Source organism: Peribacillus alkalitolerans, from assembly GCF_010882125.1.
GTDB classification, from domain to species: domain Bacteria; phylum Bacillota; class Bacilli; order Bacillales; family DSM-1321; genus Bacillus_BN; species Bacillus_BN alkalitolerans.
The window spans coordinates 288356-346026 of record NZ_JAAGVZ010000002.1 but is presented as its reverse complement, the minus strand read 5'-3'; the positions used below and the strand labels follow the sequence as shown (position 1 = coordinate 346026).

Genomic DNA, 57671 nt, shown 5'->3' with positions numbered 1-57671 from the left:
GCTGGTTCATCCCGATATTGGGAAAGAGATATCATTGACCCCGAAGTACTCGTAAACAATGGTGTGATAACTGTTCCTACTAAACCAGGAATTGGTTATGAGATCAACAGGAAGGTACTTGAATCCTTACGTATAGAAAAACTAGTCTTCACCCAATCCAATACAGTTTATCAATAAAAGTGGGTCGTATAAAAATGGTCTTAAAATTAGCGACAGGCACCATTCGAGGACAAATTCTCAAATTTTGTCCATGGGTGGTGTCTGACACTAAAGTAAGAAACATATTAGGAACTCACCAGCACCCCATGTAATGCCACATTCACTCTAGACGTTGGGAATCTGTCGCGTAGTTGTAGTGGGTATAATAGAAAAGCAGTTGATATAGAAAAAATCTATACCAGCTGCTTTTTTGTTTATGGCTCTGTTAAACGGTGCTGTTGATTTCCGTTCCAGGCACTCGCTTTCCGCGGGGCGGGCGGTGAGCCTCCTCGGCGCTCTGCGCCTGTGGGGTCTCACCTGTCCCGCTGCTCCCGCAGGAGTCGAGCGCCTTCCACTCCAATCAACTTAGTGGATAAATTTAACAGAGCCTTGTTTATTAAAATACCATTCAGAAACGATATTCGTTAAAATAACATTGCCGATTTTTACACTAGTTTTTCACAAATAATAAATGTCCAAATGTATTTTGTGTTTGATAATAAGTAATTAAGCATGATATAAATGTAAAAGTATTGGATCATATAGTTTTGTATTTTTTGACCGATAGTTTGAAGTTGTATTCATTGTGAGAGGATTTGAATTTGAAATGATAGATAATTTTTGGCGTGATTTACCACGACCATTTTTTGTACTTGCACCAATGGAAGATGTGACAGATGTTGTTTTTCGTCACGTAGTAAGTGAAGCCGGTCGACCGGATGTGTTTTTCACAGAGTTTACAAACTCGGATAGCTATTGTCATCCAGACGGCATGAAAAGTGTGCGTGGCCGTTTGCTTTTTACAGAAGATGAACAGCCGATGGTGGCACATATTTGGGGGGATAATCCCGAATATTTCCGTCAAATGAGTATTGGCATGGCAGAGCTAGGATTTAAAGGCATCGATATTAATATGGGCTGCCCTGTACCGAATGTGTCATCGAGAGGGAAAGGCAGTGGTCTTATTCTGCGTCCAGACGTTGCGGCAGAACTTATTCAAGCAGCAAAAGCGGGCGGACTGCCTGTCAGCGTGAAAACACGACTTGGCTATAGCGAAGTAAATGAGTGGGAGGAGTGGCTATCGCATATTTTAAAACAGGATATTGCGAACCTTTCTATTCATTTACGTACAAGAAAGGAAATGAGCCAAGTAGACGCGCATTGGGAGCTAATTCCGGAAATCAAAAAATTACGTGACTGTATCGCACCAAATACGCTACTAACAATCAATGGAGACATTCCTGACCGTCAAACTGGGCTGCAGCTTGCTGAACAATATGGTATTGATGGCGTTATGATCGGGCGAGGCATTTTTAAAAATCCTTTTGCTTTTGAAAAAGAGCCCAAGGAGCATAGCAGTAAAGAATACCTTGATCTTTTAAGACTGCAGCTTGATCTTCAAGATCAATATGCGGAAATACTGCCACGTTCAATCTCAGGGCTTCATCGCTTTTTCAAAATTTATGTCAAAGGATTCCGTGGAGCTGGTGAATTAAGAAATCAATTGATGAACACGAAATCAAAAGATGAAGTGCGTGCATTGCTTGATAACTTTGGAAAAGAAGACGGGGCGGGGACAGTGAAATGATGTAACTCTCAAAAAGTTAGAGAATAAATGAATCACATTAACTCATGTGTACTTATTTAATTCAGTTTTAAGTTCCTTTGTAGCAAACGTATTCCAGTTTTTTGTGTCCAGTCACTCCACTCCATGTCAAGAGAGTTCACTGGGGAATTGATGATCCTGCTTAGGCTGAAGGTACAGAAGAAGAGAAGTGGGCATTCTTCCAAATAGTTCGGGACGAGATTTGGGAAAGAATTGAACGTTTTGCCAAAACTGGAGAGTAAGAAAGGATAAATCACAGAAGGATTTCTACTCTCAAAACTGTATTTTAAGGTAAATTAATGCATTTCCAAAAAAGCAACAGCACCAGCTCAACGGATGAGAGAGGTGCTGTTTTGTTATTTCCTTCATTAGATGATCTTTTGTTGCATAAACCATTGTTTCTGCTGTTGTAAATAAACTAGTTTTTGTTCCTCTAATTGAACTTTATCTTCAACTTTCAGTGAAAAGTTAGCGATTTTCTTGTTCTTCTAGACATGGTAAGGGAATCATTATGTTAGAAAAATTCTTTTTCAATTTTTGTTTGGTAATGAAAGTGGAATTAAAAAAGACTTGATTAAATCAAGTCTAATTAAGAAATCTAACGTCCGATATGATCTGGATAATGCATTTCTGTAAACGAAACCCAATCAGCTAGACTAACTTACAACAATTATTCTTATGGTCTTAAACAATTAGTGTAAACTCAACAAGCATCCCATGTGTTGCCACTTACACCCGACACATTGCGAAGCGGTTGCTTGGCTGAAGTTAGCATAATATTATCTACGAACGGAGGCCGAATAGAGGAGTTCGTTCTCATTAAATTGAATGTATATAGATAGAATAAATTATTTTTCGCTTTGGAGATGTTGATATGTCAATAGAAATAATAGGACTTATTGCATTAGTTGTTAGTGTAATAAACTATGAAAAGATAATAACCGAAATTCAGTTTAGAGGATGGAAAAAGAAAATTGAGGGAATTCACAATTATGATTCTGATGTTGTTCGTGATACCCTCAATAATATTGCCCATCAGTCTTTTTCGCTTACTGGCGAAAAACTACCTTACGGTCGTGCAAAATGGTTTGTAAATGGTGATTCTACTTTCAGGAAAGCTATTGATGCTAATGACCTTGAATTTTTCGGTTACTCTCCAATCAGAAGCAAAGAAGAACTTGAATTTAAAGAGTATGGTGTCTTACTAGCTCAAGAGGGGATTTTTGCAAGGTATCAAGTATTTGAGACGGATAAGAAAAAAGGGAAAATGGAAAAGGGCATAACAACTTCTGAAATTTTTCCATTTGCAGGTCTTTGGAAAGTTAAGTATATTCCAGAACAAAAGGTAATTAAGTTCTACTATTTCAGAAGGAAAATCCGTAAACTTCACATAGATGGTAATGAGCAATATGCTCAAGCTTTAGTGCTAACTATCACCTCACTTATTAATACTGGATATACAAATGATATTGAAACAGGCTTCATCAAAGAAAAGATGCAAGCTGATTTTGATAAATTTGAAAAAACCTTGATGACACCGGGTGCTGTTGCGGAATCAATAGGTGCTATGGGGGCGGTTTATGCTAATGTTGATTCACACTTTCATGAGGAAGTTTTAAATGGGGTTGTTAACAATCCTCAAGGACATGGATTTGCTGCTGAATATGCAAATGATTTAATAGACAAAGTTAAGCATCCGTTTTTGAAAGTACAAAGAGTTGGGCAAGACAATGCCAAGGATGGTGCTGATCGTGTTGTTGGTTCGACAAGAATTCAAACAAAATATTTATCTAGCGCAAGAAACTCTGTAAACTTTGCGTTTAAGCCAAAAGCTGATGGAGGAGAATACAGATATGGCGGTATGCAACTAGAAGTTCCTAAGGACCAATATAATGAAGCGATTGAACTAATGAAAAGGAAAATAGCTGATGGGAAAGTTCCAGGACATTCAAATCCAAAAGATGCATACAAGATAATTAGAAAAGGACATGTTACTTGGGCCGAGTCTAAATTGATTGCTAAGGGCGGAAATCTTACTTCATTAAAATATGATGCACTTGACGGAGTTGTTCAAACCTTGCCAGTGGCAGGGATAAGTTTTGCTATTGTGTTCGCACAAGCAAAATGGTCTGGTGTTGAAACAAAAGACGCTGCTGTTATGGCAGCAAAAGCTGGAACTAAAACTTTAGTAATGGGAACGGTAGTTTATGCGGGCTCGCAGCAGATTGCAAAAATTATGACTGCTAGGATCGCTTCACAAACGGGTAAGAAAATCATGGCAGAAACAGTAGCAAAACGTTCTGGTATGGTTATTTCATTCGGAATAATCATGGTCCCTAATATCTTCGATTCGCTTGTAGGGAGAATTTCAAATCAACAGTTATTAAAGAATACTCTAGTTGCAGGAGGTGGCTTTCTGGCAGGAGTTGGTGCAAGTGCAGGTGCGGGCGCTTTGTTAGGCTCCGTAGTTCCTGGTGCAGGAAATGTTGTCGGTACTGTAGTGGGTGTAGTGGCCGGAGTTGCTGGTGGAATCGCAGGAACGGTTGGTTCTAAGAAAATCCTCGACCACTTCATTCAAGATGACAGAATCGAAATGTTCGCTCAATTAAAAGAAGAGTATATTGATATAGTGATGTCAATTAGTTTGACGGATGCTGAATTTACAAAAGTTCAAGATATCGTGTTTAATAAGTCGTTGGAATCTAAACTAAAAGTTATGTATAAAGCAAGCAACGATTTAGGCAGTCGTAGATATGCAAGAGAAAATATAGTGGAAGATGCAGTAGAACAAATAATCAAACAACGTTCGAAGATAGACGAGTCTGAATTGATTGAAGGAGTTGAAAACGCTACTAAGGAGTTTTTTGCAGCGACAAACAGGGATTTTTACGAAAAAGCAAATCAACGAATCCCATTATGAGCCGTTAAGCCAAATCTAACATAAAATATCCGTGCTTATTCAGCGGCAGACACTTAATAATCCTTCAAGGAAAATATCTTCAGTAGCTGCAATAGATAACCTTTAAGCAAGATTGATTCCCTGCATACAAAAAGGTATGAAGGGGTTTATATTTTTTGACTCACCAACATCTCTTGTGTTGCCACATACACTCAACACATGTGGAAGCTGTTGCTAAATTAATATTGAAATAGATAGAAAAGGGTACCTCAGTAAAATTTTACTGAGGTACCCCTTAATCTTTATTTAAAACACTTTTGTAGTCCAATCCTCACAATTCCAAATATCGGTTGCAATTTCACGATAGAAATCAGGTTCGTGGGATACCATCAATATACTTCCACGATATGCCTTTAAAGCACGCTTCAATTCTTCTTTTGCGTCGACATCCAAGTGATTGGTAGGTTCGTCTAAAATTAATAAATTCGTCTCGGTGTTTAATATTTTACACAAACGAACTTTGGCTTTTTCGCCACCAGAAAGTACTTCGATTTTACTTTCAATATGTTTCGTTGTTAATCCACATTTTGCAAGAACAGCACGGACTTCAGCCTGATTCATACTTGGGAACTCGCTCCAAATCTCTTCAATACAAGTGTTGTAGTTGGACTGTTTAACTTCCTGTTCGAAGTAACCGATGTATTGATACTCACCACGTTCCACTTTGCCCGAAATCGGATTAATCAAGCCAAGAATACTTTTTAAAAGAGTAGACTTACCAATACCGTTTGCACCCACGAATGCAATTTTTTGTCCGCGTTCCATTTTCAAATTCAGAGGGCGAGAAAGTGGTTCATTGTAACCAATAACAAGATCTTCAGCCTCGAAAATCCAACGACTAGCTGCACGAGCTTCTTTGAAATTAAACTCTGGTTTCGGCTTCTCTTTTCCCAATTCAATAACTTCCATTTTGTCGAGCTTCTTCTGACGAGACATTGCCATATTACGAGTCGCAACACTTGCCTTGTTACGAGCAACGAAATCTTTTAAATCAGCAATTTCTTGTTGTTGACGCTTGTAAGCAGACTCTAGCTGTTGCTTCTTCATTTCATGAATTTTTAAGAAGTTATCATAGTCACCAACATAGCGATTCAACTCTTGGTTTTCCATGTGATAGATCAGGTTAACAACATTGTTCAAGAATGGAATATCATGTGAAATCAAGATAAATGCATTCTCATATTCCTGTAAATAGCGCTTCAACCATTCGATATGCTGTTCATCCAAATAGTTCGTAGGCTCGTCTAGTAATAGGATTTCAGGCTTTTCTAGCAAAAGCTTAGCTAGCAAAACTTTCGTTCGTTGCCCACCGCTAAGATCATCTACATCTCGATCGAGTCCAACATCGTCTAATCCTAGACCACGAGCAACTTCCTCAACTTTTGAATTAATTTGATAGAAATCATTATTATCTAGAGTTTCTTGTAGCTCTCCAACTTCAGCCAGCAGTGCATCGATATCAGCACCTTCATCACCCATTTTTGCATAAAGTGCATTGATCTCTGCTTCAGCATCAAATAGATATTGAAAAGCAGTACTCAAAGCGTCACGCATCGTAGTACCTTTTTGAAGTACAGCATGCTGATCTAAATAACCAACACGAACCTTTCGTGACCACTCCACTTTCCCCTCGTCTGGTTGCAACTTCCCTGTAACAATATTCATGAAAGTAGACTTACCTTCACCATTTGCCCCAACTAGTCCAACGTGCTCTCCTTTTAAAAGTCGAAAAGACACATTATTAAAAATTGCACGATCACCGAAACCATGACTTAAATTTTGTACGTTTAATACACTCATTTATTAACCCCTTATCTAATGTAACATGTGGATATTTTACTAGATTTAGACTAGATTTTCTATCTTGAAGTTATTTTTTGTGCAAAATATAATTCGATTTTTGGGCAAATTAGAAGTCTGCCTTTTCTTTATTGGGCATATCACGTAAGAGTCTATTATACAACCATACCAGGAGATAAGATATGAGGTATTCCCATTTGGGAATAGTTGTACAAAATTGAAAGAATCGGTTGAGTTCTAAACCAAAATTTTAGGGTGTACAGTCCGTTGACAGGATCGAGATGAAACAGTTTTTGGATAAATCTTTAAAACAATTGGAAACTCATCAACACCCCATGTGTTGTCACATACACTCAACACATGTGGAGTGCGTCGTAAAACTCTCTTTAAAGATGTAACCCAAATAAAAATTTACTATTAAAAATAAACTCTTTTCTAAAAAGACCCTGAATTCGTAAATAAAACTATTTACGAATTCGGGGTCTTTTTCTTGCCTGTCTTGAAAAAGATTCAACAAAAGTAAAGCATATCAGATCATTGTACCGCATTTTTTTATCCTTGCTTTGCAGAATAGTGTTTTTTACCTGTAATAATGTGTTAACCAGGCTTATTTGTCCATTTTTTTATATGATTCAAATAATTCTAATTATTCATGAAAGTTATTTATTGTCAATCTATAATAAAGTGAATGGAAATTGATGGGAGGAATGGAATAATGAAGAAAAAGTTTATTTTACCTGTAGTTCTGTCGTCAGCTATGTTGGTAGGTTCTATCCCAGTTAGTAGTGTTTTTGCGCAACCAGTTAATGTACAAGCTTCTAAGGAGTGGAATGAGAAAGCTAGCGTTCCTTTATTTGTAAAAGAGCGCTTCGCAGAGAAATTCTCTTCTAGTACTCCTTCCAATGCATTAAATTATTTGAAGAGGAATGAAGGTAAAACCGGAATTAATAATCCGGATAAAAATCTAAAAGTGAAGAGTGTAGAAAAAGATAATCTAGGGATGACTCACGTCCGCTTTAATCAGACAGTAAATGGAGTGAACGTAGAAGGGTCAGAGCTTGTTGTTCATTTTAATAAAAATAATGAAGTCGTATCCGTCAACGGAAGAATAAATCAGACAATTGCCGATGATGCAGTGGACACGACTGCTGCTTTAAGTAGTGATGCTGCACTAAAGGCCGCACAATCCTCTGTCAATGCACCTGAAGAGTTGACCTATGAGCCAACTACTGAGCTTGTTGTCCTTCCTTTTGAAGGGGAAAATTATACAGCCTATAAAGTGAATATTAACTTCATGGGGGATGAGCCTGGAAACTGGTTTGTCTTTGTGGATGCAAACACAGGGAAAGTCATCGACCAGTATAATGGCCTAATGCATGCTGATGAAATGAAAACACAAAAAGGTGTTGGAAAAGGTGTACACGGAGATCACAGGGAATTACATATTAGCCATGTGAAGGAACCGAATTCTGGAACTAAGTTTGCGTTAGCAGATTACTCTCATGAGAACCTTGGAGGAATCTTTACGTATGATGCCAAAAATGATGGGGATCCAAGGAATGACACTCTCTATGTAGGGAATTCGGCTGCCTTTATAGGAGATTATGATAGAGCAGCTGTTGATGCCCACTATAATTCAGAGAAGGTATATGAGTATTATCTAAATGAACATGGCCGTAATTCCTTGGATGGCGAAGGAATGGCTATTAGTTCTTTTGTACACTTTGGCAACAATTATAACAATGCATTCTGGAATGGACTTTGGATGACCTATGGTGATGGTGACGGTATGTTCATGACTTCTCTATCAGCTGGTCTAGACGTTGCTGCACACGAAATGACTCATGGTGTCATCTCTCATTCAGCAAATTTAGTATATCGCAATCAATCTGGAGCATTAAACGAATCGTTTGCTGACGTCTTTGGTGCACTCGTTGACGATAGTGATTGGGAAATGGGCGAGGATATTATGGCACCTGCTGCCAAAGCTAATGGTGTAACAGTATTACGCAGCTTAAGCAAACCAAACAGTGTGGTAGTCAGCAACGCGCAAAGAAGGGCGTACAGCACTAATGGTGGAGTCTATCCAGACCATATGGATGAGTTTTATAACATGCCAACTTCTGTTGATGGCGGTGGAGTCCATGTTAACTCCTCCATTACAAACCATGCCGCATACTTGATTGGTCAAAAAATCGGAAGGGAAAAATTAGGACAAATTTATTATCGTGCCTTAACTGTTTATTTAACTCCAAATTCCAATTTTAGCGACGCACGTAAGGCGATTGTACAGTCTGCCATCGATATTTATGGTGAAGGCAGCGAGGAAGTCGCTGCGGTTAATTCTGGATTTGATTCGGTGGGAATTTACTAGGTATTTTCTTCAAGAAAATTTTCAGCTGATTTTAATATGAATATTGAAGTGCGTTTTATACTCCCTCAGACTAAGAGTTTGAGGTTTTTTTTGTTAGGATCACACTAGCAACATATTATGTAAATTTATCAAGGTTTAATAATCTGAGAGATTTTAGTTTATGCAAACATATATTGTAAATAAGTTGCTCACCTTAAGACTAGTGTCTGGCACCATTCGTGTGCTTTCATTAATATTTTTTAATTTCAAAATTATTTGTTAAAATAAAAATATAAAAAATTTTGAAAAAGAGGGTTAAATAATGGTCTATCAAGCAAGTGGTCAGCGTTATCAAGAGATGCAATATCAGCGTTGCGGGAATTCTGGGCTTAAGCTGCCTGCCATTTCATTAGGGTTATGGCATAACTTTGGCAGTGTGAATTCCTATGAAAATATGAAATCACTTATTTTTAGATCCTTTGATTTAGGTATTACACACTTCGATTTAGCAAATAACTATGGGCCCGTCCCAGGTTCGGCAGAAGAAAACTTTGGTAAAATCCTTCATCATGAGATGAAAATCTACCGAGATGAGATGATTATTTCAACAAAGGCAGGTTACACCATGTGGGATGGACCATATGGGGATTGGGGTTCTAAAAAGTATTTGGTTAGCAGTTTAGATCAGAGCTTAAAAAGAATGGGCTTGGAATATGTGGACATTTTCTATCATCATCGTCCAGATCCTGAAACTCCTATGGAAGAAACCATGGCAGCGCTGGACCTAATTGTTCGTCAGGGAAAGGCATTATATGTTGGGATTTCCAATTATAGTGCAGAGCAAACAGCTATAGCAGTTGAAATTTTGAACAAGCTTGGAACGCCGCTCCTTATTCACCAGCCAAGCTACAGCATGTTTAATCGCTGGATTGAAGATGGTTTACAGGATGTACTAGAAAAATCTTGTGTAGGTTCCATTGCCTTCTCTCCTCTCGCTCAAGGAATGTTAACAGGTCGTTATCTAAAAGGAATCCCTGCTGATTCTCGGGCAGGCAGGCCAAACACCTTCCTGCAAAGTGAGCGTATTACAGAGAGTGTTTTAGAAAAAGTTAAAGATTTGAATTCGATTGCTGTAGAACGTGAGCAAAGCCTCGCTCAAATGGCTTTAGCTTGGGTACTTCGCGAGGGAAAAGTTACCTCTGCTATTATTGGTGCAAGCCGAGCTGATCAAATCGAGGAAAATGTGAAGGCATTAAACAACCGTACGTTCACACAGGATGAATTAAATAGAATTGATTCGATTCTAAGTCGTTAGATTACATAAAAGGGGATAGAGGGTTTAACCTTTATCCCCTATTGGTATTCTTCTTTTTTACTTAAATTACTCTTCTTTTTCTCTTCTTTTATAATTTTTGAGACAGTGCTTCCTGCACAAGCAGTTAATAGGATATAGCCATTACCATTAAAACAACTAATTATTTCTCCCATTTTTTTAAAATAGTAAGTTTATAGTCCTCTTTCAATTTAATTTCCAATTCATTTTTATGCTCTTTAATAACTTCATATGGTTGGTATCAGGTACCGAAAAAAGACAAAAATTGAGGGTTTGTCGGTGTGGAAAGCAGAACAAACTGCATAAAGTTAAGCGTCAAATAATCCCCACCTAGGTAGATGGGGATTATTTGATGTTACGTTAACTTTGGTTATTGATTGCAGTGCATTTCGACTTAAATAGAAATTAACCATGCAAACTGAAGTGAACATTAATTACTGATTTTTATGAGACAAAGGACGTAGGTTAAATTAATCAAGTTTTCAAAAAACAAAGAATAGTCAAATTTTAGTTAAAATATATCATTAAGTATTAACTTAGTTTGCAATAACGTTGAATTAGCAAGAAATTTGCAACATAACACATATTTTGAGTATTAAGGGAGGTGCATGGAGTTGCAGCCCGGAGCATTTATGCAGCAAAGGTTGGAACCGGTTCAAAAAAGATTTAGATTCAGGCTCAAATACATGAGAATGAAAGATTAGTGACAGAGGCCGCCCTTGACCTATTGAAAACATATGCAAGCAACAACTCCAAGGATGTTCAAAAGTATTAGCTGAATCTACCCTATATTTTATTCCGATGTATAATCCTGACGGGGCGGAGATGAATACCCGCGGTACTAAAATCATGGCGACCGGCAAGTCCCTGGACTTGAATCGCGACTGGACTCTGTTATGAGGACGTAAAACCAGCAGACGAAACTGCACCAACATGGTCAGAAGATAAAGAATTAATGACTTCAAATGTTGGTAGAACTAAACTTAAACTTTCATGGACAGCGGCAGCAGATGATACAGGTGTTACAAGCTACAAAATTTACAAGAATGAAAGTGAACTAGTTACATTAGCAGGTGATATCACTAGCTATAAAGTCAAAGGCCTGTCATCTGACACGAAATATACGTTTAAAGTTGAAGCAGGCGATGCAGCAGGAAACTGGAGCATGAATGGTCCGATTGTAGAGGTGACGACAAAAGCCAAATCACAGGGTGGTGGCTGGACACCATCACCAGATCCAAAACCAATACCGATTCCGAAGCGCTACACCAATACCAAAACCAGGAGATAATAATAAGAAATAAAATAACCAGAATGAATTAGTCGTTATTATCGTTCGTGACTGGGTCTTGAAGTAATTTCATTGAACACAAAGAGGTGATGCTGACTTAATGGCAATTGCACTATCGATTAATTAAAAGCAATTGAAAAGTAATGGATAAACCTAGAGGAGGTAAATCATGTCACTGTCAAAAATAATTAAAAACTTAGCAATTGTGGTAGCTTCTGCACAGATGATTAGCATTACAATTCCAGCATTTTCAGGAACTGCAGATGCTGCAGCTAATGATGGAATAATAGCATCAAATCAAATGAAAGTTGAGGTAGATAAGAATTTTCCAAGAGTAATAAAGTATGAGTTAAACAGCAAAGTATTAAATGGCTCAGAAGATGTATTAAACACAATAAGAATTAACGGAACAGACTATGTACCGAAAGTAACCTACACAGAAGCAGCAGATAATAAAGCTGACTATGTTCTAACCGTTGATGAGTTAAATGTAGTAATATTTCTATCCATAACAGTAGAAAAGAATGCACTTAATTTTGAAGTAACAAAAGTAGAAGAAAATGGTCCAACGAGAATACACACCATTGAAATTCCAAACCATAGCTTAGTATCGGTAAGAAGTAAAGAAGCGGGCGCAGAATTTGCCGGTTCCAGAATGGAAACTGCTGTTTATAAAAAAGGTGATGTGTATCAACCTGTATCAGGTACTCCTACGGTAGATAGTACACCAAAAAACTATATGTACGCGTTCATTAACAATGATGAATTGGCAGCGAGTGTTTGGTCAAATGCATTTGGTGATACAAATAAATATGCAGACAATGACAACCACCGTATTGTTAAGCAGACTACAGAGAAAACGGGTTATTCTCGTACAGCTTTGTGGAGTGCTTCATGGGTATATCGTGGAAATGAAATGCCTGATGATATAACGGAGCCATTACCACACGCTAAAGTAGTGATTACAGAAGATGCAAATGGTGATTATCAAATGGACTGGCAGGATGCAGCAGTTGCATACCGTAATATTATGAACAATCCTGTTGGCAGCGACAGAATGTCTGAACTTGTTGTTCACCGTATACCAATGAACTTTGGTAGCCAGGCAACAAACCCATTCTTAAAGACATTAGATGAAACAAAAAAAATATATTTATCAACTGATGGGCTTGGACAGTTTGTGGAACTAAAGGGTTACCAAGCAGAAGGTCATGACTCGGCACATCCGGATTATGGCGGACATATAGGTGTACGTCAGGGCGGACAGAAGGATATGGATACTCTTGTAAGAGAAGCACAGAGCTATAATGCTTTCATGGGTGTACATATTAGTGGTACAGGCGCTCACCCAGAAGCAATGGCTTTTGATGATCAATTAGTTAATCTCAACAAAGCCGGTTGGGACTGGCTTGACCAATCATATGACTTTGATGACCCAACATACCGTAGAGAAGTTTATACTGGCAATAGAATGAACCGTTTACAGATGTTAAAGGACGATGCACCAACACTTGACTTTATTTATGCTGATGCATGGTATGAACAGGGCTTTAATGGAAGAAGATTTGCAAGAGAAGTGAATTCTTTGGGATGGACCCTTGCTACTGAGTTTCCAAATGTATTAGAAGATGAAGCCGTTTGGAATCACTGGTCAGTTGACTATGATTACGGTGGAAAACACACAAAGGGCTACAGCAGTGACATCGCAAGATTTGTAAGAAATAACCAGAAGGATACTTGGATAGTTCGTCATCCAATCCTCGGTGGTACTGAGGCAACAGATGCTGAAGGATGGCAGGGTAGAGTAAATTATGATGAAATGATCGATGTTGTATTCAAAACAAATCTACCAACCAAATATCTGCAAAGCTTCCCAATGACGAAGTACGAAGTAACCAATAATGTGGGACGAGCTGAATTTGAAGGAAATGTTGTCGCCGAAAGGACAGAAGACGGAAAAAGAGTATTCACAAAAGATGGAAAGAAACTTCTTGAAGAAGATGTAACAATACAAGATGGAACAAGTAACGGTAAAGTTTATGATGATGTAAGGTTCAATAACCTCCAATATTTGTTACCATGGTCGCCAAATGCTGATAAGACAGAAAGCGAATTGGCTGGTGCTGAAGAAAAACTATATCACTATAATGAAGTTGGCGGATCATCTACATGGGAACTTCCAAATAGCTGGAACAATGTTTCAACAGTTAAGTTATACACATTAACAGATACCGGTAAGAAAGATAAAAAAGTATTAAACGTAGTTAATGGCAAAATCACGATTGATGCAGAGCCAAAACAAGCTTACGTTGTATACAAAGGTGATGTTTCTGTAACTGCTGAAGATATGGAGTGGGGATATGGAATGCCTACAAAGGATCCAAGCTTCAACAGCGGAACATTAGATCACTGGAAAGTAAAGAGCGGTGCTGCAACAGTAGAACGTAACAATCGTGGACAATATGAATTAGTAGTAAAAGAAAACAATGAAGAGACTGTATTAGAAACTAAATTATCAGGATTGAAGCCAGGAACATACTCAGCTTCAATATATGTTCAGGTTGGCAATACACCAAACAGTACAAATGCTAGCGATCCAAACACTGCAGGAAATGCAAAACGTAAAACGACAATTGGTGTTAAAAATTTCGGCGGAGCAAACATAACTAACTATACTGAAAGTTCACCGCTTAAAAACTATATCTCAGCTGACTCAAAGCACAGCACAAATATGCAGAGAATGAGAGTAGTATTTGATGTAGCAGAGGGACAGGAAACTGCAAAATTATACTTGAAAGTAGCTCCAGGAACAGCGACTGTAACATTTGACGATGTACGCTCTGTACCTACAAAGAGAGTTGTTCCACAATCTCCAGATGTTGTACTGGCTGAGGATTTTGAAAATGTTGACCAAGGTTTGACTCCATTTGTTATATCAGATGCTGACGGAGTAAGTGATCCACGTACTCATTTATCAGAATTACACGCTCCATACACTCAAAAAGGATGGAATGGAAAAGCAGTTGATGACGTATTAAATGGCGAATGGTCCATTAAGTCCCATAAAACTGGTAGCGGTCTCATCATGAGAACATTACCGCAGACTTTAAGATTCGATAAAGGAACAACTTACGAAGTATCATTCAAATATGAAAGTCAGTTTGATAAGAAGATTAATTTCATTGTTGGTAACAGTACTAAGGAAGTTATGAATGTACCAATGCCACAGGCAACCGTTCCTACACAGTTCACTGTTAAATTTACAGCAAGTACAGAAGATTTCTGGATCGGAACAAGAAATACGGCTGGAGGTTCAGCAGGAGACTTTATCCTTGATGATCTAGTGGTTAAGGAAGCAAAGGATGCTACAATTGAACCGCTGCCAATTGCACCTGTTGACTTATCTGTTATCCCTGTAGATGGTATCAAAGCAAGTGCAACTGGTTATCAAGAAGGTGATAACCCTGAAAATGTTCTTGATGGAAACACAGGTTCATTGTGGCACACAGCTTGGGATGGAAGCGATACATTACCACAATCCATTACTCTTGATTTAGGTAAAGCTTACAATGTAAACAGATTAGATGTAACTCCAAGACAGGAGACTAATAGTAGAGGAGAAGCAAGTGGTAATGGCTTCATTACAAAATTTGACCTATATGTTAAGTATGCAGATGCTGAAGACTTTACTAAAGTTGTTTCAAATGGAACATGGGAAAGAACAGTTGCTACAAAACAAGTAGCAATTGATAGTTCAAAGCCAATAACTCATGTTAAGTTAACAGCGTTAGAAGGTATTAATGGTTGGGCGAGTGTAGCTGAGATGAGAGTTGCACAAGAAGCTCCATCCATAACTGGACCAGATATCGATGAGGTCAGCACATCAGTGGGAATGCATCCGGAAATGCCTTCAACAGTAAAGGCAACATTGAGCAATAATACAGAAATGGAATTGCCAGTTCAATGGCCAGCAATTGCCCCTTCAAAATATGCTGAAGAAGGATCATTTGAAGTGGTAGGACATATTAATGGCGTTGAAGCTGCAGCTATTACAGCTACTGTATCTGTAACGGCTAGTGAAGAAGTTGATATAGTAGATGCAAAAGTGATGAATGTTTACACTACAGTAGGAACTTCACCTGTTATGCCAGAAACTGCGAAGATGATCACATCAAATGGTACAGTTATAAATGTACCTGTAACTTGGGATAAAATAGCTAAAGATAGCTATAAGAATGTTGGATCATTCAGCGTAAATGGTAGGGTAACAGGAACTAAAATAAAAGCTCAGGCTATTGTTATAGTAACAGTTCCAAGGGTACAATCCCTGAATTTCCTGAAGTAAAAGTAAGTACAGTAATTGGTAAAACACCCATACTCCCAAGCATGCTTGAAGTAAAAAAGAGATTTGACCGCAGGTACTTATAGATTAACTATCACTCTTGATGATGGAAAATCATATCCTGTTCAAATTAATCTCAAATAAATAATATTGTAGAGGAAAGAGGATGACTTTCTCTCTTTCAATGCTAGATTACGTGAATAAAAAGAGCCAGCGATTAAAACTTGCTGGCTCTTTTCATGTCATAAAGTAGCTTTGAGCATTTACATTTTTCGTTGATGCTCTTTAATATTTATATTTATTAAAGATGCCAATTTATACTATTATTAACATGAGGTGGTAATTATATGATAAAGAATAGAAGTATGTCGAAGAAATTTATTAGTAGTTTTATTTTATTTATAGTTATTCCCTTTATCATCACTAGTGTTGTTGTTAATAAGCTTTATGAAAGAGTTTTGGTTTCTCACTACATTGAAAAGACTCAGCAAAATATGGAACAGCTATCAATGGATATTGAGCTTGAGCTAAGAAGGATATCCCTCAATGTAGCAAAGGTTTCCAACGAAAATGAACTATTACCTCTTGTAAGTAGTTGGTATGAGGAAAAGGATTCTGTTAAAAAGCTTGAAATTTCCACAAAGATAGAATCAAAGCTTGATTATTTATTTGCCTATCAAGGAGAGATAAATTCAATCGTATTTTTTTCAAAGAATGGCCAGATATTTAAGTATAAGAATCCTCTATATAAAAATGATTCTGATGTAAAAGACAGTTCATTGTATAAGGAAAGTATAAAAAATAAAGACAAAGTAATAAGTATAAATAATTTTAATAGCTCTGATGATGTAAATGCTAATGGAGTTGATTTTTTAGTTGGAATTAGTCCTGAATACAGTTGGTACAATACAGCTACTGAGTTTATATATTGTGAAATTAAAACAGAGGTACTAAATTCTATCTATTCAAGATTTACATATGATTCTGTAGGAAAAATGATTATCGCTGATCCCAAAGGGAAAATTGTAATATCACCGGACAAAAGTTTGCTTGGGAAAAATGTTTCTCAAGTAGAATATCTTAAGGATATTAGAAATAAGGACCATCATTTTTATAAATATAATTATAAAAAAGAAACTATGCATATATCAAAATATACTTCAGAAAAGTCAGGATGGGCTGTTATCAATATAATTGACGATCAGGCACTAACAAAGGATACCTCGAACATTATGAAAATACTATTTGCTATTTTTTTAGTATTCAATTTGTTTTTTCTTTTATATTGTAAAACCTTCTTTAAAGATATTTTAAAGCCAATAAAAGAACTTATAAAAAAAATGAAAGGTATTAAAGATGGAAGGCTTGATGAAATCACAAATACCAATACTAATTTGGAAGAAATTAATGAGCTTGGAAGCAACTATAATAAGATGATTAAGGATATTAAGAACCTTATGGTAGAGAGGGATATGAAGGAAAGAGAACGTTCTAAGGAAGAAATGAAGGTCTTACAAGCTCAAATAAATCCCCACTTCATTTATAATACCTTAAATGTAATTAAATTAATGGCAATGATCTCAAAGGCAGAGAACATTAGAAAGGTAACAGATTCCTTTATGAAGCTTTTATCTGCAACCTTTAGAAGTGAATCCACCTTTATTCCTGTAAGAGAAGAATTGGAATATCTTGATTATTATGCAGATATAATGAAGGTTCGGTTTGGAGATGATTTCAATTTAGTGGTTAAGGTGGAGGAAGAAGTAAGAAATCTTTATATTATAAAATTGATATTACAGCCTATAGTTGAGAATGCAATCGTTCATGGAATTAATGAAATTGATGGAGAAAAAAATATCATTATAGCTGGATATGTGTCAGAGGAAAATCTTATCTTTGAAGTAGAAGACAATGGTAAAGGGATGACAGAAGAAGAAATTGAAAGTATTTTTACAAGTAAAGAAAAAAGCAACACAAGCTTTAATCATATTGGAATAAAAAATATTGAAAGCAGGATAAGACTTAATTGTGGACAAGGGTATGGAATAAAAATAGAAAGTGAAAAGAATAAATTTACAAAAGTAAAACTTATACTTCCTATACTAATGAAAACGGAGAATTAAGTATGTATAAAATGCTTTTAGTTGAAGATGAACCTATTGTAAGACTTGCATTAAAGTCCTTGATAGATTGGAATAATTATGGTTTCGTAGAGGTTTTAGAGGCATCTAATGGAAATAAAGCTTTAGAGATACTTAACGCTAGAGGGGATATTGATATAGTTATAACAGACATTAATATGCCTGTTATGAATGGCATTGAGCTTATTGAGGAAAGTAGACGACTGGGCATTAATACTGAGTTTTTAGTGTTAAGTGCTTATGATGATTATTCACTTGTAAGAAGTGCCTTTAAGCTTGGAATAAATGATTATATTTTAAAAACAGAAATGGAACCGGATAAAATTCATAAAATGGTTATGGCTGCTTTAGAGGACAAAAAGAGAAAAAAAGGGAGTAAAATTCAGAGTGTTAATAGAAATGAACTAGTTAGGAAATTAATTGCTGGAGATCTTACTAAACAGGATTTGGAGAATAGTGCACTAAGATTAAAAGGAGAAAATTATATTTGTTGTTCTCTACTTATTGACAGTTTTAAGATAGTTAAAAATAGGTATGAGGATAATGATCTTAAGGAGCTTATGAGTTCTGTAACAAATGCTGTCATTCAACTCTTTGAAGTAGTAAATATGGGAGAAATTCTACCCATGTCTCCAGAAGAATATGGGATTATTTTAGCAATCGACAATTCAAATGTTAACTGTTTAAAGGAAAAACTTTCAGATATTTTAAATAAAATAAGAAATGCTCTTTTGAATTTTTTAAATATTGAAGTAACTATTGGTATAAGTGAAGTTAGCAGCGATATTACAAAGATAAGCTCACTAATTGATCAAGCTCAGAAAAATGCAAGATTTAGATTTATTTATGGCAAGGGAAAAAATATATATCCTGAGAATGTTGAAGAGTTAAATAAGATAAAGAAAACTAAGAATTATAGAATAACTCAACAAATATTTATAGAAATGAGTAAGGACAATGGGCTTTTACAAGCGTTGGATAGGTTAGATGAAGAAAAGTGTTTAGAAGAGATGAAAAGGGTTTTTCAGTTGAATGAACTATCTGGAGCAAGTGAAATGGAAAGCTACTATATATATTATTTAGAGATCGTTTTAATGTTAATTTACTACATAATTAAGGATGAAGAAGATAATCTTGAAGCTATTATTGAAGAAGATTTGGATTTTTATAGTGAAGTAAGAAAATTTGATACTAAATTAGAAATTGAGGAATGGATACTAATGCTTCTAACAAGAGTTATTCATTCTTTAAGAAAAATAAACCAGAGGGAGAATGCGGCAATTAAAAAGGCAAAGGATTATATTCATAAGAATTATGGTGATAGAGTTACCCTAGATATGGTAAGTAAATCTATAGGATTTAGTAAGGCATATTTCAGTAAAATATTCACAGAAGAAACAGGGTATAACTTTACTACATATTTAACTAATATAAGGATAGAAAAGGCAAAGGATTTTTTAGCTAAAACTGATCTGAAGATATATGAGATATGTGATAAAATCGGTTATCCTAACATTGAACATTTCAGCAGAACCTTTAAAAAACATGTAGGCATTAGCCCTATGCAGTATAAAAATGACAGAATGAGGAAGTGTTCCAAATGAAAGGACTATTTAGCTTTGATGGACCATTGTACAAGTTTTGTGTATTAGTTTATGAAACCTTTATGTTGAATTTATTATGGTTTATAGGAAGCTTGCCTATTGTGACAATTGGAGTTTCCACTTCTGCACTTTATTATGTTTATGGAAAAAAGGTAAGAGAAAATAGCTATAACCTATATAGTGACTTTATTAAGGGATACAAAGAAAATTTTACGCAAGCTTTACCAATAGGAGCAGTTATAACAATAATTTTATCTTTCAGTATTTATAACATCTTTAAATTAAATAATTTGGGCAGTGCTTATCTATGGCTTCAGGGCGTTCAACTATTTATTATCTTTCAAATACTACTTATAAGTGTTTTTATATTCCCTTTAATAGCAAGGGTTAATATGAATCTTATTGATATACTTAAAAATTCACTTATTTTAGCTTATAAACACATAGTTAAAAGTACTACATCTGTGGTACTCCTTATAGTACTAATATTGTTTACCCTATATAAGCCTTCCTTTGTATTATTTTTCGTTAGCTTTTATGCTCTAGTTTCCACCTATTTTTTTGAGAAGGTACTTAAAAGCTATATTACGATCTAAACCAAGTAATAAAAACACCTTTACTTTTGCAAGGGCACTGAATAACCGCCATTTGTATGAGTAACGGAGAAACAGCAAAAAGTAACGGCGCTGATTTCTATGAATACATAAGGAAACTTTTGACGGATCTACCGAATCTCGGCATCCATCAAAATCCTGAAATATTAGATCAATACATGCCCTGGTAAAGATTCAGGCAGAATGTAGCAAATATATGAAGTAAGTCGAATATTCGATTGAAAAAATCAGAAAAACGGCTATTTGTGATGCGTACCGGAAAGGTGCGCTTATTTTTATACTTAAAGAATATATAAATTGGCAGCAAAGAAGTAGGTCGACGTCGTGGCAAATTTTAGGATTAAAGTATAAGTGCAACTAGGCAATCGAAAGCAGCTAGGCTTGGCGCTAGCCGAGTTTTCTAATGAGGTAAGAAAGTATAAATTTTTGAAGTTAGAACAGTGTCTAGCTCCATCGCCCAGCGACTAGTGTACTTCGCCCACCTCCCTACGATAAGTCAACATCGAATCACTAACGTTCTTCGTGTTTCCTTTATCTCAGTCGGAGTGCTCCAGTCCATACGTCGCTAAACGGGCGCTTGCGCTTTTCTTATGATTCGGGCTTACCATTAATCAATTAGGCTAGTTTAAATAAAGTGGATAATATAAATCAAAGAAACATTAAAATATATCATTCAATAAAATTGTAAAAATATTTAAATTATAACTATATAGTGAAAAGGGGGAAAAAAAGTGGTTAAAAAGAAAATATTTAAAAAATTAACCTTAGCTTTAGTAGGAGCAACACTACTAAGCACCATTGCTGTAGGGTGCTCGAATACAAATAGCGCATCAACAGATAGCGATAAAAAGGTAACGCTAAAAATCGCTCTTTGGGGTGATGACGAGTATAAGTATATGTCAGAAACTAATAAGATTGCAGATGCTTATAAAAAGGAGCATCCAAATGTAAGTTTAGAAATAGAAAAAATTGCACCAAAAGAATATGATAATACAATGAAAATTAGAAGTTCAGCAGGTCAGTTACCAGATGTATTTCCAATTAGACAAGCAAATCTTTCACTTTATGCGGATATTATGGTACCTCTAAATGATTTAAAAGCAACTGAAAACAATTTATATGCTAAGGAAATGATGATTAAAGGAAATGTAATAGGTTTACCAGAAGCAGTATTTAATGAATTTGTTTTTTACAACAAGAACATTTTCCAAGAATACAATTTAGAAATACCTAAGACTTGGGATGAGTTTATAAAGGTTTGTCAAACAATAAAAGATGGTAAGAAATATACACCACTTGCAATGGGTTTAAAGGATTCTTGGGTAAATTATCCATTAAATGAATATATGCCAATGCTTGAAGCTGGTGATGGACAATACTACAACAAGATGGCTAGCAAGGATGATCCTTTTACAAAAGGAGAGCCGTTCTACAATGCATATACAAAGATTCAAAAATTATATGATGCTAAGGTGTCAGGAGATGATCCATTAGGATATGGATGGGACCAGCAAAGAGCAATGTTTGTAGCCGGAGAAGCTGGTATGTTAGCAGCTGGCTCCTGGTATAAGAGTGATTACATCACAAATGGTGGTAAGGAAGAGAACTTAGGAGTTTTCTTATTACCGACAAGGAATACTACTAGCGATCCATTCTACACTACTGCAATGACTGAATTCTTCTGGGGAGTTCCTAAAACTAGTAAAAATCAAAAGGAAGCAAAAGAATTCCTTGAATGGTTCTATGGTGATTATTATACTCAGCTTGCTAGTACTACTAATATTAAGCCTACAATGAAAGGTGTAAGTTATAACGATGAATTCTTTGCTCAAGCCTTTGAAGATGTTGATGCTGAGCCAGTAACCATTTTCTATGATGATAATTATAACAAGGTAATGAATGCCATGAAATTTGATGTTAAGGGCATAGGACAACAAATGGTGGCAGGAAAAACTAGTTTAGATTCTATAATGAAAGATTTAAATACACAATGGAAAAAAGCAAGAGGTAACTAAAAATTAAAATAATTAATTTGAAGAAGAATAAAGTGCCTTAAGCTACTTTATTCTTCTTTTAATTAGCAGGCTAGGAGTCGGGTTATGTTTAAAAATAATAAAATAGAGATGCAGAAGAACTTTGTGCTAGTTACTTTTTTATTTATTCCCACTATTTTAATAAGCTTATTTATGATATATCCATTAATAAATCTAGTAGTACTAAGCTTTACAAGCTGGGATGGTCTGAGTCCTACAAAAACCTTTGTGGGATTAACAAATTTCAAGAAAATAATATTTGATTCACCGGAGGTATGGGTATCGCTTAAAAATAACGGGGTATATTTTGTGGGGCATTTACTTTTTATACCTATTGAATTATTTATAGCATTCTTATTAGACAAAAGAATAAGATTCAGTAAGATGTTCAAAACTATTATATTTTTACCTTATATAATTAACACAGTTGCAGTTGCATGTATGTTTATGTTTCTTTTTAGCTCACAGGATGGAGTATTAAATAGTATGCTGCAGTTTTTTCATATGGATAATATAGGATGGCTTAGCGACTCGGAAATTGTTAATTATTCTCTTACTGGAGTTTCTCTATGGAAATTTTCTGGTATCCATATAATACTTTTTTTAGCGGCATTTCAATCCCTTCCAACGGACATGATTGAAGCATCTATTATTGATGGAGCAAGTACATTTAAACAGTTTTATCACATTGTATTACCAAATATAAAGCCTGTTATTGAAATAGTATTATTTTTGAACATAAGAGGCGCCTTGCAGATATTTGATATTCCTTATGTTATGACTAGCGGTGGGCCAAATCATGCTAGTGACACTTTTACATTACAAACTATAAATACAGCCTTTCAATATCAAAATTTTGGATTAGCCTGTGCAATGGCAATTGTATTGATGATCATCATCATAATTTTCTCCATTATTCAAAAAAAATTATTTAACTTAAAGGGGTGAGAAAATGGAAGCGAACTTAGAAATAAAAAAGGAAACCACTATTAATATTAAAAAGAGCTATGGCAGTGTAGGGGGAGTACTAAAAATACTACTATTTATATTTATTTCAGCTATTGTAATTTTACCAATACTAATAACAGTTTTTGCATCATTTAAAAGCTTACCTCAGATTGGTTCAGAATCAGCACTTAAACCACCTACTAGTTTTAATTTTGAAAATTATAAAGAGGTTCTTAAAAGTGCAAATGTGTTTACTGGATTTAAAAATTCCATGATATTGGTTGTAGCTTCAGTTGTTATAAATTCTTTACTTAGCACAATGGTTGCATATTGTTTAACTAGATTTGATTTCAAGTTAAAAAAAGTATACTTTGCAATATTCCTAGTTGGATTAATAATACCAGGAATTGTTACTGAAATATCAAGATTTGGATTAATGACTCATATTCATGTATATGACACTCTTTTAGCACCCATACTCATATATGCCGGTGCAGATTTAATGCAAATATACATATATAAACAGTTTTTAGAGCAGATACCGGTTTCGGTAGACGAAAGTGCCATGATGGATGGAGCATCTTATTTTACAATTTACTGGCGAATAATTTTTCCTATGGTGATTCCTGCAACAGCTACTTTGGGCATACTTAAAGCTGTTGATGTATTAAATGACATGTATATACCATTTTTATATATGCCAGGAGTAGAGCATAGAACGTTAAGTACTTTACTTCTTAATTGTATACAAGATCCTAGAACTTCTTCTATTCCAATGTTAAGTGCAGCAGCGGTTATAGTTATGGTTCCAACTCTATTAATCTACTTTATATTCCAGAAATATATTTTTAGTGGAATAGCAGCAGGCGCTGTGAAGGAATAGTGTGTTGATAGGAAAGTTATTCTTTCCTATCGGATAAAAATTTTGGAGGAAAATCAATGATTACTTATGACCAAAAAAGCTGGAAAATTAATAATGAAAGAATTTTTATTTTATCTGCTGCTATCCACTATTTCCGCCTTCCAAGAGCGGAGTGGAGTGAAGTCTTAGATAAGGCGAAAGCAGGGGGATGCAATACCATCGAAACGTATATCCCTTGGAATTTTCATGAAATGAATGAAGGGGAATGGGATTTCTCTGGCGATAAGGATTTAGCGCATTTTTTTCAGTTATGTGCTGACAAAGGACTGTATGTGATTGCAAGACCAGGGCCCTATATTTGTGCTGAATGGGATTTTGGCGGATTTCCTTGGTGGCTATCTACGAAAAAGGGGATTCAATATCGTTCCGCTGAACCTATCTTTTTACAATATGTGGATAAATATTTTGATCAAGTCATACCAATTATTAATGAATTCCAATTGACGAAAAAAGGGACCGTCATTATGGTTCAAGTAGAAAATGAATTCCAGGCATATGGTAAACCTGACAAACAGTATATGGAATACTTAAGGGACGGTATGATGGAGAGAGGTATTGACGTACCATTTGTTACTTGCTACGGAGCCGTTGATGGGGCTGTCGAGTTTCGCAATTTTTGGTCACATGCCCAGTCGCACGCAGAGACCTTAGATGAGCGGTTTGCCGATCAGCCGAAAGGGGTTATGGAGTTTTGGATTGGCTGGTTTGAATACTGGGGCGGAAATAAAGCGGATCAAAAAACTCCAGAGCAGCTCGAACGTGAGTGTTACCAGCTATTGAGTAATGGATTTTCTGCAATCAATTATTATATGTATTTCGGCGGCACCAATTTTGACCATTGGGGTGGTAGGACAGGTGGAGAACAGATTTTTTCCACGACATCGTATGATTATGATGTTGCCATTGATGAATACTTGCAGCCAACGAGAAAGTATGAGGTATTAACAAGATTTCATTCATTTACCAAATGGCTTGAACCGGTATTCACAAATGCAGAACAAATGGGTGCGGATCTAAAACTTCCTAGTTATTTAATATCTAAACGGGTTGTTAGTCCCCATGGTGAAGTGATATTTATTGAGAATACTAGACAGGAAAGAGTTCAATCACAGGTTTTACTGGATGGTGAAACGATTCCGTTTACGATTGAGGCGAATGCGGTTTTACCGATTGTCCGTCATGTGAACGTAGGAAATCGCTTTTCCATTGTGACACTCACAGGTCAGACAACTGGATTCGATAACGATAAGGCGGTCATTTATCATGAGGCAGGGCAGCGTTCCTCTTTGAAATTACAACTTTATAGAAAGGCAGAAGTTCATTGTCCAATGCCGAATCGCTTTGAAATCAGTGAAGATGGCATCATTACGATTCATTTATTCCATGGAAACCAGCCGCAAACCGTTCAGCTTAACTTTGAAGATGGTACCAGTTATTCGATTGAAGTGGTTTCAAGAAAATCTGTAGAAAAAGCGGTTCCTCATTTGGAAAAGAGTTCAGCAAATCATCCATTACATTGGGAAGCGGCAGATGAAAAGCTTTGTTTTATAAGCGGAAACGTGAAAGAGGCTGACAAACCGCTTGATTTTAGTAGCTTCGGACAGTTTAGCGGGTATATTGGTTATGAAAGCGAATTTTATGCTGAGGAAACGAAGGATACAACGATTGTTTTTACGAGAATTGAGGATCCCGTTTTAGTCTTCTGTAATGGTCAATATGTCGGCAAGCTTAGTATGATTGGGGCTGCAGCTATTGAGGTTCCTGTTAAGAAAGGGACAAATACATTAACCTGCCTTGTCCAAAATATGGGAAGATATAATTATTCTCAAGCCATTGGTGAACCAAAAGGGATGAGTGAAGCGCCTGCACTTAATGGTAGGTTTTTATCAATACTGGAAGGATGGCAGGTTGAAGGGTGCGGTGTACATCATCATTTAGCCAACATCCCAAAAATTGAAGGGCGTATTGGGTTTTTGAATTCCTTCTTCAATGACGGCTATGATCGTGCAATTCTCGTTGGTGAGGGAGTTTCACGAGCCCAGGTGAATGGAAGGTCAGTAAAAATGTTGATGGAAAGTCAAACGGCTTGGTCAAGAGACAGTGCTGTATACGGTGTTGCAGATATTAGCGATGCCTTAAAGCAGGGAGAGAATGAATTAGATTTAGATGTTCAGAATGTTTCAAGTATAAGCCGGTTTGATCTCTATTTATTTAAGGAAGAGGAGCAAATTTGCAACTGGAAAACAAAATCATTTGCCCAGCTAGCAGAGGAAAAAGAATGGACAGTTGTGGATTCGCAAACGACTTCTCCACGCTGGTATAAAAGTTCTTTTGATTGGAAGCCAGAAAACGGTCCGATTGTAAAAATTCGGTTAGATGGTATGAGTAAAGGGTGTTTTTGGGTTAATGGCCAATGTTTAGGCCGTTACTGGAACATTGGCCCGCAGGAGGAATATAAGATTCCTGTCTCGTTATTAAAAGAACAAAATGAAATCGTAATATTTGATGAAAATGGCATAAAGCCAGATCAGGTCGTTATTCATTCATATATTACTTTGATAGAGAAAGATAAAGAATTTGCCGTTAATTTACAGGCGCATTAATCATTAACTTAATTTAGTGAATCATGGGGACGGTTCTGCTGCTTCTTTTGAGTTTCTAAAGAGCACATGCATCCTCTATACGCTAAAAAACTCGAATAAAAGTGTCAGGCACCATTCGTGGACAATTTCTCAATTTTTGTCCAGGGGTGGTGCCTGACACTGTTTTCATAAACAATTTTAGTGATAATGCACTACTTTTAAAAAAGTTTTATTTTCTTAGAATAATATCTTGTTTATAATTAGGAATTGCAGCTGAAAACCATGAAGCTGTAATGTTGAAATTTTTATCATTTTATAAAACTAAATACATGGGTAGGAACGTCTATTATCTGTGAGCTAAAGTTAAGAAAGTTTATAGTGATAAAGGTTTACGAATTTTACATATTTACTATTTTTAATAGTGTAATAGATTTTTATATTTACTCTACATAGCAATAATAATGTGGGGATTTTTACAAACAACTAGATGAAGTTACAGAAGTAATGGGGGAAATTGAAATGGAGCGGAATCATCGTTATATTGCTGGGTTAGATGGAATTAGAGCTATTGCAGTGTTGGCTGTAATTGCTTACCATTTTAGCTTCAGTTGGGCTAGGGGAGGCTTTTTAGGTGTAGATATATTTTTTGTTTTATCTGGTTATTTAATAACGTCTATTATTTTACCCGAACACGGAAATCAGCTAGATTTTAGCTTACGTAAATTTTGGATGGGACGTATTCGCAGGTTACTGCCAGCTGCTTATGTAATGATCATAACTACTTCCGCATGGGTAGTTTTGTTTAATAGAGAGCTATTAACCACTATTCGTGGAGACGCGATTGCTTCTGTTTTTTATGTAAGCAATTGGTGGTTTATTTTTCATAAATTGTCCTATTTCGATAGCTTCGGTTCTCCGTCACCATTGAAGAATTTGTGGTCTTTAGCGATAGAAGAGCAGTTTTATCTAGTTTGGCCCCTAGTACTAGTTACAGGATTAATTGTTTTTAAAAAACGAAGCAGGTTTTCAATGATTGTGTGGATTGGGGCATTATGCTCTGCACTATGGATGGGCATTCTTTTTCAACCAGGCGAAGACCCTAGTCGTATTTACTATGGAACAGACACTCGCTCCTTTGAGTTGCTCATAGGTTGCTGGCTAGCCATTGTGTGGCCAATGAAACGATTGTCTTCTAATAAACTTCCTACTCAATTGAAATACATGTTGAATTTAATAGGTTTCCTTACATTTAGTATTTTTATCGTTTGCGTATTATTTGTGGATGAATATACATCATTCCTTTATAGAGGTGGCATGTTGTTATTTAGTCTAAATGCAGCAATTCTAATCGCTTGTGTTTGTCACCCTAGTAGCTTTTTAGGGTATCTACTTTCCTTTAAGCCTCTTCGCTGGATTGGCACAAGATCATATGGTATCTATCTATGGCATTATCCGGTTATGGTACTAAGTACTCCTGTTCAAGAAATAGGAAATCCGGTATATGGGCGAGTAGTATTACAAATAGCCATTATATTGATTATTGCAGAGCTTTCGTATCGTTATATAGAAATGCCTATTCGAAAACAGGGGTTCCGGTTATTTTTCCGACAACTTCTTCCAATGAATCTACTAAATTGGAGAAGCGCTTCTTTAGCTAGAAGATTATCCACTATGCTTGTATTTATGGTACTCCTAGTGTTTTCTGCAGGGATCACGGGTATCGTAGAAGGTGAAGAGCAAAAGGAGATAATGGATTCACGCCCTACTGAAATCAAAATCAGCAGTGCGATTGAACGAAAGTCTTTAGTAGAAGATAAAATTGAAAAAGAAGTAGAAAAAGAAAATAAACAGTTAGAACAAGCATCTCAAGAAGAAAAGAAGGAAGTAGTTTCTCCATCAATCAAAAAAGTTTATAAGGAAGTATTAGCTATTGGAGACTCAGTTATGCTGGATATTGCTTCAAGCCTTCATAAAGCTAACCCTAACATTACGATAGATGCAAAAGTTGGAAGGCAGGTGTCACAAGCTGTTAAATTGACACCAGATTATGCAGCATTTAATCATCCAGATAAAGCAGTTATTATTCAATTAGGAACAAATGGATATTTTTCAGAAAATCAAATTGATACTTTACTTAACTCTTTTTCGAATGCGGATATTTTTTTAGTGAACACCCGTGTACCACGTCCATGGGAAAGTAAAGTAAATCAATCTCTACACGAAAAAGCCAAAGAGAATGACAATATTACATTAGTTGACTGGTATTCTGTAGCCCTTAGCCATCCGGAATATTTCGCAGAGGATGGTGTACATTTGATGCCTAAGGGAGTTCAAACTTTAACATCTCTGATTAATCAAATGATTAGTAGTGGAACTGGTATCTAATTTTTTCTAGCAAATTAGAACATAGTCTTAGATTCAGATTGATCGTAACGTGAACTAGCGTCAGGCACCACATATGGACAATTTCTCAATTTTTGTCCATATGTGGTGCCTAGTATTTTTTAGTTTACATTAAACCAAGAGATGAAATTGCTTATGCAAGTTTAAGGGATTTTTTAGTAATATATAAGATAAATTGTGTCTTCTCTAGATAGTAGAAAAATGGAGGGAATTAATATTGAAATCTCTAAAACGAATGCTCTATGAATTAACGATGGATAAAGACTTTGTAGCTTTAAAATTTCTTATCGATCGTCCGAATGTCTTCCATGTTGTTGGGGCTACCCATTTAGAAACATGGCATTCTAGGTTTTTATCCTGGCTTTTGGATCCGACTGAAAGACATATGCTAGGGTATTATCCTTTTCAGAGATTCTTAATGGCCGTTGCCGAATCGGCAGAAGAAAACATAGACGATATTACCGATATAGCGATGCTGAATTTGAATCAATTCAGAAATCCTGAGGTTATAGCCGAAAAGGATATTAATAAACTAGATTTCGATGAGCAGGAAACAATCGAGGAAATAGAAAATAATGACGACAAAGGAAGGCTAGATGTATTTTTTAAGGTAAATATCGTCGATGAAAAAGACCCTAGCAAAGAAAAAAAGTTAATCCTAGCAGTTGAGCAAAAGGTATATGCAAGAGTTGACGTGAATCAATGTAATAAATACTTAAGAAAGTTTGAAGAGAAATTCAAAGACGAAACGTTTCTGCTTGTAGGCTTAGTACCAAAAAGCCAATTAAAAGAATCAAATGAAGCAACATTTGGTAGTTCAAAATGGTTTGGAATCGATTATCAACAACTAGTAGACATTGTTCTAATGCCTTGCCTTGAAAATCCTGATTTAAGTATATACGCTAAAACCATCATTCAGCAGTATGTAGATGCATTAAGGATGCCTTATAAGGGTAAACGTGAAAAATTAGCTACAATAGAAGAAGAACGCACCTTAGTTTGCACGATTTATGATCGCTTTGAAGATGTTTTTAAAGCAATAACGAAAATATCAAATGAAGAGGACAGTGAAGAAAGGAACTATGTTAACACTGTCGTGAACGAAACCTATGGAGAAGTTTTTAGAACGATCAAATGGATCCTTAACGAGGAAAACGATGTAGAGGAGTTATGGAATTTTTCGACACCATTCCAAAGAATCATTTATAAAAGATGGGATGAGCTTAACATAGTCATTAATTATAAGAGTGAAGAAATCGTTATTTATGGAAAAACTGTTTCAGAGCTTTGGAAAAAGACTTTACTGTGGATTGAAGAGCATAATCTCCCTCTTCGTCAGCTAGTAGAAGAAGGCTTTATTCTTGGAGGCGGAAACAGAGGAAACCGTTATGCAATAGCATTCCAACCAATCCATAAAGACAAAAAAGCATTTGCCTCAATCCATACATATGAATCTATCATAACGGATAAAACTTACTACCTTGAAACCAAAATTAATCCTGAAAGTGGTATGAAAACCATTGCTAAACTACTAAAAAATTTAGGTGTATCGGTAGAAACACCGCTTCTAGAAAGGGTGGAGACTGTTCTGATATAGAAAAAGGTGTCAGGCAATACTCATGGACAAATCATTTCATTTTGTTCATGAGTGGTACCTGACACTATTTATATTTTATGATAACAATGAATACAATCAAATAAAATTAAATATTCAAGCTGCCCGCGATAAAGTTTCAGTAGCAGGATGCGGATAGGTGTTTTTATGATTACAAAAATAGGGTCCAGACATGGTAATTTATTAAATATGAACCATTGTACAAAGCATTTCAATCAAGGAGGAAATATGAGTATGCAAAAATGAGTTAAAGCAAATTATCAAAGAAACAATTGCACCGTTATTTAAAGCAAAGGGATGTAAGAAGAAAGTCAATAGCTTTGCTAAAATATTTTCTGACTTTTCTTGGACAGTAATATCAAAGGAGTGAGGAAGGTAAAATGAATCAATCCTATTTTTATTTAAAACTAGAAACACATCAATTACATATGTCTTATAAGAATGAAAAACGTCGCGTGCGTGTTTTATTGCCGAAAAATTATGATAAAGATGAGGCTAAAAGTTATCCAGTTGTCTATATGCATGATGGACAAAATGTTTTCTACAGTAGTGAAGCTTATAGCGGGTATTCATGGAAAGTTATTCAGGCAATTAAACGAAACCCCGATTTACCGAAGATGATTGTAGTTGGGATAGATAATGCTGAACAAGATCGAATTAATGAATATACGCCTTGGGTTATTACTGAAAGCCCACTTCCTGAAGATATTGAACTAGGCGGAAGAGGTGCGGAGTTTGCTGAGTTTGTCATGACCGTCGTGAAGCCGTTTATCGATAAGCATTACCGAACTAAATCGGATAAATATCATACAGCGATGATTGGCAGTTCACTTGGAGGAAATATTTCGGCTTTTATGGGTATTGAATATAAAGATCAAATTGGTGGTTTAGGCATTTTTTCTTTAGCCAATTGGATTACAAGTAAAGCCTTTGACAGTTATATTGCTAGAGAAGAGTTAGATCCTGAACAACGCGTGTACATTCAAGTTGGGACTCAGGAAGGTGATGATGCCGATCGACAATTGATGTACGGTAATATGAAGCAGGCATATATCGATTGCTCACTTAAGTATTATAAACAAATGATAAAAGGCTCTGTCCCAATTGATAGTATTCGTTTAAATATTTTTGCGGATGAAGAACATGATGAAAAAGCTTGGGCGAAGCATCTGCCAGAATGTTTACGTTTCTTAAGTGAGAAGTGGTCTTGAATGAACTGAATAATTATATTTGACTGAATTAGATCATGGGAGGAATCTATCACCTTTTGAATTTTTTGAAAGTTTAGATTGATTTTAATATTAAAATAATAGTATTCTAGTTTTAAAAATAATGAATGATATTATTCTGCGAAAGGAACCTATTTTATGAATTATATTTTGATATCACCATATTATCCAGATAATTTTCAGTCATTTGCTCATCGTTTAAAAGACGCAGGTGTCAATGTTTTAGGAATTGGCGAAGAGCCATATGACCAATTAGGTTCCGAATTGCAAAACGCTTTAACAGAATATTATCGAGTGTATAATTTAGAAGATGTAGATGAAGTGAAACGTGCTGTTGCATTTTTATTTTATAAACATGGTCCAATTGACCGCATTGAATCCAATAACGAATACTGGTTAGAACTTGATGCGCAGTTGCGTGAACAATTTAACGTGTACGGCAATAAACCGAATGACTTGAAAAAAGTTAAGTATAAATCTGAAATGAAGAAGCTGTTTAAAAAAGCAGATGTGCCTGTTGTAGAAGGAAGAATCGTTAAAACTAAAGAAGAATTATCTAAAGCCATTGATGAATTAGGACTGCCAGTTATTGCTAAACCAGATAATGGAGTTGGATCAGCTGCAACCTTTAAATTAAGTTCAGAAGAGGCTGTACGTCATTTTGAAGAAGAATGGGGAGAAGCACAAGTGTACTTCTTAGAACCATATGTCGAAGGAGGCGTGCTTTGTACATTTGATGGTTTAGTGGATCAGAAAGGGAACATTGTTTTCCAAACTAGCTTTACATATAATGTGCCAACTCTGGAACTCGTTAAGGATCAGTTGGATTTAGCTTATGTGATTCAAAAAGAAATTGATCCAAAGCTCGAAACTTATGGAAAGGCGATTGTGAAAGCATTTGGCATGAAAGAACGCTTTTTCCATATTGAGTTTTTTAAATTAGAAGATGGGGATTATGTTGCACTTGAATATAATAACCGCTTGGCTGGCGGCTACACGATTGATATGTACAATTTCGCGTACTCTATTGATTTATTTGCTCAGTATGCTTCTCTTGTGACAGGAGGAGAATTTAAGGAGTCCGATGCCGAAAACCAGTTTTGTGTCGGTGTAACACAGCGTGATGCGTATGGGTATAAACACGATACGAATGCTATTTATGAACGATTTGGCGACCGTGTGAAGTTTGAACGGCGCATTCCAGATGCATTTGCGGAACTCCAAGGAAATCAATTTTATGCGATTAATGCAGATTCGTATGAAGAAGTCGATGACATTATCCGTTTTGTACATGGTCGAAAAAATAAGGAATTGGAGATTCTTCTATGCATTTAGAACAGTTAAACCATTGGAGTGGCGAATTAGGACGTGAAATGCCGTTGAACAGATATGGACACAGTGGCATGCCAATCGTAGTTTTTCCTTCATCAGGAGGGACACATTTTGAATACGATGATTTTGGAATGATTGATGTGTGTCATGACTTTATTGAATCCGGAAAAGTTCAGTTTTTTACATTGGCTAGTATAGATAGCGAAAGTTGGCTGCATGACTCAAAACCGGCGCATGACCGTGCATTAGCTCATGAAGCATATGACCGTTATGTGATTTCAGAAGCTATTCCATTTATTAAACATAAAACAGGTTGGTTTGATCCAATGATGACAACGGGGTGTAGTATGGGGGCATATCATGCCTTGAACTTTTTCTTGAGACATCCGGATGTCTTCCAAACAACCGTTGCACTTAGTGGTGTTTACGATGTGCGTTTCTTTTTTGGGGATTACGGAAATGATCCGCTTGTATACGAAAATTCACCGAGTGATTACATATGGAATCAAAATGACGGCTGGTTTATTGATCGATATCGTTCAGCAGATATCATTATTTGTACCGGGCAGGGTGATTGGGAACAGGATGGGCTGCCTTCATACTTTACATTAAAAGAAGCCTTTGAAGAAAAGCTAATTCCAGCATGGTTTGATGAGTGGGGCGAAGATGTTTCGCATGATTGGGTTTGGTGGCGATGCCAAATGCCGTATTATTTAGGAAAATTACTTTAATAGGGGTACCTCCAGCATTTTGGAAAAAAACCATAAGCGGTATGGAATTAAGGGAAAACAAGGGTTGTGGGAACGTCCGCATAATTTTACGCTTCTTTATCAGCATTTTGGATAGCCTGAAAAAGCACAAAAAGGAAATGAATGAAGTTTATTTAAAATCGGAGTTCAATGACCAAAAAGAATATATATTTTCAGGATAGTTGTATAACAAGAAGGTCTGTATCGGGTAAAGACGGTAGGACTATGATGGGGATATATAATTACACTAATAGTGGACAGTGATTAAAATGCAATCCATTGGATAAAAAAAATATGAAATTGTAAACTCACCAGCATCAATATGTGTTTCCACATACATCGTGTCACGTTTAGTACGTGTCGCATTTAGTTCTTAAATAAATCTACCACTAATCATTCAAGCCACGTTGAAATGGCTGTAAAGATTATATTAATTGAAGGCAACTAACCCTATACAGGGCGTTGCCTTTTTACGTTTTCTTATCCATTGCAAAATAACAAAGAAAAAATTGGAGTGAATTATTAGCCTACCATCAACTTCATCTTTAATCCGGTCAATCAGATAATACGAAATATAAGGAGTTAATTCATCGAGGATTAAAAAGCTGGAGTTCTATTTTTTACTAACAGATATTGCCAACAACTTTCTCACCTTATATCATTAGGTATAAACAGAATGGTAAAGGGGGGAGCAATTTATGATTTCAACAAAATTAGATTCCATTATAATTACTAGAATTAGAGATAAAGACGTAAGATCCATCGTCGATTGGTTCGATTTGCATAAACAAACCTTCTATAAACTTGGTTTTTCCTATTTTAGTAATCAGCAGCAATTGGAAGAGCTTTTTTACCGGTCTATATTAAAAGTCCACAAGGAATTGCCTCGATTTAATAATGAACCATCTTTCGAAACATGGGTTACATCTATTTTCATACATACATGCCGGGAGCTATCTGATGATAGAGATTTACTATCTTCAGAAGAAAGTGAACCACGTCATGATTTATTAAAAGCACTTGATCAATTAAAAGAGTACGAGAAAGACGCAATGGTCCTTACATATGGATTAGGACTCTCCCAGGAGGAAGTGGCACATCTTCTCCAATTTTCAGTGGAAAAGATGAAAGAGCTTTTGTTTTCTGGAATCTATTCACTTAGAAAAAAAATGGAGTACGAATCGAGCTTTAATGGCTGTAAGGAGTTTCATAAGGATTACATCGATTATTTAGAAGGAGCCATGGTTCGATCGAAAAAGATCGATCTTGAGGTACATATTTATCATTGTCAAGAATGTCAGGAGGATCTGGCTACTTTTCAGGAAGTCATGTTAACCATGTTGAATCTTTCTGAGAGGATTAAAGAATTGCATGTGCCATCTGGTTTCATGGATAAAGTTAAAGATAGGCTGGCAGAACAGGATAAGCAAAGACAACATAAGATCAAGAAACGTAAAAGAAGGGGACTTGTTTTCGTAGGTGTATTCGCATTTTTAATAGGTATAGCTATTGTTACCGGGATATTTACCAACCTCTACTATACCTGGACTGAAGATAATCAGGAATTACGTGCCTTTCTTCAACAGAACCTAGGTGAAAGGCTGAACCTGGAAGCGGAAAGTGATGGAGTGAAAATTACGATCAAGAGCGTGGTTGCTGATGATGTGCAGACACTTGTTTTTTATGAAATAGAAGATATAAAAGAAAATAATCAATATGTGATGGAATATCATGATGGGGTTTTTGTAGAGAACGAGCATGAAATCATGAGATACGTAGCAAATCCAAGGTATTATCCTCTTGACCTTAAATCGGATGTAAATAAAGAAGCAAAGAACGTGTTTCAAGGGAAGATTAGTCTAATGCCACTCGAAAAGGATAAAGGGACAATTAAACTCAAGATTATTAAGCTTCAGAAGTTGATTCGTGATTCCTCTGAACAAAATTCTTTAGTAGCTTACGAGAACAGGGAACTTAAAACAGGGGATTGGAATTTCGAGATCCCTGTTACAAAAATGCCTTCCAAAGAATATGCATTGGATGAAGTAACAGAAGTCGAGGGGATCCCTGTTCGATTTGATAAACTAATAATTGCTCCAACAACGACAATTATGCAATATGCTATTAATTATAAACAGTCGGAAAAGAGAATAGATGTTCTAAATTTTGACAATCTAGAAGTGAACAATCAAAAAGTGAAAGCTGATATGTATGGTAACTCTTTTTTAGATTTACATCATGAAATAAATTGGACTCCATTTCAAGCATATTTTGACCCTCTTTTTGGTGAAAAACCAAAAGAGATCAACGTTCAATTTAAATCTGTACAGTTAACGTTTGATGACCCAAAAACAATCCAACTAGATGCATCACAAGAATATCCTCAATCCTTTGAATATGCAGGCAGTACAATCTCCATTGACAAGGTGGAAGTCGGACAGCCTACCCATGTAGCCATAAGCAATCATGAAATCAAGAATCGAGCATTTGATTCGCTTCAATTCCAGATTGTGAGTGAGGATGAAAGTGAACCTCTTTCAATGGAGATGAATACTGAAGGTGTGCTTTTGGATAAAAACGGGATTGAATACGATATGAATAAAAGCCCTTTCATATATGAAGAAATTGAGCAGCCTCGTTATTTACTTACAGTTCAAAACATATGGTTACGTAGTAACAATGCTGGAGAGAAAGTGATTCCTAAAAAGCTGGAGATTTATGGATATAATACAACAAAATATTTAGATGATGTTGTGAAGATTTCCTTGGAATAATATGTGATTGCGATAGGGCGTTCAGCAGGAAAAGACGTCAGGTACCAGTCATGGACAAAATGTCAAATTTTGAAAATGACTGGATTTTTTCTGGGTTCAACTGGTTTTCTTCATCTAGGTTTAGCAAGCTTCTCCCACTGAGAGATGTGACAGGGGTGTCACGATGAAAATTTGGAAAACAATTATTTGTTCGTCATGGGTGGGAGTGTATCTATCAAGTGGATAGCAAGTCCCATGTCTTGTATATTTTTACACATTTTCGTACACAAGAATAAATTCGTATATTTTTTTCAAACAATCCTAAATAAAATGGTTGTTATTTACAAGATGGTGGTTTTTATTTGAATATAAAACCAAGCAAGATTATTATTTAGAATAAAAAAACTAAACCATATAGTACGTTTGTTTAAAATGTTGTATTATCAACATTAAACAATCATGTAAAGCAATTTCATAAAAGGAGGTAACGCCTTGGTATCATCGAAAGACGTTGCAAAACATGCAGGCGTATCCCAAACGACCGTCTCACGTGTATTAAACACGCCTGAATTAGTAAAAAAACCTACTCTTGATAAGGTTATTAAAGCAATTAACGAATTAAACTATATACCTAATGCGCATGCACGATCACTTGTTCAAAATAAAACAAATACAATTGCCCTTTTATCCGGACCACTACACAACCCATTTTTTGTTGATACTACATCCGCCATTATCACATATGCAAATGAAATGGGGTACCGTGTAAACGTACAATACGTAAACGATCAAAAATTACCTGAAGCATATGCAACTGCTTTTGAAAACAGAGTGGATGGCATCATTTTATCGTGTATTTTGATTGATGATCCGATTTTCGATAAGCTCAAACAAATGGATATTCCATTCATAACATACAATCGTAAGCACAAAAATAATGAAAACTTTGTTGAAATTGATAATTTTGAAGCTGGATACTTATCTGCAAAAAATATGATTGAGCTAGGGCATAAAACCATTGCATGGGTTGGTGGACCATTGACCGTCAGCACATTTAACAATCGTTATTTAGGATTTCTTCAAGCGATGAAAGATTATAAATTACCATTATCCGAACAATATATCTTTAACACTGATACGTCTAAACAAGATATTTCACGTGCTTTTCAACAATTAATGAAACTCGATTACCGCCCTACTGCCATTTGTGCTGGTGCAGATTCACTAGCATTAAATTTGATAGACAATGCCATTAGTGAGAATATAATTATTCCAGACGACTTAAGTATCATTGGGATTGATAACGTAGACCTTAGTCATCATGGATTAATTCAATTAACTACTGTTGGCAGTATCTCAGAGCAAAATCTAGGATACTTGGCGATCTCTGAATTGATTAAAATGATAGAAAATAAAAAAAATTATTGCATTAAAATAACTAAACCTGTTAAAGTATTTAACAGAAGAACAACTAGAAAAATAGAGAATAAACAATAAAATTGTTTTTTCTATTTTGCGAAAAATGAATACGTAACCATTTTATGTGACATGGTTCATAGTACAAGCTCTTTCAACCTTCCCTTCTTGAGGGAAGGAATACCAAGAATTATTTTCTTTTCTCAAAAATGGTTACGTATTCAGTCTATGAATATACTAAAGGGGTGGTATATTGACAATAAAATTGTAAGTGCTTACAACCAAAAAGGGGAAGAGTTATTTTTTTTATATCAAAAATGGTTACGTATTCATTATAAAGGGGTAGTATATTTACAAAATAATGTAAGGGGTTACAACCGAAAAAGGGGATGAATTATTTTATGAAATGGAAAAATCGTACACATGGTGCAGAATCACCATACATACCAGCTGGGACTTTTAAAATTAGGTTACCTTTTGTTCATTACCGTTTTGAATGGCCAGATTATATTCAGGGTCTATTAATGTGTGCAGTAGACTTAGGAGCTATTACTCTATTAGGACAACATTTAGGCATGCCATTCGAGGTTGCATTAGCGGTTGTTGTATTAAATGGACTGCTTTATTTATTTCACCATATCCTCGGTGATCCTGTTATTCCAGGATGGATTACACCAGCGATTCCGCTAATTGTTTTGTTTGTTACTCAATTTGATGAGGGGCCTGATCGGGTTTATGCACTGATTGCCTTTCAGTTAACCTTAGGTATTTTATCAATCATTCTTGGTGTTACGGGCTTAGCTAGTAAAGTTGTTCATATGGTCCCAAATGCAATCAAAGCAGGAATTATTCTTGGAGCTGGTATTGGAGCCGTAGTTGCCGTATTTGGTGAAACTGGCCAATTCGGCAAATTCCCAATTACCATTACAATCTGTATTGGTTTTGCCTTTTTCCTTACTTTTTCAAAGGCATTTGAACAAATTAGAAAAAAGAATAAAGGATTTTTATTTACTCTATTAGGAAATCTCGGTATTCTTCCAGCGATTTTTCTCGCAGTTATTGTCGCTCCGCTATTTGGAGAAGCAAAATGGCCTGATATTCAATGGGGATTTAGTAATCCGGATTTTGCTACCCTTTGGGCGGAGTATACTGTATTCGGATTAGGAATTCCAGCTGTATCTTTTTTTCTAAAAGCACTCCCTGCCGTACTAGCTACTTACCTAGTAGTTTTCGGTGATGTTCTTAAAACGAAAGCATTGCTTTCAGAATCGGATGTCGTAAGAACCGATGAAAAAGTTGATTACAATCCAAACCGTGCACATTTAATTTTTGGTGGAAGAAACGCAGTGATGAGTATAATTGGTCCTGATATTACCATGTGCGGTCCGATGTGGGCAGCGATGCAGGTTGTAGTAATTGAACGCTTTAAAGAAGGAAAAAAAGCGATGAATGCCTTATTTGGAGGAATTGGATCTTTCCGTTGGGGCACAAATACCGGATTATTATTATTGCCAATCGTAGGTTTGGTTCAACCGATTCTTCCCGTAGCATTAGCTTTGACTTTGCTGGTCCAAGGGTATGTAAGTGTCCGGATTGGGGCTATGCAGGCGCGAAGCCAACGTGATTTAGGAATTGCTGGTGTTGTAGCTGCTCTCCTTGTAATCAAAGGTGCTTCATGGGCATTTGCAGTAGGAATCCTACTTTGCTTCTTAATTTATGGTAAAGACTTCTTTAAAGGAGAAGTTGATCAAACATTTGTAAAAGATTCTTTGGAATCATCTAAAAAAGAAGATTTGAAAGAGGTAAGTTAAATGAAAAAGCAATATTACGTAAACGGTGAATGGAAAACTACAGAGAAATTTGCAGATCTCCACTCCCCTTACTCTAAAGAAGTAATCGCACAAATTCCACAAGCAACACGTGAAGAAGTGGAACAAGCAATTGACATCGCCTACAACACTAGTAAACAAATGGCAGAACTGACCGCCTATGAGCGTGCAGCGATTTTAGAACATATTGCAAAACTATTCATAGAAAACCGCCAAAAGGCAGCTGAAATTATCTCTTTAGAAGCAGCAAAGCCAATCAAATTCGCATTGGGAGAAATAGATCGTACGATTGAAACCTATAAATTTGCGGCTGAAGAAGCAAAACGATTAACTGGAGAAATGATTCCGATGGATGCTGCGAAAAACGGAGCAAACCGCTTCGGTTACACGCTCGAGCAGCCACTTGGTGTAATTGGGGCCATTACACCCTTTAACTTCCCGCAAAACTTAGTAGCACATAAAGTGGGGCCTGCGATTGCAACCGGAAATACAATCGTTCTTAAGCCTGCATCACAAACGCCACTTTCAGCACTGTTTTTGGCTGAATTAATTGATCAAACGGCTTTGCCTAAAGGTGCCTTTAACGTTATTACAGGTAGTGGTAGAACCGTAGGAGATACTTTGGTTACAAGTGACAAGGTAAAGATGATTACCTTCACTGGCAGCCCGTCTGTTGGGATTGGTATTCGCAACAAAGCTGGGTTGAAAAAAGTTGCTCTTGAACTGGGCTCGAACGCTGGATTAATCATCGACAAAAATGTTGATTTATCCCAAATCGTTCCTAAATGTGTTGCTGGAGCTTTTTCAAATCAAGGTCAAGTTTGTATCTCATTACAACGTACCTATGTAATGGATGAATTATTCAATGAATTTATTGAACAATTTACAGCTGCTACAAAGCAGTTAGTGATTGGCAGCCCACTTGCAGAAACAACGGATATTTCCGCAATGATCAATCCTGATGAACAAGAACGGGCACTTATCTGGGTGCAAGAAGCTGCCCAGAACGGAGCTGAAATCGTAACAGGTGGCAAGATTGAAAATGGAGTCTTCTTGCCAACCATTTTAACGAATGTAGACTCCACTCTAAAAGTATCTTGCCAGGAAGTTTTTGCACCCATTGTAGTTGTAAATAGAATTTCTTCTGTCGAAGAAGGAATTGTAGCAATTAATGATTCCAATTATGGCCTGCAAGCAGGGATTTTCACAAATGACATTCAAACAGCATTCAAAGCTTCAAAAGAGTTTGAAGTAGGCGGTGTCATGATTAACGATATTCCAACGTACCGTGTAGACCAAATGCCGTACGGTGGCGTAAAGGAAAGCGGCACGGGTAAAGAAGGATTAAAATATGCAATCCATGAAATGACGGAAACGAAGCTTGTCGTTTGGAATCAAAATTAAGGAGTGACCCAAAATTGTCTGAAAAAATTACCTTTACACCAATTAGTTATACCGGATGGGATTCTCTAGCTCACCTTTTAGATGAAATAAATCGCTTTGATGTGAAAAAGATTCTTGTAATAACTGACCCGTTCTTAATAGACATTGGATTAACAAATAAAGTTGTAGATCCACTTGAAGAAGCAGGGTATTTTACAGAAATTTATAAAGATGTTGTACCTGAGCCCCCTCTAGCAATTGGAGAAAAATTGGTTGCCTACACTCGTGACAATCAATTCGACATGGTTATTGGAATTGGTGGAGGTAGTGCGTTAGATTTAACTAAGCTTGCAGGTGTATTAGCTTCACATGAAGGTAAAGTAGAAGACTACTTAAACTTAACTGGTACGAAAAAGATTACGAAAAAAGGTCTTCCGAAAATCTTAATCCCAACAACTTCTGGAACTGGTTCAGAGGTGACGAATATTTCCGTTTTATCACTAGAAACCACAAAAGATGTTGTAGCGCATGACTATTTATTAGCTGATGTTGCGATTGTTGACCCTGCTCTAACGATTTCCTTGCCTCCAAAAGTAACTGCTGCAACAGGCGTTGATGCACTTACACATGCAGTAGAAGCTTATATTTCTAAAAATGCGAGCGTTGTATCTGATGCATTAGCATTGCAAGCAATTCGCTTAATCAGCAACTCGATTCGCACAGCTGTATCAAACGGTCAGGACAAACAAGCTCGTACCGATATGAGCTACGGAAGTTACCTTGCAGGACTTGCATTCTTCAATGCTGGGGTAGCTGGTGTACACGCGTTAGCTTATCCGCTCGGCGGGCAATTCCATATTGCACACGGTGACTCAAATGCCGTATTACTTCCATATGTAATGGGCTATATTCGTCAAAACTGTGAAAAACGGATGAAAGATATCTATGATGCAATGGGCTTTAGCTCTGTAAATCTTTCACAAGAGGAAGCTTCATTTAAATGTGTAGCAGAGTTAAAAAGATTAGTAGAAGATGTAAATATTCCATCTTCATTAAAAGGATTTGACATTCAAGAGGATGCACTTGAAAGTTTAACGAATGATGCGGTTGAGCAAAAGCGTATATTAGCTCGTAGTCCAATGACTCTATTAAAAGAGGATATTTATAAAATTTATAAAGCTACATTCGACGGTGTTGTCGTTGAAAAATCAGTAGATAGTAAGATTGCAGTCCAAATTTAAAGATTTTTTTGAGCATTCGAGAAGGTTATGAAGGGGTCCGATGTTGCTCCATTTTATATCCTTTGGCGAATAGGCAGGCCGTGAATGGTTACAAGTTATTGGCAAAAAGATTATCGAAGACCTTAATGTTGTTTTGAATGAGACAGCCAGCTCCTGGATTGATAAGGTAAAGAATAATAGTAGCTACGGATCTTCTTAATCTAGTAATAGGGCCGGATTCTTAATGAGTCCGGCCTTTCGCTAGTAAACTAAGTATTTTTAAGAATAGAGCGTTACCCCTAATAGTCAGGAATCGACAATCACGTAGATGGGATTTCAGCGAAATTTTAATAAGTCAAATAAGGATAGGATAAAGATGAGCAATAAGCTGATGGAGTAAAACGAGTTATTGAAGGAGAGTTAGGCGGAGAAGCAGTAGCAAACTATCAATCTGTTGCCGATTATGAGAGCGCAAACAAAATTGTGGAAACGGCCATAAATGAATTTGGTCGTGAAAAGGTGTCAGGTACCACGCATGGACAAATCATATTATTTTGTTCATGTGTGGTACCTGACACTATTTATTGGAAAAGAAAAGACAGAAACCATCAGTGTGGAAGAGTTTATTTCCAGACTTATCGCCATATTCCGGATGAACAGTTCAAAACGATTCGACATTATGGGGTGTATTCGAGAAGATCGAAGAAGTTATGCAAGAAAATATTAGCTGAATGGTACCAGAAGGCAAAACGCTGGATTGTCAAAGTGAAGAAGAAACTACATCGTCAAACCTGGAGAGAAAGAATACTCGCAAGTAGTAAAAAATATGAAAAATATTCCAGTTCTTTTATCCTGCTAGTTTAGTAGATTCACTTTCTAAATACCTATAATTGGTAATTTTTTAACATTATTAGGAAGAGTATATGTACCCTTGTTGTTATTGAGGATTCAGAATATTATGTTTCTACGGCCGATTTATTTTTTGAAAAGAGGGAAATATTTGAATAAGTTTATTAAAACGAGTCTATCTTCCGTTATGCTTGCAGGTACTCTTTTCGCGGGATTCCCGGGAACAGTAATCTCGTATAAAGATGGGGATATCCTAAAAAAAGCAGAATCACACGTTCATAACGACCATAAGGGTCACTATCATGGATCACTAGATTTAGCAATTATCAATGAAGAAAAATTAATAGAGTCTTTCGTTAAAAGAGGGCTAATTTCAAAAGATGCTTCTGAAGCTCAAAAGAAGGCATTCCTTAAGAACTACCTTGATGTGAAAGGGAAACAGACTAAATCAAAAGAATCCAATCCATTAGCAGCAAAGGTTAAAGCTGCAGCATCTGCTAAGCTGAAAAAATCTAAGGAATTTAATAACGGACTTTTAAATGGAAATGGAAACAAGAATGGTCATTTAAAAGGAAACCCAGACCCTGTCAGTGAAGGGAAATCTCCTGGAGTGCAAAAGAAAGGTAAATTATTAACAATCATGGTTGAGTTCGATAAATTTGAGCACAACAACATTCAGCCAGGAGAAACTGGAAACTATTACAAAGATTATAATACTAAGCATTTCGAAGACATGATTTTTGGTGATAATGGAGTAACCGGACCTAATGGTGAAAATTTAGTTTCACAAAAACAATATTATGAAGAGCAATCCGGTGGAACTTATACCATTGAAGGGAAAGTATATGGCTGGTTAAAAGTTCCTGGAACTGCTGAATTTTATGGTGGTGATAGAGGGGATGGCGGGCATGATAACGTTAGCCCAGGAGGCCCTAAACAATTATTGGTAGATACATATAAAGCTGCAAAAGCTGCAGGTATTCCTCTACAAGACTATGACTTAGAAGATCCGCATGATTTAGACGGAGACGGAAACTATTGGGAATCTGATGGTTTAGTCGATCACCTACAAATTATCCATGCTGGTATGGGACAAGAAGCAGGTGGTGGTGTCTTAGAAGATAACGCTATCTGGTCGCATCGTTCAGCAATATTCTATGATGAAGATGGAACAGGTGAAGGATTGCCAGGGTTCTACGATTACACTATTATGCCTGAAGATGGAGCCACTGGAGTATTTGCCCACGAATACGGGCATGACTTAGGACTACCAGATGAGTATGACACTATATATTCAGGTAATGGTGAAGCAATAGGGTATTGGTCTGTGATGTCTGTAGGATCTTGGGCTGGAAAAGTCCCTGGTACTGAACCAACTGGTTTTTCACCATGGGCAAAACAATATTTCCAATCTATTCTAGGTGGAAAATGGACAACTCCAACAGTTGTAAACTGGGACGAAGTTTCAACAAAAGGAACTCAGTTCTTACTAGATCAAGCCAATTCACCACTTGGTAAAAACAATCAGGCTGTAAGAATAAATCTTCCTAAAAAGAAAACTCCTTTAAATGTCCCGGCTGCTGGCAGCTATGAATATTGGGGTGGAGAGGCAGATGAGCTTGATAGTAACATGGTTACATCTGTTGATTTAACAGGAAAAACTTCTGCGACATTAACATTTGATGCTTGGTATGATACTGAAGAAAAATGGGATTTCGCGTTTGTTCAGGTATCAGAAGATGGAGGCAATACTTGGAAATCACTAGGCAATAGCAATACTCGTTCTGATGTGGTTCCTGAAGGCTATCCTACAATCTTGAATTCAATGCCTGGATTTACTGGTAAATCAAATGGATGGCAGGCTCAATCTTTTGACTTATCAGCTTATGCTAACAAAAAAATCCAACTTCGTATTCGCTATGCAACAGATTGGGGTACTTCCCATGTTGGTTTCTTTGCAGACAACATTAAAGTGGTTGCAGATGGTCAGACTGTAGTTGAGGATGGAGCAGAAGAAACAACTACTCCATTTAGCTTAAAAGGCTTCAAAAAAATGGATGGAAACAAGCTTACAGATCACTACTATCTATTAGAATGGCGTAATCATCAAGGTGTTGACGAAGGTCTTAAGAATATTAAGCTTGGCAATTCTCTAATGAGCTATGATGGTGGGTTAGTGGTATGGTATGTGGATGATAGCTATACGAATAACTGGACTGGTATTCATCCTGGAGATGGTTACCTTGGTGTAGTGGATGCGCACTTAGGAACAAGCTTAAAATGGAATATTCTTAATAAAGAGCCTGTTGAAGCTAAATCTAATTTTCACGTTGCAGATGCGGCATTTGGATTAAATCCAACTTCTGGACTGGATTTAAGGTACCCGACTTCATCACTAACGATATCTAGCCAAGAAGCAGTATCTCTATTTAACGATAGCAACAACTACATGAATACATTTATGCCAGATGCTGGACGTAATCTATCCAACTATGGTCTAAAAGTTCGTGTAAATGGTCAATCCAAAGACAAATCTGTAGGATCTATTGTAATCTACAAATAATTGACAAAAATCGAGGGGTGCCTGTCACCTCCCGGTTTTTTTTGATTCCATTTTTAGAGGAATATATTTGGACCAGATTGGAAAGAAGTAGCACAATCTATGAAGGAGTTTGTGAAGAGAAATCCATTAATTATTCTTAAGAGCTTTATTTTAGTAAAATAAACCTTTTAATTTTAGAGTTAAAAAACAAGAAGATAAATATCGTACACTAAAAATGCCCAACGTTGTGAAGATTTCCTTAGAATAACATGTGATCCTGATGAGTGCTTCAGCAAGTGAATCATGGGGACGGTTCTGCTGCTTCTTTCGATTGTCGAAGAGCACATGAATCGTCTCTTTGCTTCCGAAAATACTAGTGCATGACATGTATGGTCAAAACGGTCGAAAGGTGTGTCAGGTACTGATAATAGACAAAAATGGAGGGTTTGTTGGTGTGGAAAGGAAAACAAACAGCATAAAGGTAGACATCAAATAAGCCCCACCTACGTAGAAGGGGCTTATTTGACGTCTACGTTATCTTGGGTTATTGATTGCATTTTTTTTACTAAAATAGAAAATATCGTACAAACAGAAATGAAATTTATTTACTAATTTTCCCGGGACAAAGGACCTGTCCCCTTGTCTCTCGTCCCTTATTTCTTGAGATAAACAAGCGTACTTCTGAGGAAGTGGGCGTTTACAGTTTCGCGCTTCAAAACGAGGAATGAAATATGTATAGTATTTGTTAGAAGGAAAATAACCGAAAGTTCCTGTAACTACCCAGCATCGCAAAATGGGGAAGTGACAGCTGCTATAGATAAGGAGTCGAATATGGATAAACTTGATCAAAAAACGATGAATAAAATGATAAATGCAATCGAAGGTGCAAAAGAGTATACTCGACATTTACAGGTGAAAAGGGAAGAAAAGCTTTGGAAGGAGATTGAAACACCGTGCCAGCTTATTGATTTTTTACGCTTACTGACGAAGGATGAATTAGATGAAATCCGTAAACAGCTTAAGCTAAAAGGAATGAGTTCACTAAAAAAGGGAGAGTTGGCAGGCGAACTTTCACGGTCGATCCCTTTCCATTTTAAACAAGTCTTATTTACTTTAGATCAGGAAAGAACTGATTTAATCCAACAAATCATCAAAAATTCTGGAACGTTGCTACTTAGTGATGAATATCCGATATCCAAAATTACAACAATGAGGAGGTTGGGTATTATTTTTCCAGTCATAAAGGATGGCCAAAAGTTATTAATGATGCCTTTGGAGCTTATCGAACAATTTGCAGAAGTTGATCGGGTAGAGTTTCAAGATAAAATACTCATAAATACTGAATGGATACGCTTGACCCATGGGATGCTGTATTATTATGGTGTTATGGATTCTTCCGAAATGCTTGATCGGATCAGTGCCTTGTCAAAACGGGAAGTTGATATCGTGGAGTATTTCGATGTTATTTCATCTGCCAGTGACTATTATGTTCAGATAAGGAATTCTATTTCATCCTATGGTGGATACATGGAGAACCGCTGTATTTTTAATGCAAAAAACCTGATAGAGGTACATAAAACGAGAACCGATATCAATTATTATCCATTTACAAAGAAACAGCTATTAAAAGCAGGAACTCCAGGTTTCATCGACAAAACACCTGAGATGGAAAAGTTCCTTCGATTTCTTTCGAATTCTTATGATTTGACGGTTCAAGAAAAAAATGAAATCGCCTATCAATTCTTATATATGATCAACTCGGATGCGCACCCGTCGATGTTGATCGAGTATTTGCAAAGTAAGCTCGAGTTTCCTTCCTTCGAATTTGTACAACAACTAACAGCATTTATCATGGAAGTTCATAATCATACACGTATGTGGTCTCTGAAAGGCTATTCACCAACAGAATTACGTAAAAAAGAGGAAAGACATTTACAACCTTTGCCTTCTTCAACTTATCACCAAACACAGAACCGTTCAAATGTAATAGATTTTCGTGACCGGATTAAAATTAGACGCAATGATCCATGCCCTTGCGGAAGTGGAAACAAGTATAAGAAATGTTGTGGGAAACAATAACTTGATAGTATAGGCAACAGTTTCTGTGGGAAAAGGCGTAAGGTACCATTCATGGACAAATCACTTGATTTGTCCATGAATGGTACCAGAAGCTGTTTATCAATGTGAAAACAATATTGAAAGGGTTTTATTAGATATGGAAGAAAGATTAAGGAACTAACTTTGTTATTGCTATACTTAACATCATGGAATGAAAGTAACCTTCCCGGAGAATTAAGGAGAATCTGGAAGGGATATCAGTTTGAAATCTTAAATGATCTTACTGAAAGGGATCTGATTAGAGTAAGTATTAGATCTAAATCAGTTTATTTAACCGAGGCAGGGATTATAGAGGCTAAGGTGATACTAAGAAAATATCTAGGAAATGTGGGAAATGATTAGCCACTAGTTAATGATAAAGAATACAGGATAATGTAGGTACCATTCGTGGACAGTTTCTCTATTTTTGTCCATGAGTGGTACCATACACTGTTTACTGTAAATATGTTATGTTGAGTTTTATCACACCTCATTTTAAATTCCACAACAACCTCAATATATGACCTTAATATCATTCCTTGATTAACAGGTTTGGCGTAGCTAAAACGCTTGGATATTTTTAACATTGGCTGGTGACAAATTGGGAAAACCATGAAATAATTAGTAGGCTACCGCACAACACACCTGCGTCTTTGAAAAACCTCTTAATTGAATCCTCACGTTAAGCTACATTAACACTCTTTTTTCTTCCATTCAGTTTCAAGAAATATTATTTTAAATAGTTAAAAACGAAAGGAGTGGTAAACCAAACCAAACCAAACCAATATATTCATTTCAATATTTGTATACCATCTCTAGTACCTAATTTTAAATTTGGAAGGAGGATAATTAATGGGTCACGATTTTTTAGGTTACAATAAATCAGGAAAAGAAATTGCTTATGCACGTTTTAGCATGGGGAATGAATATGCTAGCATACTGTACAATTTACTTAATGCAAATGATTACTATGCAGGAGTAAGTGGATCAGGCAACAGTTCTATTTTTTCAATTCAACAATTTGAAAAGGCTTTGAATGATTACAAGCAATTTAACAATATAAGTGATTGTTCCTTGTCTGAAATTGATTTCTTGACTTGGGATCAAAAACAAATCCTTAGTTTTATTCAAAACTGCTTATCAATAGCACAGAAAGAAGGTAGTGTAAGAGTATATTTTGGCTAATTTATTTATGAATATATACTTTATTCTTAAATTTCGTTGCTTATCTTTATTACTAATAGCCATTATTTTCATATGTAACAATTTTCATTGAATCTACTGCCAGTCGTATGAACTTCCTTTCATCCCTCAAAAACACCTGCTAAAATTAGACAACCTTTTTCAAATCTTGGAATTTTTTCTTATTTTTCCTTTTTTCTGATTCAATTCAGATAATTTATCAGAAACTCACTACAACTTTTGAAAATAAACTACAGTATTTGCTCACGAGGAATATACATATAGAATAATGTTATAATATAGTCAAAATAATGTTATTAAGGAGGGATAATTATTGAATATCAAACCTTCTACTACGATTCGTCAAGATTATAATGGTTTTTCTAAATATTGTCATGAACTGGATGAACCGGTGATACTTACTCGAAATGGTGAAGCTGATTTAGTTGTAATGAGCCATGAAACCTTCAGAAGAATGGAAGCACGAAATCGATTACAATCAAAACTCTTAGTTGCAGAAAAGCAGGTTGCTGAGGGAGCTGTATTAATGAATCATGATGATGTAATTGATCAAATTCGGAGAAAAATCAATGCTGCAAAAGAAGCTGATTAAGTATACTCCTGCTGCTGTAGATGATATGGATGAGCTATTTTCCTATATTTCACATGATAATGTTTTTGCTGCTGAAAAACTTCTTGAGAGTCTAAATACAAAAATAGAGGATCTTGCTGATTTTCCTAATTTAGGTTCAGTCCTTTCAGAAGAAAAGTACTCACTTGTCGAGCGAGGTTTTCGCTTTATTGTTGTTCATCCATATTTAGTTTTTTATAAGATCGCTGGAGAATCAATTATCATTCATAGAATATTACATGGACGAAGGGATTATCTTCGGGAATTATTTGAGGAATTTCAAGACCGGCCGTGAGTAAAAATTAATATAATGATCAAATAGCGTCAGGCACCGCATGTGGACAATAATAAAAAATTTGCCCATGAATGGTGCCTGACACTATTATTCTATTATTTTAGGTCGAACCGATCAGCATTCATAACCTTGACCCAAGCTGCTATAAAATCACGTACAAACTTTTCTTTGTTATCGTCTTGTGCATAAACTTCTACAATGGCCCGCAGAACTGAGTTTGAACCGAACACTAGATCAACACCAGTTGCTGTACGTACTACTTCACCTGTTTTGCGATCGTGGGCTTCAAATACGTCTCCGCCTACAGGCGCCCATGCTACTCCCATGTCAAGTAGGGTAACAAAGAAGTCGTTCGTAAGTGTGCCAATACGATCAGTGAAAACTCCGTGCCCATTGCCATCATGGTTAGTACCTAGGACACGCAAACCTCCAACAAGTGCAGTCATTTCTGGTGCTGTAAGCCCTAGCAGCTGTGCCTTGTCTATTAGTAGCTCTGCTGAACTTACACTATACTGCTTCTTCTGATAGTTGCGGAAACCATCAGCGACAGGCTCAAGCACTGCAAAGCTTTCTACATCAGTTTGCTCTTGTGTTGCATCGCCACGGCCTGGAGTAAAAGGAACGTTTACATCAAAGCCTGCATCCCGTGCAGCTTTTTCAACTGCGGCACTACCAGCAAGTACAATCAAGTCGGCCATGCTGATATTTTTATCTAGATGATTTTTGATGCTATCCAGTACATCCAGTACCTTTGCAAGCTGTTCCGGCTGATTCACTTCCCAATCCTTCTGAGGAGCTAGTCGGATGCGAGCACCATTCGCACCGCCACGCATATCTGAGCCACGGAAGGTACTCGCTGAAGCCCAAGCCGTTGTAACTAGCTCGTTGATTGTAAGTCCTGAGTCTAGGATCATGACTTTAATCTTTTCTACTTCTGATTTAGTTAATTCAAAATCACTAGCAGGTACAGGATCTTGCCAGATCAGAACTTCTTCTGGAACTTCTGGGCCTAGAAATCTTGCACGAGGACCCATGTCACGGTGAGTTAGTTTGAACCATGCACGAGCAAATGCATCTGCAAACTCTTCTTGATTCTCATAGAAACGACGAGAAATCTTTTCAAAAGTTGGATCGATACGTAATGCCATATCCGCAGTCGTCATCATAGTCGGAACAAGAACGGATGAATCTTCTGCATCAGGGGCAAGATGCTTCTCAGCAGGATTTACAGCAGCCCACTGATGTGCGCCTGCTGGGCTCTTTGTAAGCTCCCATTCATATCCAAACAGTAATTCAAAAAATCCATTATCCCACTGTGTTGGATTAGCAGTCCAAGCACCTTCAATACCGCTAGTAATGGTATCACGACCTTTACCGCTACCATATGTGCTTAGCCAACCTAGGCCTTGTGCTTCAACAGGAGCAGCTTCTGGATCTGCACCAACATGAGCTGCATCTCCTGCACCGTGTGCCTTACCAAAAGTATGGCCGCCGGCGATTAGTGCGACAGTTTCTTCATCGTTCATTCCCATACGTGCAAAAGTTTCGCGTATGTCACGGCCACTTGCAAGCGGATCTGGTTTACCGTTTGGACCTTCAGGGTTCACATAGATAAGCCCCATTTGAACAGCAGCAAGTGGGTTCTCAAGCTCACGATCGCCTGTGTAACGCTTATCGCCTAGCCATTCCGTTTCAGTACCCCAGTAGATGTCTTCCTCTGGATGCCAAACGTCTGCGCGTCCTCCTCCAAAACCAAATGTCTTTCCACCCATTGATTCAATCGCAACATTACCAGTTAGAATAAACAAGTCAGCCCAAGAGATCTTGTTTCCATATTTTTGCTTAATCGGCCATAGCAGTCGACGGGCTTTATCGAGATTTCCATTGTCCGGCCAGCTGTTAAGTGGGGCAAAACGCTGTGTGCCAGTTCCGCCACCACCACGGCCGTCACCTGTACGATATGTACCTGCGGAGTGCCAAGCCATACGGATAAAGAAGGGACCATAGTGTCCATAATCTGCAGGCCACCAATCTTGACTGTTAGTCATTAAATCGCGAAGATCCTGTTTAAGAGCAGGGTAGTCTAACTTCTTAAATTCTTCTGCATAATCAAAGTCTTCTCCCAAAGGGTTTGATTTTCTGTCATGCTGATGGAGAATATTCAAGTTCAACTGATTTGGCCACCAGTCTTTATTTGAAGTACCAGTAGTTTTAGGACTAGTAGCACCACCGTGATGGAACGGGCACTTTCCAGCGTTAGCAAAGTCTTTAGTTTCCATATTTATTTCCCCCTAAAGTGTAAATGTTGTATGAAGTAATTATCATAAAAATATAATAATTACTTATTTATAATTATTATAAACAAATAATATATAAAATAATAGAATTATGCAATACTAATGTGATTTATTTATTTTTACTTGAGAATGAACCTACGGATAAGTCCGTGGTTGCGCTCATTTGTTGCAATTTAACTGGTTATAGTTCTTAAAGTCTGTTTTAGTAAACTTTGTTGTTTTTTTGAGTTGATAGTAGCGGAGGGCACTTGACTCCTGCGGGAAATAGAGAGAAGTGGGAGACCCCACAGGCGGTAACGCCGAGGAGGCCCCCACCCTCCCCGCGGAAAGCAAGTGCCTGGAGCGGAGATCAATGGACAAATTATATAGTATAAAAACAACAAATGAGCCTTCTTTAATCATGACAGCATGTAATCTCTGTTTTGCTGTTGTAATGGCTGTGAGAAATCTTTTGGCATTAATACCAACTACTGCAACTTCGTATTCCTTAATCTACATCATGAAACAAAAACACCTCCGAACATCCGATTTATTCCCATAAGGCAGGTTTGTTTCCTAATTGATTTTATGCCTGTACAAATATATTTATTTTGTTTTTGAATAAATAAGTTAGATTTATATTGTTAGGTCCTCAGTAATTGATCACGATTTTAATGAATAAAAACTTGGATTGGAAAACTCAAATTTTTTCAGAATATATAATAGTCGTATTTTTCATTTAATGTGGGGAAGGTTCTCTTGCATCTACGACACTATGAAAAATAGCGTCAGGCACCATGTATGAACAGATTTATAATGTTTGTCAATGGGTAGTGTCTGACCCTTATTTTTTGAGGCATAGAAAAGAAATACCGTAAACTAATAAATATATAAACTAGTCCAAACGAAAAAACAGAATTTTTTATCATCCTAGAGGTTTGTCTCATGCCTTTATTCAACCTGCGAATATGATTTACTAAGGCAGGTGAGAAAAGTGTATTTAGTTGGTTTTTATTCTCCGAAAGCGAAATCAGGTGTAACTGAACTGTCCCTTTCTATTTATAAATGGCTGAAAATGAACACCAATTTGTCTGTTGCTTTTATTTCATATGGAACTTTGGAAAAAGAAAATACCTCGAGTGAGTTAATCAGTGATTTTTCTAAATTATCCTTAACTGAGCAAAAGCGAAAAGTGAAACAAATGAAAAAAGAACACAATATCATTATTTATGATGCATCCAGCCAATTATCAGAAGGGGTATTAAAGCTGTTGCCCATTGTTGATCGGTTATTTGTGGTTGGAGAAGAACATCAAGAATTTGCAGGGAAACTGCATCAAATCATCCAGTTTAATAAAATGTTCGATAAAAGTGTAAAAAGCTTTATCACTCATTTACGAGGGAATCAAACCTATATTCTTCATGAAAATAGGGAAAATCACGTTATAGGGTTCAACTATTCTAAAAAAGAAACAAATGATATCGGTCAAATAATTTATACCAATTATGTGACACATTACTTAAACGAAAAGTTTATTGAAAAAAATCAGAAGGTATTACGAAAAATTAAACGATGCCCTAAAGAAAATCTATCTGAATGCCTCTATGAACTTGGAATCGATTTTAATAAATCGATGCTCTTTCAAAGGATTGTTTTATTACGCGAAATCATGGGCCAAAATTACAATGACGCACTCGAAGATCTTTTTCCACTTCTTATGGAGGCCTCTTATTCACAGATGTTAGATAAGTTTCAAGCAGAACTATTTATGGTCTCTAAACTCGACTATTAATGTGTCTGATATTATCGATCCAAAAAAATAACTGATTATATATATTCATTTTACTTCTATCTTTGGGTATAAATATAAAGCGAAAAACAGGAATCCACATTCTTGTTTTTTTATTTCCATTTTTTGACCTCATCGTTCGATTTTATAGGTAAATGAATTTAGCGCCAGGCACCATTGATGAACAATTTTAACAATTGTCCACTAGTAGTGCCTGACGCTAATATTCTAATCTTGACTAAGCCATCTTACTTAATTAACAAAATGATATTTTATAATCAGTGACTTGGACCTTTTAGATAGATTACTGCAAATTTACAGGGGCACTATGGGCTTTGCCAGGCGCTACTGCATACAATTCGAAAGGTTCCGAATAAATCGTCGTGTCGATGGTTAACTGGAATGATCCGGTGGCTGTGGCTATAGTAACTCCCAGGAACTGAAGACCCAAACCGTAGACAGTAACTTCTGCGTTCGGTTCCACTGCTCCGTCCAATCCTGTCACCGTAGCCGATGAAGGTGTGCTGTTGTCGAATATGATTTTACTTAGATCCGGTGTGTTTGTAGGTGGAAAAACACCCGTCGTAAACGACCAATAGATGGAATCAGTGAAGGAGTTACCAGCTAGATCCGTAACGGTGTGTACAGGCACAATGACGTCACACCAATCGCCGCTCCAGAATGCTGTGTGAGCAATCAATAGCTCGTTTCCGGATACGCTTGCCTGGAGTTTTTGAGGAGAAATGAAACGCCCTTCGTAATAACTGTATATTGTAGGTTCCTCAGTTCCCAACATAATTGGTTCGTTAAACGTGACTTTCAAAACCGCGTCCAGAGTGACATTCGCTGCTCCGTTTGCTGGTTCTGTGGATAAAACGACTGGAGGAGTGGTATCAGGGTTAGTGTTCGGCACCCATTCCCAAGCTTTGATTGGATTATTCGGACTTCTTACAATCTTCCAATCTGCCTCAGTATTCGTATCAATGACTGATTTTCGTTCGAAGCCATCTACATTTGTGAGAGCTTCTGATGGTGGAATACATATTTGGTAGAGAGTAAGCCCAGAGTGCCAAATACAAACACCATTAAACATCGTCCAGAAATTAAGCTCATCTACTTGGATGTTGGAGGGATTTTGCAAGATGATTTTTTCGTGATCTTGACCAAAAGGAAGTATTGGACTTAATGAGGTTTGTACGACAGGAATATCTGCTGGAACTCCGGTTATACCGGAACCATCTACTCTTTTAACAATTAAAAGCGATTGGGCCTTAATCACTGTTCCATTTGGTATTGTCCAAGTTGATCCCACTAAATCAAAGTTCACGTATTCACTCATTTTCCAATTCGTCAAATTGATATCATGGTCCGTAATATTGGCCAAAGTGATCCATTGACCATAGCTACCAGAATGATATTTCACGATTAAGACCTTATCCACTCCGGTGACTGACGCCGACACTGGGGTAATGGCACTCTCCGCTTTTCCTGGAGCTGTTGCGGTTACATAGACTGCCTGTAGTGACAGAGCGACGTCACTAATCTTTGTTACAAAAGAACCTGTGGCTGTTGCAAATGTTCCTCCTAGAAAATTCTCCTTAGTAACGCTACTGTAGATTTTGACGAGGGCATTTGCTTCAACTGCTCCGTCCAGGCCGGCAACCTGGGGAAAAGCTGTGGTGGATTTGTCGAAAGTGATTTTTGCTAGGTTTGGAGTCCCGGTTAGTTGCATTGCGATTGTCGTGAACGACCACCCAATCGCACTTGTGTTACCGTTGCCCGCCGCATCTATGACTGCTTGAACAGGCACATTCACCGTGTAGATTTTGTTGTTATCGAAAGGTGAGTGGGCAATCGTCAATACTTTGCCGGATACGCTTGCCTCAATGCCTCCGACGGATACATTATTGGCGTCCTTAATCGTTACACTTTGCAGAAAAGGACCTGCAAGGATAGGCTCATTGAAGGTTACTTTCACCAACTCATTTATCAAGACATTCGTTGCACCGTTAGTCGGTGAGTGGGATTCTTGTGTTGGTGGTATATTATCGAGTGGAGCCCATCCCCAAGCAATGATTGGTGTGGTAGGGGGAGTTACTTTTATCCAATCTCCAACCTTGTCCGTATCGGTTATGGATATCCGTTCAAAGGCTTCATTTTCATAGAGAAAACCGTCAATTTGGAATGGTGTTTTTCCAGAGTACTTAGTACTAGAACTACTGAAAATTAACTCATCTACTTGTTGGTCATTAGGTCTTAATAATATAATTTTTTCTCCATCACGACCTAATTGCCCCAATGCGGACGCATGCACTACAGGAATAGTTGCAGGGGCACCGTTGATACCGGAACCTCCTTCTTTCATCACGATTAACAGCGATTTTGCCTTAATTACAGTTCCAGAGGGGAAAGTAAATGTTGTTCCCACTTTAGTTTTACTTGCGTATTCTCTTATTTTCCATCCACTTATGATTCTATCAGAGTTCGATACGTTGGCCAAAGTGATCCATTGGCCATAAATACCGACATGATATTTTACAATAAGCAAATCTTGTGAAATTGCCATAACTATCATCTCCTATTTTTTGAATTCATGATAGTTTATTAAAATTGATAGATTTTGATTGTTTATGTAACCAAATTTTGAAAAAATACTAGAATTGGGAATCTAGCATATGATGGTGTCAGGCACCACTCATAAACAAAATTAGTTGATTTGTCCACGTGTCGTGCATGACAACGTTATGTATTGTTTCAATCTTACTAGCTTAGATCTGGTAAGATGGAAAACTTCATCAAGAATATATTACAAAAGTAGCTATGGAAAAAAATCCGATGACAACGGCATTTATAAGTATGAAAAGGCTGTTGAGAATACAATGGCTTATGCTAAGAAGAATATAAAAGGTATGTATAAATAACAAAATAAAAACCCTCTAGGAGGGTTTCAGATTGTCGACAAAAGGCACCCGGATGTGTCCATTCGGGTGCCTTACGCTTTTATTATTTACTATAATTTTATTTTTGTGGAATTCTTTTCTAATTCTGCCTTAATGAACCTTTTAGAGTAAAAAACAAAAGTTAACTTTTTAAAAAAGCATTTATGAAAAGAAAAGGATAGAAATCATGTACAGTATATTGAAAAAAATGAGAAACCGTGGTAAATTTATATAGATATACATTTTATAATTAAAATAAGATAAATTATCCCTATTTTAATTATAAAACAAAACAACTTCATTAGTCAACCCCCAAATAACTTATTTTTTAAGGAGTGTTTGCTATGAATTCAGCATTTCAGCAGGAGCAAAAAAGAGTGGACCGTATTATGGAAATGATTACAGAGCAAATCAGT

The 57671-nt window shown here is 36.6% G+C and carries 37 protein-coding genes and 3 pseudogenes (2 of these 40 running past the window's edge); 37 read left to right on the top strand and 3 right to left on the bottom strand.

Annotated elements, in window-relative coordinates:
* The 4 genes and pseudogenes from menC to G3O09_RS04005 all read left to right on the top strand — a co-directional run.
* Positions 1-177, top strand: partial view of an o-succinylbenzoate synthase gene (gene menC / locus G3O09_RS04020; RefSeq protein WP_163100276.1) — the end only. It extends 915 nt beyond the left edge of the window; only the last 177 of its 1092 coding nucleotides appear in the window; the start codon falls outside the window, past its left edge; it ends in the stop codon at positions 175-177.
* Between the two features lie 628 nt (positions 178-805).
* Entirely contained in the window at positions 806-1786 is a 981-nt protein-coding gene (locus G3O09_RS04015; RefSeq protein ID WP_163100275.1) for a tRNA dihydrouridine synthase, read from the top strand.
* Between the two features lie 104 nt (positions 1787-1890).
* A pseudogene (locus G3O09_RS22370) lies at positions 1891-2046 on the top strand (low molecular weight phosphatase family protein); the annotation flags it as partial.
* 632 nt (positions 2047-2678) lie between these two features.
* Positions 2679-4724, top strand: coding sequence for an N-acetylmuramoyl-L-alanine amidase family protein (locus G3O09_RS04005; RefSeq protein WP_163100188.1), 2046 nt, complete (start codon positions 2679-2681; stop codon positions 4722-4724).
* Positions 4725-5009: 285 nt separating this feature from the next.
* Here G3O09_RS04005 and G3O09_RS04000 read toward each other — a convergent pair whose 3' ends face one another.
* A complete protein-coding gene (locus tag G3O09_RS04000) occupies positions 5010-6563 on the bottom strand; it encodes an ABC-F family ATP-binding cassette domain-containing protein (RefSeq protein ID WP_163100187.1) in 1554 nt (517 codons plus the stop codon).
* Positions 6564-7278: 715 nt separating this feature from the next.
* Between G3O09_RS04000 and G3O09_RS03995 the strand changes: the two genes are divergently transcribed.
* The 30 genes and pseudogenes from G3O09_RS03995 (at position 7279) to G3O09_RS03860 (ending at position 50251) form a co-directional block, all read left to right on the top strand.
* Positions 7279-8937, top strand: coding sequence for a M4 family metallopeptidase (locus G3O09_RS03995; RefSeq protein ID WP_163100186.1), 1659 nt, complete (start codon positions 7279-7281; stop codon positions 8935-8937).
* 301 nt (positions 8938-9238) lie between these two features.
* Entirely contained in the window at positions 9239-10231 is a 993-nt protein-coding gene (mgrA, locus tag G3O09_RS03990; protein WP_163100185.1) for an L-glyceraldehyde 3-phosphate reductase, read from the top strand.
* 744 nt (positions 10232-10975) lie between these two features.
* Positions 10976-11149, top strand: coding sequence for a M14 family zinc carboxypeptidase (locus G3O09_RS22850; protein ID WP_338048402.1), 174 nt, complete (start codon positions 10976-10978; stop codon positions 11147-11149).
* Between the two features lie 55 nt (positions 11150-11204).
* The gene (locus G3O09_RS03980; RefSeq protein ID WP_163100184.1) at positions 11205-11540 is read left to right on the top strand and encodes a fibronectin type III domain-containing protein; all 336 of its coding nucleotides are present in this window, start codon (positions 11205-11207) and stop codon (positions 11538-11540) included.
* Between the two features lie 169 nt (positions 11541-11709).
* On the top strand, positions 11710-15885 hold the full coding sequence (locus G3O09_RS03975) for an endo-alpha-N-acetylgalactosaminidase family protein (RefSeq protein WP_240338325.1): 4176 nt from the start codon (positions 11710-11712) through the stop codon (positions 15883-15885).
* Positions 15886-16229: 344 nt separating this feature from the next.
* The gene (locus tag G3O09_RS03970; protein WP_163100183.1) at positions 16230-18005 is read left to right on the top strand and encodes a sensor histidine kinase; all 1776 of its coding nucleotides are present in this window, start codon (positions 16230-16232) and stop codon (positions 18003-18005) included.
* A gap of 2 nt (positions 18006-18007) precedes the next feature.
* Positions 18008-19627, top strand: coding sequence for a response regulator transcription factor (locus G3O09_RS03965; protein ID WP_163100182.1), 1620 nt, complete (start codon positions 18008-18010; stop codon positions 19625-19627).
* Positions 19624-20223: a YesL family protein gene (locus G3O09_RS03960; protein ID WP_163100181.1), complete on the top strand. Its 600-nt coding sequence runs from the start codon at positions 19624-19626 to the stop codon at positions 20221-20223. Before G3O09_RS03965 ends, G3O09_RS03960 begins: the two co-directional genes overlap by 4 nt.
* A 47-nt stretch (positions 20224-20270) precedes the next feature.
* Positions 20271-20446 (top strand): annotated as a pseudogene (locus G3O09_RS22960) (transposase domain-containing protein); the annotation flags it as partial.
* Between the two features lie 526 nt (positions 20447-20972).
* Positions 20973-22256, top strand: a complete 1284-nt coding sequence (locus tag G3O09_RS03955) for an ABC transporter substrate-binding protein (RefSeq protein ID WP_163100180.1) — start codon at positions 20973-20975, stop codon at positions 22254-22256.
* A gap of 84 nt (positions 22257-22340) precedes the next feature.
* On the top strand, positions 22341-23222 hold the full coding sequence (locus G3O09_RS03950; protein WP_163100179.1) for a carbohydrate ABC transporter permease: 882 nt from the start codon (positions 22341-22343) through the stop codon (positions 23220-23222).
* A gap of 4 nt (positions 23223-23226) precedes the next feature.
* Positions 23227-24105, top strand: coding sequence for a carbohydrate ABC transporter permease (locus G3O09_RS03945; protein WP_163100178.1), 879 nt, complete (start codon positions 23227-23229; stop codon positions 24103-24105).
* 56 nt (positions 24106-24161) lie between these two features.
* Positions 24162-26747: a beta-galactosidase gene (locus G3O09_RS03940; RefSeq protein WP_163100177.1), complete on the top strand. Its 2586-nt coding sequence runs from the start codon at positions 24162-24164 to the stop codon at positions 26745-26747.
* Between the two features lie 498 nt (positions 26748-27245).
* Positions 27246-29111, top strand: a complete 1866-nt coding sequence (locus G3O09_RS03935) for an acyltransferase family protein (protein WP_163100176.1) — start codon at positions 27246-27248, stop codon at positions 29109-29111.
* 235 nt (positions 29112-29346) lie between these two features.
* Complete coding sequence (locus tag G3O09_RS03930; RefSeq protein WP_163100175.1) at positions 29347-30726, top strand: PD-(D/E)XK nuclease family protein; 1380 nt, start codon at positions 29347-29349, stop codon at positions 30724-30726.
* A 398-nt stretch (positions 30727-31124) separates the two neighbouring features.
* On the top strand, positions 31125-31955 hold the full coding sequence (locus G3O09_RS03925; protein ID WP_163100174.1) for an alpha/beta hydrolase: 831 nt from the start codon (positions 31125-31127) through the stop codon (positions 31953-31955).
* 156 nt (positions 31956-32111) lie between these two features.
* The gene (locus tag G3O09_RS03920; RefSeq protein WP_163100173.1) at positions 32112-33308 is read left to right on the top strand and encodes an ATP-grasp domain-containing protein; all 1197 of its coding nucleotides are present in this window, start codon (positions 32112-32114) and stop codon (positions 33306-33308) included.
* Positions 33299-34036: an esterase family protein gene (locus G3O09_RS03915; protein ID WP_163100172.1), complete on the top strand. Its 738-nt coding sequence runs from the start codon at positions 33299-33301 to the stop codon at positions 34034-34036. Before G3O09_RS03920 ends, G3O09_RS03915 begins: the two co-directional genes overlap by 10 nt.
* Before the next feature lie 716 nt (positions 34037-34752).
* The gene (locus G3O09_RS03910) at positions 34753-36828 is read left to right on the top strand and encodes a sigma-70 family RNA polymerase sigma factor (protein WP_163100171.1); all 2076 of its coding nucleotides are present in this window, start codon (positions 34753-34755) and stop codon (positions 36826-36828) included.
* A 471-nt stretch (positions 36829-37299) separates the two neighbouring features.
* Positions 37300-38304 (top strand): LacI family DNA-binding transcriptional regulator, encoded by a 1005-nt coding sequence (locus G3O09_RS03905; protein ID WP_163100170.1) that lies wholly within the window; start codon positions 37300-37302, stop codon positions 38302-38304.
* Positions 38305-38624: 320 nt separating this feature from the next.
* Positions 38625-40034: a hypothetical protein gene (locus G3O09_RS03900; protein ID WP_163100169.1), complete on the top strand. Its 1410-nt coding sequence runs from the start codon at positions 38625-38627 to the stop codon at positions 40032-40034.
* Positions 40035-41456: an aldehyde dehydrogenase family protein gene (locus G3O09_RS03895; RefSeq protein WP_163100168.1), complete on the top strand. Its 1422-nt coding sequence runs from the start codon at positions 40035-40037 to the stop codon at positions 41454-41456. It abuts the gene before it with no gap.
* A gap of 14 nt (positions 41457-41470) precedes the next feature.
* On the top strand, positions 41471-42676 hold the full coding sequence (locus G3O09_RS03890; protein WP_163100167.1) for an iron-containing alcohol dehydrogenase: 1206 nt from the start codon (positions 41471-41473) through the stop codon (positions 42674-42676).
* Between the two features lie 565 nt (positions 42677-43241).
* Positions 43242-43480: pseudogene (locus tag G3O09_RS22955) on the top strand (transposase); the annotation flags it as partial.
* A 175-nt stretch (positions 43481-43655) separates the two neighbouring features.
* Positions 43656-46067, top strand: a complete 2412-nt coding sequence (locus tag G3O09_RS03880; protein WP_163100166.1) for an immune inhibitor A domain-containing protein — start codon at positions 43656-43658, stop codon at positions 46065-46067.
* Between the two features lie 810 nt (positions 46068-46877).
* Entirely contained in the window at positions 46878-48125 is a 1248-nt protein-coding gene (locus G3O09_RS03875; protein WP_163100165.1) for a YecA family protein, read from the top strand.
* 129 nt (positions 48126-48254) lie between these two features.
* Positions 48255-48506, top strand: coding sequence for a DUF6429 family protein (locus G3O09_RS22350; protein ID WP_476742322.1), 252 nt, complete (start codon positions 48255-48257; stop codon positions 48504-48506).
* A 489-nt stretch (positions 48507-48995) separates the two neighbouring features.
* The gene (locus G3O09_RS03870; RefSeq protein WP_163100164.1) at positions 48996-49328 is read left to right on the top strand and encodes a hypothetical protein; all 333 of its coding nucleotides are present in this window, start codon (positions 48996-48998) and stop codon (positions 49326-49328) included.
* A 331-nt stretch (positions 49329-49659) separates the two neighbouring features.
* The gene (locus tag G3O09_RS03865; protein ID WP_163100163.1) at positions 49660-49938 is read left to right on the top strand and encodes a type II toxin-antitoxin system Phd/YefM family antitoxin; all 279 of its coding nucleotides are present in this window, start codon (positions 49660-49662) and stop codon (positions 49936-49938) included.
* Positions 49916-50251 (top strand): type II toxin-antitoxin system RelE/ParE family toxin, encoded by a 336-nt coding sequence (locus G3O09_RS03860; RefSeq protein ID WP_163100162.1) that lies wholly within the window; start codon positions 49916-49918, stop codon positions 50249-50251. The genes G3O09_RS03865 and G3O09_RS03860 overlap by 23 nt, the downstream gene beginning before the upstream one ends.
* A gap of 95 nt (positions 50252-50346) precedes the next feature.
* Here the strand turns inward: G3O09_RS03860 and katG are convergent, their stop codons facing one another.
* On the bottom strand, positions 50347-52530 hold the full coding sequence (gene katG, locus G3O09_RS03855) for a catalase/peroxidase HPI (protein WP_163100161.1): 2184 nt from the start codon (positions 52528-52530) through the stop codon (positions 50347-50349).
* A gap of 370 nt (positions 52531-52900) precedes the next feature.
* Between katG and G3O09_RS03850 the strand changes: the two genes are divergently transcribed.
* Together G3O09_RS03850 and G3O09_RS03845 are read left to right on the top strand one after the other, a co-directional pair.
* Positions 52901-53089 carry a hypothetical protein gene (locus G3O09_RS03850; RefSeq protein WP_163100160.1) on the top strand — a complete coding sequence of 63 codons (189 nt, stop codon included), beginning with the start codon at positions 52901-52903 and terminating at the stop codon, positions 53087-53089.
* 432 nt (positions 53090-53521) lie between these two features.
* Positions 53522-54319, top strand: coding sequence for a hypothetical protein (locus G3O09_RS03845; RefSeq protein WP_163100159.1), 798 nt, complete (start codon positions 53522-53524; stop codon positions 54317-54319).
* Between the two features lie 301 nt (positions 54320-54620).
* On the opposite strand, the gene G3O09_RS03840 is transcribed toward G3O09_RS03845, so the two are convergent.
* Positions 54621-56882: an Ig-like domain-containing protein gene (locus tag G3O09_RS03840; RefSeq protein WP_163100158.1), complete on the bottom strand. Its 2262-nt coding sequence runs from the start codon at positions 56880-56882 to the stop codon at positions 54621-54623.
* Between the two features lie 717 nt (positions 56883-57599).
* Between G3O09_RS03840 and helD the strand changes: the two genes are divergently transcribed.
* Positions 57600-57671: the start of an RNA polymerase recycling motor HelD gene (helD, locus tag G3O09_RS03835; RefSeq protein ID WP_163100157.1), read on the top strand. The gene runs 2268 nt beyond the window's last position; 72 of the gene's 2340 nt are visible here — the first part of the coding sequence; its start codon is at positions 57600-57602; its stop codon lies off the right edge, out of view.

Excerpts from the sequence above, each read along its gene's own strand:
- G3O09_RS03935 (WP_163100176.1), top strand. The coding sequence starts at position 27,246 with ATGGAGCGGAATCATCGTTATATTGCTGGGTTAGATGGAATTAGAGCT.
- G3O09_RS03940 (WP_163100177.1), top strand. The coding sequence starts at position 24,162 with ATGATTACTTATGACCAAAAAAGCTGGAAAATTAATAATGAAAGAATT.
- mgrA (WP_163100185.1), top strand. The coding sequence starts at position 9,239 with ATGGTCTATCAAGCAAGTGGTCAGCGTTATCAAGAGATGCAATATCAG.
- G3O09_RS04005 (WP_163100188.1), top strand. The coding sequence starts at position 2,679 with ATGTCAATAGAAATAATAGGACTTATTGCATTAGTTGTTAGTGTAATA.
- G3O09_RS04015 (WP_163100275.1), top strand. The coding sequence starts at position 806 with ATGATAGATAATTTTTGGCGTGATTTACCACGACCATTTTTTGTACTT.
- G3O09_RS03965 (WP_163100182.1), top strand. The coding sequence starts at position 18,008 with ATGTATAAAATGCTTTTAGTTGAAGATGAACCTATTGTAAGACTTGCA.
- G3O09_RS03875 (WP_163100165.1), top strand. The coding sequence starts at position 46,878 with ATGGATAAACTTGATCAAAAAACGATGAATAAAATGATAAATGCAATC.
- G3O09_RS03850 (WP_163100160.1), top strand. The coding sequence starts at position 52,901 with ATGGACAAATTATATAGTATAAAAACAACAAATGAGCCTTCTTTAATC.
- G3O09_RS03995 (WP_163100186.1), top strand. The coding sequence starts at position 7,279 with ATGAAGAAAAAGTTTATTTTACCTGTAGTTCTGTCGTCAGCTATGTTG.
- G3O09_RS03910 (WP_163100171.1), top strand. The coding sequence starts at position 34,753 with ATGATTTCAACAAAATTAGATTCCATTATAATTACTAGAATTAGAGAT.
- G3O09_RS03860 (WP_163100162.1), top strand. The coding sequence starts at position 49,916 with ATGCTGCAAAAGAAGCTGATTAAGTATACTCCTGCTGCTGTAGATGAT.
- G3O09_RS03870 (WP_163100164.1), top strand. The coding sequence starts at position 48,996 with ATGGGTCACGATTTTTTAGGTTACAATAAATCAGGAAAAGAAATTGCT.
- G3O09_RS03945 (WP_163100178.1), top strand. The coding sequence starts at position 23,227 with ATGGAAGCGAACTTAGAAATAAAAAAGGAAACCACTATTAATATTAAA.
- G3O09_RS03980 (WP_163100184.1), top strand. The coding sequence starts at position 11,205 with ATGACTTCAAATGTTGGTAGAACTAAACTTAAACTTTCATGGACAGCG.
- G3O09_RS03915 (WP_163100172.1), top strand. The coding sequence starts at position 33,299 with ATGCATTTAGAACAGTTAAACCATTGGAGTGGCGAATTAGGACGTGAA.
- G3O09_RS03900 (WP_163100169.1), top strand. The coding sequence starts at position 38,625 with ATGAAATGGAAAAATCGTACACATGGTGCAGAATCACCATACATACCA.
- G3O09_RS03970 (WP_163100183.1), top strand. The coding sequence starts at position 16,230 with ATGATAAAGAATAGAAGTATGTCGAAGAAATTTATTAGTAGTTTTATT.
- G3O09_RS03920 (WP_163100173.1), top strand. The coding sequence starts at position 32,112 with ATGAATTATATTTTGATATCACCATATTATCCAGATAATTTTCAGTCA.
- G3O09_RS04000 (WP_163100187.1), bottom strand. The coding sequence starts at position 6,563 with ATGAGTGTATTAAACGTACAAAATTTAAGTCATGGTTTCGGTGATCGT.
- G3O09_RS03950 (WP_163100179.1), top strand. The coding sequence starts at position 22,341 with ATGTTTAAAAATAATAAAATAGAGATGCAGAAGAACTTTGTGCTAGTT.
- G3O09_RS03895 (WP_163100168.1), top strand. The coding sequence starts at position 40,035 with ATGAAAAAGCAATATTACGTAAACGGTGAATGGAAAACTACAGAGAAA.
- G3O09_RS03975 (WP_240338325.1), top strand. The coding sequence starts at position 11,710 with ATGTCACTGTCAAAAATAATTAAAAACTTAGCAATTGTGGTAGCTTCT.
- katG (WP_163100161.1), bottom strand. The coding sequence starts at position 52,530 with ATGGAAACTAAAGACTTTGCTAACGCTGGAAAGTGCCCGTTCCATCAC.
- G3O09_RS03840 (WP_163100158.1), bottom strand. The coding sequence starts at position 56,882 with ATGGCAATTTCACAAGATTTGCTTATTGTAAAATATCATGTCGGTATT.
- G3O09_RS03960 (WP_163100181.1), top strand. The coding sequence starts at position 19,624 with ATGAAAGGACTATTTAGCTTTGATGGACCATTGTACAAGTTTTGTGTA.
- G3O09_RS03925 (WP_163100174.1), top strand. The coding sequence starts at position 31,125 with ATGAATCAATCCTATTTTTATTTAAAACTAGAAACACATCAATTACAT.